Genomic DNA, 48,919 nt, shown 5'->3' with positions numbered 1-48,919 from the left:
AGGTAATATCATAACCCAATGATATGTAGACGCTTATTCCATAATCAAATATTTATTTAATCTATTTTCTGTTTAGTCTTTCATTCTTTGCTACTTTAGATAATAGAAAAATAAAAAATGCGGCTTTATCTTTTATGGAGAAAAGACAATGGGTTTGGACAATATTTCTATTTCTAAAAAACTATCAATATCACCAGCCGTTCTGATCGCCATCTTGATCGCTGTTGCAGTGGTAAGCTCGAATTTGCTAAATGGATTGTCACAAGATATGAATAAAATTTCTTTTGATTTAGCACCAGATACTGAGCTAGCAGCAGAAGTTACAGATAGTGTTTATGGACTGCGATTAACCGTTAAGAACTTTATTAAGACGGGGAAACCTGAGTTCGTTGAAAAATTCAACAAGCAGGGGGCTCTATGGACTGAAGATATGACTCGCTCATACAAGGAGATTCAAAATCCTGAACGAGTGAAAATGTTGAAATCGATTGATGAGATGAAAGCAACTTACATGTCTACCTTTACTGGAACGGTTGTCTCAAACATGAACAGCCGCAACGAATTGGTGAATGGGACATTAAATGCGAATGGTCCGCAAATCGAACGCAAGTTAACACAAGTTATGGACTCAGCAAAACGCGATGGGGATGTCGTTGCGGCATACCATGCAGGTAGAGCGATACGTGCACTTTTACTTTCACGCCTTTACGTATCGAAGTTTTTGGTAGAAAACCAACCAGCTCAAGTTGAACGCTTTAATAAAGAGTTCAATGCATCCGAAAAAGAAATTGATACTCTACTGGGTACATTAGAAAACCCAGAAAGACGTCAATTAACGACTGAAGCAAAACAGTTGCTCAATCAATATGAAATAGCTGCAAACAGTGTTGTAACCATGATTTACGACCGAAATGCAGGTATCAAAACATTGGATACCGTGGGCCCTAAAATCGCTACGGCGATTGCGGAGTTACGTGCATCAATCAGTGCGTCAATGCGTGAAGCTGCTAATAATGCTAAAGCGAATACTGAAACGTCTACCTCATTCCTATTTATGATTGTGGGTATTGCGATTATCGTTGGTATCTTTGTTTCCTTCTTTGTCACAAAAGCCATCACGAGTAAAATCCAGTCTACTAATGATGTGTTAAGTGATATTGCCCAAGGTGAGGGTGACCTGACCATTCGCATCCCAGTTGCTGGTACCGATGAACTTGCTAAGCTGGCGACAAATTACAATACCTTCGCAGAGAAACTTCAGAAGACAGTGGGTCAATTAAATACTGCGTCTTCTAGCATGCTCTCTTCAGCACAGGAACTTACGGTTAAAGCCAGCGGCACTCAACAAGAAGTTCGCGAGCAGCAATCTCAGGCGCAACTTGCAGCTTCTGCAATGACTGAAATGTCTGCCAGTGCGCAAGAAGTGAGTAACAGTGCACTGCAAGCTGCTGAATTGTCTCAATCGACAGCCGATGCGGCAACACAAGGTACTCAAGTTGTTGTGAACGCAGCAACCGCCATGCAAAGCTTGTCTCAGCAAATATCTGATGCCAGTGACACGGTAGAGCAAGTTCGCTCTGACAGTGAACAAATTGGTACGGTACTGGATGTTATTCGAAGTATCGCAGAACAAACTAACTTATTGGCATTGAACGCGGCGATTGAGGCAGCACGTGCCGGTGAACAAGGGCGTGGGTTTGCGGTCGTAGCTGATGAAGTTCGCTCATTGGCTTCGAGAACTCAGGAATCAACAGAGGAAATTCAAAATATCATCGTTAGCTTGCAGCAGCGCTCAGAAAGCGCTAGCCAAGCAATGACGAAGAGCCGTTCTAACGCTGAAGAAACCGCAGCACAAGTGCAGTCAGCCGAAGAAGCGTTAACGTCAATTGATGGATTTATTGCTCAAATCAACGACTCGATTGGATTGATTTCAAGTGCGGCGGGTCAACAGGCAACTGCAGCGGATGAAGTTGCCATCAACGTGAATACCATGTCCGATATCTCAGACAAAACAATGTCTCAATCTATTGAGACTACTGAGTCTGCTGAAAGCTTGAACCAAGTCGGTAACCAAGTGAGCAAGATACTCGGTCAGTTCCGAGTATAATGGAAATAGAGTAGTTCTCCATAATCGAACTCTCTACAAAGTAGCTGTGTTCGTATATAAACAAGAGCGAGACCGTTTACACGGCTCGCTCTTTTTTATGGTTACGTTACAATTATGGTTACGATATTAGTTTTAGCCCGTAAAGCAGACAAGGCGCGCAGCTAAGAGGACGTATAATTATTGAAGCTTATAAAACACCGTCGATAACGGTGGAATGCTTAACAATAAAGAGTCATCTAAACCTTCGCTAACAACACGTTCAGTTTCTGCCGACTCATAAACTTTAAAGCCACTGCCGCTGTAACCAACATCATCCGTATTCAAAAGCAGCGTGTACGTTCCGCGGTTTGGCACACCTAATCGGAAACGTTCATGAGGCACAGGTGTAAAATTACTGATTATGAGTATACGATCACCATTCTCAGCAATACGCTCGTGAGCCAATACACTCGCTTCTTTCGCATCTTGCAAGCGCCACTCAAACCCATTCGGGTGACTGTCTTGATCGTGTAATGCTTTTTCATTGCGATACAGGAAATTTAAATCACGTGTGAGATCTCGAACGCCTTGATGGCGCTCAAAATCAAGTAAAAACCACTGCAATTGATCATCGTGATTCCACTCCGCGGTCTGACCAAACTCCGCGCCCATAAAGTTCAACTTCTTACCCGGTTGAGCATACATGTACCCCATGTAAGCTCTCAGGTTAGCGGTTTGCTGCCATTCATCACCGGGCATCTTGTTATGGATTGAACCTTTGCCATAAACCACTTCATCATGAGAAAGCGACAATACATAGTTCTCACTGTGCGCGTACACAAGTGGGAAGGTGATGGTATCGTGATGGAATTTTCGATGGACGGGATCTTCTTTTATATAAGAAAGGCTGTCGTGCATCCAACCCATATTCCATTTAAACCCAAAGCCAAGCCCTCCCATAAAGGTTGGCGCAGATACACCAGGAAATGCCGTTGACTCTTCAGCGATGGTCATCGCGTTCGGGAAGTGGCGGTAGACTTCTTCATTCATCCATTTAAGAGTAGCAATAGCTTCGTAGTTCTCGTTTCCTCCATCAATGTTTGGCACCCATTGATCGTGGCTGCGAGAGTAATCTAAGTAGATCATTGAAGCGACGGCATCCACTCGAATTCCATCAATGTGAAACTGTTCAAACCAATACAGAGCATTCGAAACTAAGAAGCGTCGTACATGCTCTTGCCCCATATCATAGATAAATGAGTTCCAATCCTGGTGCCAACCTCGGCGTGGATCGGGGTCGTGGAAAAGTGGCGTACCATCAAAGTTTGCCAACCCATGGTCGTCCGATGGGAAGTGCGCAGGCACCCAATCGAGTATCACGCCAATTTCCGCCTGATGGCACTGATCAACAAAATACTTAAAGTCATCTGGCGATCCAAAACGACTCGTCGGCGCAAACAAGCCAACAGGTTGATAACCCCAAGAACCGTAAAATGGGTGTTCTGAAACGGGCATCAATTCAACATGGGTGTACCCCAAGTCTTTAAGATAGGGTATGAGTTGCTCGGCTAATTCTCGGTAATTGAGGAAATCACCGTATTCATTGCGTTTCCACGACCCGGCATGCAGCTCGTAAAAAGAAAGAGCTTCTTTGCGCTTTTCTGTTACTGGTCGCTCTTGCCATGCGCCGTCTGCCCAGTCGTATCGCTGGTGATTGTACGTCAGTGAAGCAAACGAAGGATGTTGTTCTGAATGAAATCCCCATGGATCGGCTTTGTGGGGTAAACCTTCACCGTCTGGCCCTTTCATTTCAAACTTGTATTGAGTGCCTTCCGGTAGATCGGGAACAAACAATCCCCAAATTCCATAATCCAATTTTTGCAATGGGTTTCTACGCCCATCCCAATGGTTAAATGCCCCAATAATACTGACCGCTGAAGCATGTGGGGCATACACTAAAAATCGCGTACCACTCACCTTTTTACTACCACGGTTCATGGTAACGAATTGCGCTCCCATCTGTTGGTACATTTGCTTGGGGGTGTGCAAGTCATCGTATTCGGCGTAGAGCCCATGATATTGGTACGGGTCATCAACAATCTGCTCTGTGCCCGACCAATCGATAGCCAAGCGGTAATGAATGTGTGTTAAATCTAGATCACCTTTTAGAATGAATCCGCTCGCTTCTTCTCTTTCGAGATCGAGGCGAGTATTGTCGTCTAATACCAACTGAACATTGTCTGCACCCGGAATCCAGATTCTTAACGCAATACCATTTTCTTGACTATATGGACCAAGAAAAGAAAATGGATCGGAAAATGCAGCTTGAGAAAGTTGGGCATAGGCGCGTTTAGGTTGTCTTTTTTTATTCAATGCCTTGTCCCCTAAGAACGTTGTTAGCTAATTAATAATTATTGAAATATTTGAGGTTTGATCTGCATAAGCAGAATCCGAGCCCTGCATTGGTTAACCTTAAACCAATGCAGGTTTTATAAATGAGAGTGTGATAGAAAGTGGCAGATTATTAGATAAAAACATTATCCAACAAAGGGTTAACCAATAGGCAATTCTATCTTCAACTTAGTTTATCATCTCAATGTTAAAATGAAATCACTTGCATAAAAGGATTAAGCTCGACTTTTCCTAAGCGCTGTTAGTTGCTCGGCTAGGCTGTGAATATTGTCGTTCGAGAAAATGTTATCCAAATTAACTGAAAGCTTTCGGCGCCAGTTGGGGTATTCATCAACAGTACCAGGAATGTTGACTGGGTTATCCATCTCTAGCCAATCTTCTAGTTGCACGCTAAACAACGCGCTGTTGCCAGCAGCTAAATGCAACTGAAGTGCTTCACTTAAATGTCTATCCATTGGAACGGTTGCAGCATCCCGACCGATGCCTTCTGGTAGATACCCATGCCAAGAAACGCTGTTCAGGATCTCTTGCTTGCTTCTTAATCTGTCGTCAAACAGCTTATTTAACTGATCTTCATCCGGATACAGCCCCAGTTCTTGCCCGAGCTTTAAGTCGTCACAATGCCAAAAGCCTTTCAAGGTCGGCATATCGTGCGTACAAAGGGCCGACATAGACTGCTGAGAATAATGCTCTGGAGAGTAATAGCCACCATCTTCGGCAACTTCAAAAAAGAACACTTTGTAGGAATGAATACCAGCGTCGGAAAGTAATTCGACAATTTCATCCGGTACTGTACCCAAGTCTTCACCAATTACCGAACATTTGTGACGATGGCTTTCAAGTGCCAGTAATGCAAGTAGCTCTTTTACTGGATAGTAAATGTAAGCACCTTCAGACGCACTCTTGCCCTTTGGCACCCACCAAAGACGAAGTAAACCTAAGACGTGATCAATTCGCAATGCTCCGCAGTGATTCATGTTCGCTCGAATCAAATCGATAAATGGCTTGTATGACCTTGCTTGCAGTTCTTGAGGATTGAGTGGTGGTAAACCCCAGTTTTGGCCAAGTGGCCCTAGAATATCTGGTGGCGCACCAATGCTCACATCCTGACATAGTTCTCCAGTATCCGCCCATGTTTCCGAGCCGGCATCCGAAACCCCAACCGCTAGATCTCTGTACAATCCTATCTGCATGCCTTTTTCTTCGGCCAATAGCTGAGCTTCTTGGATCTGACCATCCGCAATCCATTGCAAATACAGGTATAGCTGAATGGCATCTTCCTCATCGACAATAAACTTGCGCACCGATGGGCTATGATATTTTTGGTACTTTTCAGGGAATACCGGCCAGCCCCAAATGTCGTCATATTGCTCGCGCAGGTGGGCATGTAATGCATCGAATGTCGCTTGTTGCAGCAAGCTTTGCCCGCCATTGTCAACGAACTGCATGAACTCCGATGCTCTATCAGTGTTGTTGTCTAAATGGCGACGTTTGAATTCTTGGTAGAGTGTCGGGAGTACACTCATTTTCAGAGCAGAGACTTCACTGTAGTTCACCCAATGGGATTCTCGAGCTTGGTCTAAACGCTGTTGAAACTCTGAACTGCCCACGCGAGCCTGTGCTTCACTGCTCAGTGCAAATTCAGGGACGGAACTTACATCGATATACAGTATATTTAACCAACGACGAGATGAGGGGCTGTAAGGGCTTGCGCCTTCTGGATTCGCAGGAAATAAAGAATGAATTGGATTGAGCCCAATGAAGTCCCCTCCCCTTTCTGCTACTTCTCCAACAAGTTGCTTTAAGTCTCCAAAGTCACCTATACCCCAGTTATGAGATGTGCGCAGTGTGTATAACTGAATACTTGGTCCCCACATTTTTTCATCGCACAACAGGGGTTCTTGTTTGTAGCAACTTTTTGGGGCGATTACTAACGTCATTTCATAAGGCGCTTTTCGACGCTTACGCGTTAATGTGAGCTTGTGGTACCCCCAAGGAAGGTTATTAGGCAATGAAAACGTAAGTGGTCCACCAGCTTTGCGGCGATCGCTCACTATCTGAGATTGTAAGTACCCTTCAAGTACATCCCCTTCTTCAGTCTCTAAACGCCAACTGAATTCGCTTTCACGTGCGCTCGCCCCAAGGTACAAGTCTACATTCACATCTTCATCATCCGTCAGCACCAGAATAGACTGTAAAACGGGCTTCTTGTGCTTCTTCTCAGCAGATTTGAGCAGGGCTTTATCATTCGAAACGTCGTAACCTAGCGACGACAGTAAATACTCGACAGTTACGGTGGAGACATCCGTTTCATCTCCCATTGCATTAATGTAGTGGTCCGAAATGTTTGCCATAGAAGCGACGCGTTTTATTGCTTCCGGTGTGGTCTTACTTACTTCTTTCATATCGATCTCCGAAGGTCGACGTTATCTACCTTCCTGTATTTCTGCAGCAAAAGCAGGGGATTGCCTTAACCAACTCACCCACTTTTGCTATCAGAACTAGCCAACTGAGCCCTTATTCTCGATCTAAGGGCGTTTTACGTATTACTGACGCTTAACCGCTTTCAGTTTCCAAATATTGTTCACGTAGTCGCGGATGCTTCTATCTGAGCTAAATTTGCCAACCAAAGCAGTATTGATAATGGCTTTTCTCGCCCAGCCTTGTTGGTCTCTGTACTGAGTATCCATATCTTCATGTGCTTTAACATAAGACGCAAAATCAGCCAGAACCAGATATGGGTCTCCCCCATCTAACAAGCTCTCGTAGGTAGCGGCTAAGCGGCCAGGTTCACCTGGTGTGAATTCTTCACCAAGAAGAAGATCGAGCGATGCTTTCAGTAGGTGATCGGCATGGTAATAGTCATACGGGTTATAGCCTTTCTCTCGTAAGGCCGTCACTTCATCCACTTCTAGACCGAAGATGTAAATGTTGTCGTCTCCGACTTCTTCTCGAATCTCGACGTTTGCACCATCCATGGTTCCAATAGTCAGAGCGCCATTGAGCGCGAGTTTCATGTTACCTGTACCGGATGCTTCTTTGCCTGCCGTAGAGATTTGCTCTGATACATCCGCAGCAGGAATAATGATTTCAGCCATACTGACGCGATAATCAGGCATGAACACGATTTTCAGTTTGTGATTAACGCGCTCATCGCTGTTGATTTTCTCTGCCACTTTGTTGATGGCATAAATGATTTCTTTAGCCAAGTGGTAACCTGGCGCAGCTTTAGCTGCAAAGAAAACGACACGAGGAACCATATCAAATGAAGGTTCGTTAAGTAGCCTGTGATACAGAGATAGAATGTGAAGCAAGTTTAGATGCTGACGTTTATATTCATGCAAGCGTTTGATTTGGACATCAAATATGGCATTGGTATCTAACTCAATATCCATGTTGTCTTTGACCCAATTTGCCAAGCGCTGCTTATTCCCTTGTTTCACACGCATGAAATCGGCTTGGAACTCGGTATCTGTCGAAAACGATTCGATTTTTCTCAGTTCATCTAAGTTCGCTATCCAATCCTCACCTATCTTGCTGGTAATGAGGTCAGAAAGTTCTGGATTACAAAACTTCAACCAACGTCTTGGGGTTACACCATTGGTTACGTTCTGCAATCGTTTAGGGAACATTTCATTAAATTCCGGGAACAGATCTTTCTTAACCAAAGCAGAGTGAAGTGCAGCTACTCCGTTAACAGCATAGGCTCCAACAACGCACAAATTCGCCATTCGCACCATTCGGTGTGTCCCTTCTTCAATGATGGAAAGCTTGCGCATTTTGTCGACATCACCTGGCCATTTCTCTTTCACTTCAAGAAGGAATAAGTGGTTGATTTGGTAAATGATCTCCATATGACGAGGAAGTAAACGCTGAAGCAATGCTTCGCTCCACGTTTCGAGTGCTTCTGGTAGTAACGTATGATTGGTGTAAGCAAAGGTGCTAGAGCATATCTGCCACGCTGCATCCCATTCGTAATTGTGTTCATCGATCAGAATACGCATCAGTTCAGGGATAGCGACGGTAGGGTGCGTATCGTTCAGCTGAATCGTTTCGTATTCTGGGAGTTTTTCCAGCGCGTGACCATTTTCTGTATGACGACGTAAAATATCCGCCATTGAACAACGTACATGAAAGTATTGCTGCATTAAGCGCAGCGTTTTTCCTTTTTCGTGGTTGTCATTCGGGTACAGCACTTTTGTTACGTTACCTGCATCAATTAGAGCATGCTGTGCTTCGAAATAATCACCGTTGTTAAAACTTGCTAAGCTGAATGGCGCAATGGCGCGGCATTCCCATAGCCTCAGTGGGTAAACGGTTCGACTTTGATAGCCCACAATTGGCATATCCCACGGCATTCCTTGAACAAACATGCCCGGTTTCCAGCGGCGTTTTTCTACTCCGGCATCATTCAGGTAGGTCTCGACAAACCCGTAGAACCCAGCTTGCTGAGCAAACTCTGGTCTTGCGATTTCCCACGGATAGCCTTCAACACCCGCCCACGCATCTGGCGCTTCTTTTTGATGGCATTCTTCAAATGATTGGCGAAACAATCCATATTCGTAATGAAGACCGTAGCCAACGGTTGGGTACTGTTGGGCAGCGCAAGAGTCCATAAAACACGCTGCCAAACGCCCTAAACCACCATTTCCTAAAGCTGGATCTCGTTCTTCTTCGAGAATATCCGTTAGGTTCTGACCTAATTCCTTTACGGCTTCATCGACAGATTCATACAACCCCATACTAATTAAGTTGTTGCCTGTTAATCGACCAATAAGGAATTCAAGGGATAGATAGTTAACGCTTTTGGCGTTTTTGATATTTGGATCGTTTTCGGTTTCAAGCAAGTCGAAGGTTGTAAGCTCAGCCAACGCACGACCTGTTGCTAAGTACCAAGCTCTTTCAGACGCGTTTTCAACGGTAGTTGCATAAGTTGCTGCCAAATGTTTTTTTACGGACTGTTTGAACTCTTCTTTATTAAAATTCTTTTGTTTTTCTATATTTGATTGCTTATTAGGCTTCATTTGGAATTCTCATTGTTGGTTCTCCATAACCCCAAACCACCTTATGCGATAGACTACCAAACGCAGTTGACTCTTATTAGGCAAGCCATTAACGGACGAAAACTCAGCACAAAAAGCATACTTGGGACGATAGCCAAGCGGTGAATAAGCTTTGAGAAACAAACCAGTAATATCGATTCTGGTGTTAATGCTCACAGCAAACATCGTTTTGAGTTGCACCTAACTGAACAAGTACAGCCATCGAACAAAAACCGCTTGGGTAGCATGTCTATGTTCCGCGTAATAAAGGATGAAAACATCATCCTGATTAGGGGATGAGAAGGAGGAGGAAAGAGGGCGTAGGGTTGAGAAATGCGTCAACATGGTGAGCTATCACTCAAATGTCGCACAGCATAAACGCCTAAGGTGATCAAATTCATATTTTTTTTGCAACACGAGTAATCGGGTCGGAAATACAATGACGATATTTGGGTTTTAAGCCCAGTGATGCTCGTTACTGCACCAAAAATGGGCACGACAATTTGTTAATACGTGCCTTAAATTCGTGTTTTCTTAACCTAATTTCTATTCTGACTCATAAATCAATGTGATATAAATCACACTTTTAGGGCGTAGGCGTACCCATTATTAGCCACAGATCCGGATTTAAGAGATCGATCAATGTAGGTGAGAACGGCTCCTCGTAGTATCCAATCTAGAATTCACCAATAACTAGAAGTATAACCATGTGGATCCCTTCTAAGCTCACTCGTCCTAAACGCTTGCACAACGCTATTCTCCGACCAAGAGTGTTAGAGCTCCTCAAACAAGCGCCCTTCTGCAAACTGATTTTGTTTCGTTCACCTGCTGGATATGGAAAAACTACCATGGCTGCGCAATGGCTAACTGAGCAGCCTAATGTTGGGTGGTTCAGTATTGACGATACGGACAACGAAACTTTCCGGTTTGTTAACTACTTTTTGCGAGCGCTTAATAACGCGACAGGTAACGCCTGTAAGAAGTCTCTTGCTCTGGCTGAAAAAAGACAGTTTTCTTCGCTCAAATCTTTATTCAGCGAACTCTTTTCTGAAATAAGCCAAATCACCGATACTTGCTATTTAGTACTGGATGATTATCACTGCATCATCAATGAAGAGATTCACGACGGGCTACGATTTTTCTTAAAACATTTACCTGAAAACATCACTTTAGTTGTCACTAGCCGTGCTCTTCCCCCTTTAGGCGCTGCCAACTTACGAGTTCGCGATTTGATGATCGAAGTCGATAACGAGTCGCTGGCATTTGATAAAGACGAAACCACACGTTTTTTTAACCTAAGAGTCACCGACGGTATTGATGATTCTACCGCGGACATGCTTTGCCAATACGTAGAAGGTTGGCCTTCCGCGCTTCAGCTATTTGCTTTACAGGCACAGCATCAAAAAAGGACGTTAATCCAATCCGCAGCAACCATATCGGATTTCAATCATAGCCATCTTTGGGATTACCTCGTTGAAGAGGTGTTCGACTTGTTAGATTCAGAAACAAGGCATTTTTTAATGCAATGTTCGGTATTCGATATGTTTAACGACGCACTCGCGGTTCAAGTAACAGGCAGGGATGACTCGTTAAGCATGATAGAAAACCTCAACCGATTTGGTTTGTTTATTTATCCATTAGAAGGTGAACAAAACTGGTATCGCTTCCACAATTTGTTTGGTGAATTTTTGGCGCATGAAAGACAAACTCACCTACCTAATCAAGACACCTCCCTTCATCACGCGGCAGCAAAAGCATGGCTGCATCACAAGAACTCAGATCAAGCGCTTAATCACGCCTTAAAATCGAAAGACGCTGATCTTGTGATTCATATTTTAAATGAGCACGGGTGGGCGATGTTCAACAAAGGAGAACTCGCATTATTGGAGCGTGCATTGGAGTTTTTACCTATCGACCAGCGATTCAGTCAACCAAGTTTGGCACTGTTACGGGCGTGGATAGCTCAAAGTCAGCACCAATACGACAGAGTGGGAGCATTACTGGATGAAGCAGGTAAGCAACTTGCCCTCAAAGAGTTAGAGCTGACCAATAACGACCAAGGGCAAGTAAACGCCTTATTGGCACAGGTCGCTATTAATCAAAATGAACCAGAACGTGCACAACAATTGGCAGAGCTTGCACTTAGCCAGCTCAACCCAACAACTTATCGGAGCCGTATTGTTGCTACGTCGGTCATGGGAGAAGTCAACCATGTTTTGGGTCATTTGGATCGTGCTCTGCCTTTGATGCAGCAAACAGAAAAACTGGCGCGCCAATACCAAATTGTCCCTCAAGCACTTTGGGCACTGTTGCAACAAAGCGAGATTCTGATTGCACAAGGGCTTGTACAATCAGCATACGAGGTTCAAGACAAAGCATTCCGGTTGGTGCAAGAACAGCACTTAAACCAACTTCCTCTCCATGAATTTCTGCTTCGTATTCGCGCTCAAGTACTTTGGGGATGGAACAAACTGGACGAAGCAGAAGATTGCGCATTCCGTGGTCTAGATGTTCTTGGAAAGCACGATCAAAGCAACCATCTATTTGGCTACTCTATGCTGGCTCGTATTGCCATCGGTCGTGGGGAATTGGATAAAGCTGCACGCTATGTTGAACAAATTCAGCACCTAATACAACATTCGGACTATCACATAGATTGGAGTGCCAACGCATCACTTTCACTGCTGCTGTACTGGCAAGCTAAGGGGATGCCGTCAGAAATTGAACATTGGTTAGGCACGGTTCAACGCCCCACAGCTGCGCGAAATCACTTTAGCCAACTCCAATGGCGAAACATTTGCCGTGCTTATCTCAGTTTAAATATGGTGGAGCAAGCCAAAGAAACCATGGCATTTTTGCAAAATGAAGCCATAAGTGCCTGTTTGGTCACCGATCAGAATAGAAACCTTGTATTGGAAGCCAATATTCATATCTTGATGGATGAACAAGAAAAAGCGGAAGATGCACTGGAAAAAGCAATGAAGTTAACCTTGCAAACAGGCTTTATAGGTTATTACTTAGCTGATGGAGAACGATTGCTTCCCCCCTTGAAAAGCTTGTTTGCTAAAGCCAGCGTAGGGGATATTGAAAAGCATCGTATTCAACAACTGATCAAAGAGATAAGCAACAAACATCGAAATCGCTCAGTCCATTTTGATGAACAACTGATCGAGAAATTGGTCAATCACCCTGACGTACCTGAATTGGTCAAAACCAGCCCGTTAACTCAAAGAGAATGGCAGGTTTTAGGGTTAATCTATGCTGGGTTAAGTAACGAGCAGATCTCTCATGAGCTGGATGTTGCAGGCACTACCATCAAGACTCACATTCGTAACCTGTATCAAAAATTGGCTATTGCAAATAGAAAGGAAGCAGTGGAAACTGCCGAAAACCTTCTTCACCTAATGGGTTACGTTTAGCGCGTACAGCGAGAGACCAACAGACATGGAGGTCTGATGTTAATCGAATGGCACCCCAATCGACTCTGGTACTGGGATACCACAATCCGTCACTTCGGCATAACCAACATACATAGAATGTTTGTGTTAAAAAGAGATGACGGGATGTTGATCGTAATCAACCCCGTTGAGTTAACCACTCAGTTGCAACTGTCCCTTTCTGGGATTGGCATGGTAGGTCAGGTAATAGTGTCATCACCAAGCTACCATTATGCGCTGTCGGAATGGTGGTTGGCATATTCGGACGCGTACTTTCTAGCGACTCCAACCGTCATTCAAACACGGTCTGATCTCAATTTCGACGACGCACTCTCTTCATCAACGCATCCTTTTCTTAAAGGAGAAGTATTTCAAGCGTCTATACTCGGTTCTGACCAGCCTAGGAAAGTTTTGTTCTGTGACCCAGTCAGCCGCACCCTTTTGCTACCTGACTTATTGGTTATGTCTCAACCACACCTACCCTTAAGCCAGCGGCTCTACGCGGTTCTAAATGGCGCATCTTACGTGATGAGCTTACCAATATGGAATAGAGTACAAATTAACAAGACCTCTTTATTGAGAGCCTCAGTACAAGAGGTATTAACTTGGCCAGCGGACAACATATTGTCGAGCACAGGTATAATGAAGAAAGGAGACGCGAAAGAAGCTATTTACAACGCCTACCGCTGGGCATTTAAGAATCTCTAATTTCCTATAATCCACTCGTATTTATAAGCCTCAAAGAAACCTCTTCTAGAATATAGATTTGTGATCAAAATCTAATTGTCATATTTGGCTCTTTTGAGCTATAAAACACATTTTCACTCCATATTTTGCATTTTGCAAATCCCATTTTGCAAATAGATGCAAAATGTAAAACAAAACGCATATAATATTGATTGAATTGTCAGGCGTTGCACGTGTTTTATTGACCATTCTCACATAAAGGCGGCGCAATAACCCTATTGAACACACAAGATTAATATCCTTAATTTACAACAACTTATATTAGGAAAGGTAAACAACAGGTAAAAAAATAGCCAACCGCAAAAGGCGATTGGCTTATATTTTTTGTGAACAAATCGGGTTCACTAACAACGTCAGTTGGCTAGGTGACCCTCGGCTTTAATAAGGGTCACTAGTAATAATGCAATGGGTGTGCCAACTTTCATTATTATTTTCAAATACGCTCAAATCATAGAAAAAAGAAATGCATAGCGGGTACAAAATAATGGTCATAATTCTACGTTAGAAACGCTGACCAGACCTAACACGACTGGGTTAGCTGAGTCTGTACAAGTTGTCACTTTCATTCAAAAGCATTCTATATCATAATCGCCCCACCTTTTATCGAAGAAAATGAACGACTTTAATGAATCTTTTGAAAACCTTTTTTAAAGGTATTGCAATGGGCGCGGCTGATGTCGTACCTGGTGTGTCTGGCGGCACCATCGCCTTCATCACGGGAATTTACGACACATTGTTAGAAAGTATCCGTCGTGTTAACCCATCTATTATAGGCATATGGCGAAAAGAAGGCTTTAAGGCTGCCTTTGAACACATTAACGGCTTGTTTCTTATTACTCTGTTCAGTGGGATCATCTTAAGCATTCTCACTTTAGCGAAATTAATTTCGTGGTTGCTGGTTACCCACCCTATTCCACTTTGGTCGTTCTTTTTTGGTCTGATTCTTATTTCCGTTGTCCATGTTCTTAAGCAAGTCGAAAAGAAGAATGTCGTAACAGGTCTATTTTTACTATTAGGCGTCGCGTTTGCTTACACCATCACCGTGTTAAGCCCGTTGCAGATGGCTGATACAAGCTTGAATATTTTCATCGCGGGTATGATTGCTATTTGTGCGATGATCCTTCCCGGTATCTCAGGAAGTTTTATTCTTCTTCTTTTAGGCATGTACGCGCCTATTCTAGCGGCAGCAAAAGGCTTACAAATTGATGTATTGATGCTCTTTATGCTTGGTTGTGTTGTAGGCATACTCAGCTTCTCGCATGTTCTATCGTGGCTTCTTAAGCGTTTCCGAGATTTAACGCTCACTTTCCTAACAGGTTTGATGCTTGGAACACTGCCCAAGATTTGGCCATGGAAAGAAACTATTTCATGGCGTACCAATTCAAAAGGCGAGCAGGTTCCTCTTGTACAGCACAACTTGTCGCCATTTGAATTTGAAACGGTAATTCAGCAGCCCTCTCAATTAACTCTTGCCATTATTATGATGGTCGCGGGAATTGGATTGGTTTGGGGATTGGAAAAGTTTGGTTCTCGTTCCGAGTAACCGCATCAGATAAACCCACACAGACCCTGTTCGAAAATGCAGCACAAAGGAGCCGATAAATAGGCTCCTTTGTCTTTGGGGATTCATCAACAATCTGCCATCAAACAACAGTCACACTCTGACGCAAAAACCGTTACGCATACTGCGCTATGTGCTAGCATTCCCATGTTTATAAATTAGTGATTTATCTTAGAAAATGTTGCAAAAATTATTACCTGTTACATTCATATTTTTAGCGCTTCTAGCGGGTTACTTTACCCCAAGTTTATTAGACGCAATGCAATCAGATACTCAAGCTGTCGATCTAGATGATTACTGCATGCTTTCGACCACGCCTTGCAAAAGTGGTGACACGACCATTGTGATGGAGCATGATTCAACACAACCTTTGGAACCTACTCGAGTATTCGTTGTTTGGCCAGAAAGCCAAGCTCAATCTTTGACGTTAGAAATGGAAGGATTGGAAATGGATATGGGGGTCGTGAAGTTTCGCCTCGAAGGTCAAGGAAACGGTCACTATGAAGGTGAACTCATGTTGCCAGTTTGCACCATAGATACGATGACTTGGTACGGACAACTGAGCGATGGACAAAAAGAAGTTCAAACGGCATTGAAAATGAGGACGATACATGAATAAGAATTGGGCTCTAGCACTTGTTGTGGCGTTCGCTCTTGGTATTTCGGTCAAGATGTATTTTGACCAACAAAATGCCTTACCTGTTGCTAGTGAAAATAGCAGCGCACCTGTGACTTTATTTGGTGCCGACAACGCACCGGTTAACTTGAACGATCTCGCCGACTCCAGAGTCCGAGTGGTCTATTTTGGTTTTACGCGTTGCCCAGACGTGTGCCCGACTTCTCTCGCTATGATGGCTGGGGCACTTAATCAGCTCGAAGATGAACAAAGAATGCAATTTCGCCCAATGTTCATATCACTTGATCCTGAGCGTGATGCGCCTGAACTCGCCAGCGAATATGCTGCCTATTTTCATAAAGATATCGAGGGACTGTCTGCGCCACTCGATACAACCAAGCCGCTTGCAAGTAAGTACGGTGTCATCTTCCGGAAAACGGAACTTGCTGACTCTGCCCTGCAATACACCTTGGACCACAGCTCTTACTTTTACTTTTTGAAGCCCGATGGAAGCTTAATTACTAAGGTTCCGCATGCGCTTTCACCGGCTCCGGTTTTAGCCGCGATGAAAGATATTCTTAAAACTCAAAATAACCAAGGATAACAACATGAAACGTAAAGCTCTTCTACTTGCCGCTCTAACATTAGCACCTATTGTTAGCGCAGCTCACCATGAATCAAAAGGTCTAATGATTCACGAGCCTTATGTACGTGCTACTCCACCAAATGCGCCAACCAGTGCTGCATTCATGCATATCATGAACAGTTCTGATAAAGATCGTGCGATTGTTTCAGCCACAACACCTGCCGCGGGTCGTGTGGAACTTCACACTGTGATTACTGAAGGTGAAGTAATGAAAATGCGTCAGGTCGATACGATCGAAATCCCAGCAAATGGCGACGTATCATTAAAGCCTGGCGGATTGCATATTATGCTTTTCGACCTGAAACAAGCACTGAAAGAAGGCGAATCTGTCGACATTAATTTAACGTTCGCAAACGGCGATAAAAAAACCGTGAAAGCGCCAATCAAAAAAGTCATGTCTGGAATGAAGCACAAGCATAACCACTAAGTTGCTCATTGACATTTATTGAGTATAATACCAGCGAAGAATCTAGCCTCTATTTTCAAATTGGATTCTTCGCAACTGGTCTGGCTGTATATAGCCATTCCTATCGAATAAACCGCCTATAAGGAGTCAACATGATTGTATTAAAAAACCGCCCGGCAAAAGAAATCGTTACTCGCTAGCAACCCAATTTTCTTACCAGCGAATCCCTTTCTATTGCCCGGTGTATCTAAACCGGGGTCTCGCGTCTAACCTGACGCACATCTAAATTATTTCGACCCCAATACGTTTTTTTGTATTGCGCATTTCTGTGCGCGTTGTCTGGGGAAGACAAATGAATTCTAGTTTCACTTTGCCACAACTTGGTTGGCAACCTTACTTTCAACAACAACTGACGTTAGAAGATTACGAACACCATCATATTGCACGTGTTTCAGCGCACCATCGCTCCCAATATGAGCTTTGGACCGAACAAGGCAAAATAGCCCTTCCTATCACCTCCAAACTGCCGGAGTTAACCGTTGGGGATTGGATATTGCTAGATGGAAATGGACGTTTCTCTCGTCACCTAGAACGCTCCACACTCATAACGCGCAAAGCTGCTGGCAGTAAGTTGCAAGAACAGCACATTGCCGCAAATTTGGATACGTTACTTATCGTCAGCTCATTGAATGACGACTTTAATCTCAGCCGAGTTGAGCGCTATCTAACCCTTGCGAAAGAGAGCAATATTCAAGCCGTAATTGTCTTAACAAAATCTGACCAGTGTGAAAACGCCGACGATTTTGTAGAGCAAGTGCAAGGGATAGATCCACTTCTACCTGTGATTAGCATCAATGGGTTGGATATCGACAGCGTCGCTCAGATTAAGCCGTGGTGTAAACCTGGAACAACGACGGGTGTTATTGGCTCTTCCGGCGTTGGTAAGTCCACTCTTATCAATACTCTGACTCAAAGTGAGTTACAAAAAACCGGAGGGATAAGAGAAGACGACGATAAGGGGCGCCATACCACCACATCTCGCTCAATGCACATTATCCCTGAAGGAGGGTTGATCTTAGACACTCCCGGAATGCGCGAGCTGCAACTCCCTGATTGCTCACAAGGAGTAAGCAGCACCTTCTCCGACATTGAAGCGCTGGCACTCGAATGTCGATTTGGAGACTGCCAACATGAGACTGAGCCAGGTTGTGCGGTTAAAAAAGCCATAGATGAAGGCAACTTAGAAGAGCGGCGTTTGAAAAACTATTTCAAGCTTTTGCGTGAACAAGCCCGAAATGGTGCAAGTCTCGCCGAGCAAAAGCAGAAATATAAATCTCTGACTAAGATGTATCGGGATGTTCAAAGCCACCGAAGGCACATGAAGTCATCTGATTAAGCGTCTATCTGGTAACTAAGTTAAAAAGTAATTAAGTTAAAGAGATGGTTTCAAGTTTCTTCATTGAAGAGCGTGCCTATGGTTCGTATTTGAGACCTCTCTTTTCATCGGGGCGAAGTGTAAGCACTTCAAATCCCGTCTCCGTCACTAAAACGGTATGCTCCCACTGGGCCGACAACTTTTTGTCTTTGGTCACGACCGTCCAACCATCCGATTTAAGCTTAGTTCTGTGCGTTCCCTGATTCACCATAGGTTCTATTGTAAACGTCATGCCCGCTTTGAGTTTTACTCCTGCTCTTTGTCGCCCGTAATGAAGTACATGCGGTTCTTCGTGCATTTCTTTGCCTATGCCATGCCCACAATACTCACGCACGATACTGTATCCATGGGTTTCGGCATGCTTTTGAATGGCATACCCCACATCCCCAAGCGTTGCTCCGGGCTTAACCGTTCGAATCCCTTGCCACATAGCGTCGTAGGTTGCTTGGACCAATTGTCGAGCCTGTGTTGACGCTTCTGGCATAACGTACATTTTACTGGAATCGGCAATGTATCCGTTTTTTTCTAGCGTAATATCTATGTTGACGATATCGCTATTTTTAAGAATATCTCGTTCATCGGGAATGCCGTGGCATACCACATGGTTTATCGAACTGTTCAGCGCGTATTGATAATCATACTGACCAATGCTCGCGGGGCGCGCTTGCAGTTCTTCAAAAATATATTCTTCTACCCATTCGTTAATATCAAATGTGTTCACTCCTGGCTCTATCTTGGTATTCAAGTACGTAAATACCTGAGCTAACAAACGGCCAGACTCCCTCATCCATTCGATCTCTTGAGCAGACTTGATTGGCACCTTATTCATTCGCTGCCTCTTTCTGAGCCAAAGGTACGCTTTTCATCTGCTCTAGAATCAACTCTTGAAATGTTTTGGTTGGGTTCAGCTCGGCCAAGCGCCCCATTTTTATCCAAAACTCAGCTTGAGCATTTATCGAGCGATTCATCACACTGCTGAATTGACGTATCTCTTCATGCAGCTCATCTCCAATTTTCACAATTCCCATGCGGCATACCATTTAAATACACAATATATACGAATTATATACAAAACATATATTATGTAAACCTATGTATATGCCCGTATCCAAAAATACACTGCATTCAAATTACACTGAATACAGCATACGTAAGGTACAAAAAAGCCCGCAGATTTCGCTGCGGGCTCAAAAGGAAAGACATTTTTAGTTTCGAATGAGATAAGGATTGAGAAAGGAAGACACCTCTTCCCCAAGTAACCCAACCTCGACATCAATACCTGCATCCTCAAGAATTTTTATTCCTGCACCACTGTTGCGAGTATCTGGATCAAGAATCGCGACATACACTTTTTCTGGTCGAACCTTCACTAACGCTTTGGCACAAGAAGGCGTTCTTCCTTGGAACGAACAGGGTTCTAGCGTCACATACGCAACTAACCCATCGTAGCTCCCCGTATAAGCGGCGATTGCCCCCGCTTCAGCATGATGATTGCCCGGAGGTTGCGAAAAACCGGAGCTTACAACCTCACCATCTTTTACAAATACACAACCAACAGGTGGATTCGGTCGACAGCCTGGCAGTGCACTTTTTGACAGCTCAAACGCCTGTCGCATGTAGCTTTCGTGCAATGAATTGTCGGTCATAAATGTCGCCCCATCTTGTAATACTCCACTCCTGATTTGTAAAACGCATCGCCTTCCGCATTCATATCGAATTTGTGGTAGAAATCCATCGCAGACTCTCGGGCATCGCACCAAAAATACTCTATTCCAATTTCTGGGAGCTGCTTAAGAATATGCTCAACCACGGATGAACCGTACCCAAGATGGCGATGTTCCAGAACAGTAGCAAACTTTCTTAGCCTTGCTGATTTCGCTTCTACATCAATAAACACCGATGCTACGCAAACGACTTCCCCGTCAACTTCTACGCCATAGTGCCTGGCATCTTCATCACCAGGCACATGGCAAAAATCTTCTGGCATATCAGGCCATAACACCTCATGCCTAACAGGAATAGTTTGCGTCCAATCTAATTCAACTATTTTCATTGCCATCTCTGTTTCGAATTCCTATAAAACAAAGATATACGATGTTCAAATAGTTTAACAGTCAGAACCCCATTAAGAATTCGTAGGCTTAGGAATAGGATCTGGATTCGTTTTTTTAGGGGCACTTTTCCAAGATAACGCGATACAAGCAACAACAATGGTTGCGCCACCTAATGCCGTCATCCAATCGGGAATTTCCTGCCAAAAAATAACGCCCCAAAGCACATTGAACACCAGCCCAATATAACGAGTTACTGCCACAACAGCGGCGTTTTCGTGAGTGAATGCCTTAGTTAGGAAAATTTGCCCAATAAGTGAAACGACCCCGATCGCGATCAGATACACCCACGCGATTCCTTGAGGGATCACAAACTCATCTTTCATCAAATAAGCCGAAACAAGCATGGCGGTGAAAAGAAAATAGAAGACGATTTCGTAGGTGTGATGCTTTTTACTCAGATGGCGAATAGTAATTGATGCTCCGGCGGCAAAAACGGCACTGGCTACACCAGCAAGCGCATACACATTGAAGGAGTCAAAATTAAATGGGTTCACAACCAGCGCGACACCAACCAATACCGTAGGGAGCAAGATAGCGGCTTTTTTCGGTAACTTTTCACCCAGTACGACGCTTGATAAAAGAATCACAAAGAAGGGAGACAAATACGCCAGTATGGCGGCATCCGCTAATGGAATGTGAGCAATGGTATACACGAATGCCAATAAGTAAGCCGCCCCAAATAGCCCTCTTAAAACCAATAAAGGGACACCCGTTGTGGAAAACCGCACCTTTGCCTGCCACATTAATCCGAGGATCAAGACAGTACCAATCGCACTTCGAAAGAATACAATTTCCGCACTTGGAATGGTTAAACTTGCCGCTTTAATCAGTGCATTCATTACACTGAAAATAAGCGCTGAAAATATGGCGAGAGCCACACCTTTGTTCATAATGATTTATTTCCTTTAGTAACCCAACACAAGTTTTCCTGTGCTTGAGATTGAAGTTGTTCAACCACAGCAGTGGGCAGTTTTTTATCATGTAGCCACGACTCAAAAACATCCAAGATTCGCCCTACAGCAGGCAAACGCAGGTTGGAGTGTGTTGCTAACGCTTGAATCCAGTACAAAGTTTGTAGGTCTTCCAGCGGAACACGAGGCAGTATCAATTTTCCGTCTTTCACTTCGCCTTTTGCATAAGGCACAGCAGAAAAATCAAAATATCGACCTTGCTTGTCCGGCGTTGAAAATGGGTCAATCAAAATCGCTGTATAGCGGATGTATATCAGGTATTCCTGCTCAACAGACGAGAGATTACTGAATCCATCAATTTGTTCTCGCGAGATGGTTTCTTCATGGACAGGGTAATTGTCGTCATTAAGAAATTGGAGCAAATTAATGGGTGTACCCGAGTGATGTGATATCAAAGTGGATATATCTCGCCACAGATCAACTAACGTTTTAATGGCAGATTGAGTAACCGGACCTTCAGGGAAAAGCTTATACATGAACTTTCTGTCGCCGTTTTTACTGAGAATATGATTCAGCGAAAAAGGCGTGATGAAAAAAGCGGGATGAACATAAGCCGTGATATTTCGACCTTCTACACTGAACGCGTTATCCATTTCAACAACATCAATCCCGACGTTGCCCAGTACATGCGCAAAGGTTGAAGTCACATCACCACCCTTTTGCTTTTCATGGACGTAAACTCGCTTTTTTGCGGCCTTAGTGATGACTTTTACGCCGCCTGTTTGTGCATCATCAGTTTGGTCACATACTGAGAATTTCGTCGCTGCATAGTAGTTGGAAAAAACGGTAATGTTTGGTGACAGATCTTTTGAATGGAAAAATCCGTTCACTAACTGATGTCCACCAAACATTGAGGATATCAGTACTACCTGCTTAACATCGTTAAGAATATTCTCAGGCAGCGCTAACAGTGCTTCTTTATAAGCATGAGAAGGGGTAGCTAGAATCAGCGTATCCCACCTTTCCGTTATTGCTGTTAGATCTGGAAATAAGTGATCGAATTTCACTTGCCCTGAAAGGCGCTCTAGAGAAGGCTTTGCAGCTTCACATGTGGCAACACTACTTTGCTCAAGCAGAGCGTAGCGCTCATCCCAACGAACAGACTGGCGACTCGCAAGTCCGATCTTTTCGCAATATGAAGCAATTAGGCTCGCTGTTTGAAACGCTGCTGGACCCGCTCCGATAATTAACGCTCGTCCTAACGCAAACGACATAAGCTACTCCCTCCCCATTAAAACGGTATCGTAAACCGCCGCTTTATTTTGGATCAGTTCGGTTTGCCATCCTTCCATCAAATTTGGGTTAAATGGATAGTTGAAAGCGGACTTCAATCCATTTCCAAATCGCACCATCACTTTATGCGTGCTATCCAAATACGGTTTTATTTGGTTTAGCAGTTCCCACTTATGTTCAACCAATGACGCCACGACAATGTGCGTCGGACGAAATCTCTCAAACTCTGTGACCAAATCTTGGCAGCCAAATGTCGTGCTCAAATTGGACGTTTTTAACTGATTTGCCATGGCAACCGCCTGCTCATCGATATCAACACCGTGCACGATTGCGCCTGTTAATTGGGAGATGGTAAACACAGAAAGCGGGTAAGAACCTGAACCAACAAAAAGGACTCTCGAGTCGTTTTCAATTCCTGCGTTTCTTAGCTCAATTTGAGTGTTTTCAGACAACTGACACAAATAATCGCTCACGCTTAAGCTGTGATTCTGAGCACACTGAGACTGGTGTTTCTCTAGTATACACAAGGCTTTAACTGCCGTTTCACGCAGTTTTTTCAGTTGCCTGTCATACTCTGGGTTATAACCCAATTCATCACTGATGGTTTGTTGTTTTTCCTGCAATATCCACGCACAAAGCTCATCCAGCTTTACCTGTAGCAATGTAAAACAATCGCAGCTTTCTGCGCTGTATTGAGTCAATGCATGTATTTGAGATTCAAATGTAGAGATAGTCACTAGTAGTTGGTAGTGCCTGTTAGTCATCGTCATAATGACATCCTTTGAAAACGTCCTAATCCACTTATAGCGGTCGGACGGGAGTAACGTGGGTGTGACCATGAATGCAGCAACCAACATCAACATGAACTTGATAGATTTGGCTGAGCTTTTCGGGTTCTAAAACGCAGTCTGGAGAACCGCTGTGCTGAACTTCTCCATCATTCAGCAATATCAAATGATCACAGTAACGAGCAGCAAGAGATAAATCATGGAGCACTGCTATGGTAATTGTGTTGTTTGCCAGCGTGTACTGTCGCGCGAGATCCAATACTTGCACTTGGTGTTTTAGATCCAACGCACTGGTTGGCTCGTCCAGCAAAAGAACATCAGGTTGCGAAACCAAGGCTTGCGCTAGTGAAACCAACTGCTGCTGACCTCCACTGAGCTGAGAAAACGGTCGCGTGGCTATATCAATCAAACCTAGCTCTCGCAGCATATTTTCCGCTTTTTGCTCCTGCTCTTCTGAAATGCGCCAGTTAAGCTGATGAACCAAGCCAAGTAATACCACTTCAATCACGGTCAATTGACTCGGTGATTTGCTAAGCTGACATAAATAAGAAAAAGACGTTGGGGGTAATGCGCTACCATTTTTATCCGTTGCCGCGATATTTCCGCTGTAGGGTAATATCCCCATCACTGCCTTAAGTAACGTGGTTTTTCCAGCGCCGTTTGGCCCCAAAATTGCAGAGAACTCACCAGCCTTAAACTGGGCATCAACTCGCTTAAGTACCTGCTTACGGCCAACCTTAAGCGCGAGATCCTGAATCAATAACTGTTTCATTAACTAAACCTCTTGCTGACCAGCAAATACAATAGGAAAGGAACACCCACCAGCGACGTAACAATGCCAATTGGAATAATAGTGCCCGGTACAATGAGTTTCGCAACCAAAGAAGAAGCACAAAGCAGTAACGCCCCCATACAGGTTGCCAAAGGCAAGTAGAAACGCTGATCTTCCCCTACCAACATTCGAGCAAGGTGCGGTGCAACCAACCCTATAAAACCAATGGTGCCAACAAACGAAACAGCACCCGCAGTAAGCAACGAACACAGTAAAAACATTTGTAGGCGCAATCGGCGAGTATTAATACCCAATGCTTGAGCGCGCTCTTCCCCTGAAGACAAAGCCGTTAACGCCCACACTTTCGGTAAAGCAATCGCCAAGCCTGTCAACAATATCGCGCCAGACACAAAGAATGACAGCCAGCTCGCTTTAAGTAAGCTACCAAACAACCAGAACACGATTTGCTGTAACACTTCAGGTGAGGCTAAATACTGAACCAGTGATTGCAATGCTTGGAAGAAAAACAGCACCACAATACCTGCAAGAATCAACACTTTGGCGTCCATATTTCGGCTACGACCAATCGTGTAAATAGCCATACTGGCTAAACCCGATGACACGAACGCTGCAAATGGCACACCAAGCCAATGCAATCCAAACAAAGAAAAGCCAGACAGTAATGCTAACGCGGCACCAAATCCGGCTGCTGCTGAAATACCTAGTGTGTAAGGGCTCGCCAGCGGATTGGCGAGCAACGTTTGCATGAGCCCCCCAGCCAAGCCGAGGGAGGCACCGACAACAATACACGTCAGCGTAACGGGCAGCCGAAGCTGCCACACAATAGTTGTTGATAAACTGTCTCCCGACGGTCCACCAACAAGCGCTTCAATCACCTGATCAACACCCAGCCAAGAAGAGCCTGTACCAATATCAAATAGAACAGAAATACTCATCGCCACAACCGTTGCAATCAGCACTTTCAAACGACGCTTTTGCAACTGATGGTAAATGCCCCCACGTTTATCAGAAACGTTCGAAGGCAACGGCGCTTTGACTGCTTCGCTCATGACATTAGCCTTCTACTTTGATCATGAAAGTGCCATCCAATTTCTGCGGCATGTAATTGTCGAAGAAAGACTGGTGAGACTTAACTGGGTCAATGTCCTTAAACGCTTCTGGATAAATAGACTTCGCTAAATACTGCAAGAAAACATGATCGTAAATCGTACGTGTACCAGAGTGATACATTCCGTATACGTCGCCGTTCTTCACTGCTGTTAATTGCTTCCATCCCGCTCTTTCTAAATAAGGGCGGTAACGTGATTGAGCTTCTTGCGCGGTAGTACCAAAGCCTAGTAATGCGCTGTCGCTGTATTTCGCCCAGTGTGCTCCTGAAACAAAGATAACTTCAGGGTTTTTGCTTAATACGTATTCTGGCGTAAGGTGAGCAGAACCTTTGAATTTGCCGTTTGCGATGTTATCTGCACCGGCCATATTCAAGATATTCCCCCACATTGCGTTCGAGTATGATTTGCCGTATTCATTCGGACCGCCTGTACCGATTTCGACGTAAACGCGGCGTGGCTCGTTATTTTTCAAGTACTTTGCAACACGGTTTTGCACATCTTTAACCGTATTTTCATACTCAGTAGCGATGGCTTCAGCGCGTTCTTCTGTACCCATTACTTTGCCGATTACTCGCGCACTGGTTACGTGCTTTTCAAGCGTCTGAGCATTGAAATCGACGACAACAACTTTGATTCCACTTTTTTCCAGAATCTCGACTTTGTCGCCAAGAGACTTAAATTGCCACGCAGCCACTAAAGCCACATCTGGCTTAGTCGCTAGCAACTTTTCAAAATCAAACGTTCCCGTATAAATAGAACCGGAATCTGTAATGGTTTCGATCTCTGGGATGATTTTGCTGTACGTTTCCCACTGAGACAAACGGTAGTCCTTCCAAGAGTGGCGAGGGAAAATGGAGACTTTTTTGTAGGCATCTGGACCTGCAATTGCTAAGTAGTCTTCAAAATAAAAACCGAGGAATATGCTGTCTGCTGGCTTTTCAAGATGGACATCCCTGCCAATCACATCTTTAAAGTGAATATCTGCCACCGCACTGCCAATGCTACTAATCGCAACTGACAACATGCCTATAGCCTTTAACAAACGTCCTTTCATTATTATTCTCCAAAGAGTTTTTATTGATTAATTTTTTACCGATTCAACTTTTTTGAATTAGCTTTTACTGATTAAACTGTAACTTTATAACATCACAACGGCGGGGAAAATAATCGAATTGAGAACAATTATCAATAGAAAAAATTAGGAAATTTCACCGTCATTTGTACGGTCTATCTAGTTTGATGAAATAGCGTAAAGGATACGGTTATGAGGCTCTTTAGATATCATGGATTGTTATGTACCTGCTTGTTATTGTTAAGTTTTCAAGCATATTCTCTTTCATTAAATGGCTTCGAATTATCCGAAGCGACAATTGATTCTAGTGAGATTCTCCACGGGGGACCGCCACGGGATGGAATACCGTCAATCGATCAGCCAAAATTCATCCCTGCGAGCAAAGTCGACTATTTACAAAAAGATGATATTGTCATTGGTGTGGAAGTAAACGGCATGGCAAGAGCATACCCAACGCGGATCTTGGTTTGGCACGAGATCGTCAACGATCGCATCAAGAACACACCATTTACCGTCACTTACTGCCCACTTTGTGGAACTGGTATGGTGTTCGATGCACGAGTAGATGGTAAGGCTAAAACGTTTGGTGTGTCTGGATTGCTCTATCGAAGTGACGTTCTCATGTACGACAGAGAAACCGAATCGCTATGGACGCAGCTCGGCCTAACGTCTGTAAGTGGTTTAGAGACAGGAAAACGCTTAACTTGGATGCCTTCAAAGCACATGACATGGAATGCTTGGCAAGAAGCGAACCCAAATGGCGAAGTACTTTCTTTGGATACGGGATACAACCGAGACTATTTTGGTCAAGCCTATGCGCGATACTTTGCGTCGGACGCGCCGATGTTTCCAGTACCAGAAAATAGGAATGAGCTACCTCAAAAGGACTGGGTAGTAGGTGTCATTGTCGATGGAAAAGCCAAGGCATACCCAATAGCGGAGCTTGAAGGAAACCCTAATTTTGAAGATACAATTGGCTCTAAAAAACTAACGGTAAGTTACCAAAAAGAAGCAAGACACCCTCAGGTGAAAGACGAAAGTGGCGAACTTATTCCATCCGTGATGGTGTTTTGGTTCGCATGGCAAGCTTTTTACCCTGAAACCGAACTTTACGGCGGGTGATAACCCGTCTCTTTAACGGCTAAGTATTTTGGCTACTAAGCGCTTTCACGACCCAATTTTTCCGCAACCAAGCTAATGGCACCGAGGTGTTTTCGGTGCTTGCGGAAAACTTTTCTCATCCCAATAACACGGGTACGCGCTTCTTTGTCGGTGAGTAAGTTTTTAACCACTCTCAAAAAACCTAAAAAACCTTCATCATCTATCATTCTTTTGGGTTCTAGCAGGTGCATAGGCGCGAGGTGAGTGGTCTGCACTTCAAACCCATTGTGTTGTAAGTGCGCAGCCCATTCACTAGGGGTGATTGGCTTTGCCGGTGCTTGAATAGCTTGAGCGATGTCCTTTTGAATTTGGCGTTTTACCTTCTCGTCAATATCATCCGGTATGATACACAACTCATGAATACCGTAGCGACCACCCGCTTTCAAAATACGCGACGCTTCACCAATAATATCGGCTTTTTTTGCCTCTGGCTGCATTGTAAGCATGGCTTCACCATACACAACCGACGCCGTCGCGCTCGCTAACCCCGTTTTCTGAGCATTTCCAACGACGCAAGCCTGACTCTCCGCGTTCAAATACTGACGCACGATGTGAGCAGTTTGTTCATTTTGCTCAATTGCAGTGTAGGTTAAAGGCGATTTCGCCAAACAAAGTTGGGCAGTAAACCCCATACCTGGCGCAAACTCCACCACAGAATCCTGCGTGTTTATTTTAAGCGCTTGGATCATTTTTTCTGTTAAGGCTTTTCCTCCTGGTCGTAAGACCTTTTTCCCCAACCTTGCTAGAACCCAGTGCCCGGGCATTTTAGCAACCGATCTATTTTCACCCGGCATAGCCGTATTTGCTGACATGTTATTCTCCAAGAATTAGTAGGGTCTGTTGATCTTTCGTGAGTAAATTTGTCTAAAAGGCGCACAGACCCTAAGCAAAAACTATGATAGTAATAAACATAAAGCCAAAGGCTACACTGGCAATCCATTGAAATGCTGGGCTTAGTCCGTCCATAACGACGTCTCCTAATCAGGTACACGGTATCGCTGATCGATGCTTATCGATGGATAATGATTCTTATTTACATGATAGGGTTACTAAAGAATTTCAGCGCTTGACCATTATCAAGATGAGGACGTATTGATGAAGGAATCCATAATCTCTTTGCTTAATGAGGAAGAAAAAGCACAGCTTCTGTCTTGTCGAGTGGAAAAAAGTTACCCCTCTGGGAAAAATCTATTTCACCGAGGTGAACCTGCCACTCACATGTATCGTGTAGAGAAAGGCAAAGTATCGTTGTTTCGATTGATGCCAAATGGCGATGAAAAGCTGTTCAAAGTCTTTATGTCTGGTGGATGGATTGCGGAAATGGCCATGTTCATGGAGCCAAGAACCTACCCTATGAGCGCTCGCTTGGATCAAGATTCTACCCTATCGCGATTTCACCATTCGGATGTTTCTCGAATCTTTAGTAGCACACCGGAAATATCCATTCGAACCATGCAATTTATGGGGAACCGGATACACCAATTGATGAATACGATAGATATTCTGACACAAGTCAGCGCACCTCAACGGTTAGTCATGAAATTGGCAGAGGTGTACCGACAAGAAGCTGAAAAGTACGATGGCAAAGTCCCTCTTCCGGTATCTAAAAAGCTGATGGCCACTCAATTGGGTATGACACCGGAAACGCTATCCAGAACCTTAACTAGGCTAAAAGAAAGCGGATTAATTCAAGAAACCGGTCACTGGATTGAGATCAACAGCATCTCAGAGCTGTGCGAGCAGGTTGATTTGTCACCCGATATTTTCGCTCGCTAACCTGGACGCTTTCAATTCTGGCTAGTTGGAAGACATCGTCATCATGAGAAATCCACAAAACGCTGCATTATTTGGGGAAAGATCTTGGCTAACGTGTTTGCGCATTTCTAAAATTTGCGCGCGATACTCTTGATAAAAAGCCCATGTAGGTGCTGGTTTGTATTCAAGGTTGCTCAATTCAAAAAACTTGATCACCCCTTTGGCTGTGGTCGGTTTAACGAAAACTTCGTCTAACGGGGCATAATAGTTAGGAAGAATGGTAACAAGAGACCACTTAGCTAATTTAGCCGGTCGCAGCAAATCCAACATGGTGTTGAACCCGTATTCTTGGTCGCCATGCAGCATATCTTTTAAAGAGTAGGCTAATCCTTCCCTTTCTTGATGCGTCATACCCTTTACATAATCACGGAATTTAGGCTTTTCAAACATCGATACCATGGATGATCGGCTGACCAGTTTCGTCATCATCTCTGCCGTACCTTGCGCATCCGTAAACTTCTCTTCACTGAATGCATCTTGAGCCTGAGCAATCATTTGATCCATTTTGTGCTTTTTGCCAATCTCGATCATTTCGGGGCTGTTAAATCCACCCGGTACTCGAATTAAGAAATCTTCTTCAGCCGCTTTCAACCGATTAATGTTCATACGCTATCCTTGGCCACATTCTCTAACGTTGACTCACCAGTAATTTTCAAAACTAAAATGCCCAGGCTTACGGCGCAGGTGCTTATCAAAACCCAGTTTTTTCAAGGTTTCTTGCGTATCTTTAACCATCGCTGGGTTACCACACAGATAAAAGAAACTTTTGTTAGAATCCAAATTCAACCCAGTTATTTCCAGCAATTCACCATTTAATAGCAATTCAGGAATTCGACCTTTGAGTGCATTTGGATTGTCTTCACGCGAAACCACAGGCACATATTGAAATTTGGATTTGTATCTTTCTTGATACGACGTGATTTTTTCTTGATAGATGAGTTCTTGTGAAGTTCGTACGGCATGCACCAGCACAACCTTGTCGAACTTTTCAAAAGAGTCATGCTCTTCCAACATGGCTAAAAATGGCCCTACAGCGGTTCCTGTAGAAAGAAACCATAGCTCCTTGGCATAGTCGGGAATTTCATCTACAACCATAAACCCAGAAGGCTGCTTACCTACGTAAATAGAGTCGCCGACTTGGAGTTCGTGAAGTTTAGGGGAAAGTTGACCATCGGAATCTGAAATGATCAGAAATTCCAAAAAATCAGGTCCTTGCGGCTGATTGGGAGAATTGACCATAGAATAAGCTCGACGCACCCAATCATCGGCATCAACCTTTAAACCCAACTTAGTAAATTGACCTGCGGTATACGGCTCAATTTTCGCGTTCACTTGAATCGTGAAGACGTTTTCCGTCCAATCAATGCGTTGAGTAACCTCACCTTTTGTTAGTCCGTGCGGAACATCTTGCATTCACACCTCCCAGTATGGTGTTTATTTATACATTAGATTTACCTTTACCTCCTGTAAAACGCAAGTTAGTTTTTCTTTCACTTCTGCTAGGAGCTCTATACTTAAGAAAATAAATAATTAAGTTGGCTTTGTAATTTATGACTCGTTTACTCTCTATCTTATTCATACTTCTGTCTTTTAACGTTCAGTCCCGAACCATCAATATGGTCACTGTGGATTGGGCTCCGTTCTACGGCTCTGAGCTAGAAAAAAATGGCGTCGTTACGGCGATTGTCCAAGAAGCTTTTCGGCGATCTAATCACCAAAGTACTATTCGGTTTATGCCATGGAAACGCGCATTAGTTTTAGTAGAGGATGGGGAGTACGATGTCGCGATGGGGGGCTATTACACCGAAGCGCGAGCAGAAAAGTATTTATACAGTGACCCAATCTTCGATGTTGATGTGGGGCTAGTGGCTTTAAAGAAACTCGGTTTTAACCGCTATAATTCTCTACAAGATCTTACGCCATATCGAATAGGCGTAAGCCTAGGCTGGGCAAATGGTAAGGAATTCGATGAAGCCAATTACCTAACCAAAGAAGAAGCGTCGAATCAAATACTCAATGTAAGAAAGCTGTTTCGCCAACGCGTTGACATGATTGCCATTTCTTTTGCCGTGTTTCAATACGAAACCAATTCGTTAAATCACCACAAGTTAGAGGATGTAGTTTACATTCAGCCTCCTCTCAGTAAATCACCGCTCTACTTACTGGTATCCAAAAACATTCTTGATGGGCAGGAGGTCATACATGCATTCAACAAGGGCTTGAATCAAATGAAAAAAGACGAGACATACAATCGCTTGCTGAAAGAATTTAACTTGATCGGATACTGATATCAATTCGTCACTTGCCTGAGTGCTTTTCATACACCGCGTCTGTCGATTGCTTTAATGCATCCAATGCGCGAAATAGGTCGCGATATTGAGACCCCGTTAACCCATCAAGAATTTCCGATTCCCATTGCAGCGCTCGTGGGATGATCTTTTCATACAACCGGCGACCTTCTTCGGTCAGTTGAATGAGTGTTGCCCTTTGATCGCTCTCGGTTTTCTCTCGCTGAATCAGACCTTTCTCTTCCAATTTAGAAAGCGTTCGCGACACCTTTACTTTGTCTAGATTCGTGACATCAGATAGGTCACGAGCAATCACGTCTTCACGCGCACCAAGGTTAGCAAGAATCCGCCATTCAGGTCGGGTAATGCCAAATTCCTTTTGGTACAACTCGGCCAAACTGTCGGCTACTTGCTCAGCAGTTCTAACCAATTTATAGGGAAGAAAGTCTTCCAGTGAAAACGTAAATTGCTCCATGTCCTTTGTTACCTATACCTTTTTAATAATCTAGCTAAGACCTAGCTAACCACCATACAACCAATTGGGTAGCGCCAAAGACAAAGCAGGAATAAGCGCGATAAGCACTAACCTAAGCATGTCTGCTGTCCAAAACGGTACAATACCGCGAAAGATGGTTTTGGTCTTTATGTCTTTCATCACGCCAGATAATACAAACACATTCATTCCCACTGGGGGGGTTATCAAGCTGATTTCTGTGACCACCACCACCAGAATGCCAAACCACACTAAATCAAAGCCTAAACTTTGTACTAATGGGAAGAAAATAGGCACGGTCAGCAAGAGCATCGACATACTTTCAAAGATGCATCCCAGTAAGATGTAGATAAGTAAAATCACTGCCATCACCATAAATGGCGTCATATCCATACTGGTGACAAAAGACAACAGTGCATCCGTAAATCCGGCACGATTGATGAAGTTGGAAAATATCAAAGCAGAGATCACCACACTGAACAGAACAGCGGTGGTTTTCGCTGAATCCAGCAACACTTCATGCAGAACGTTGACCGTAAGCTGCTTCTTCAAACCTGCAATGGCTAATGCACCTGCGGCACCAATCCCAGCCGCTTCCGTCGGCGTAAAGATACCCGCATAAATTCCCCCCATGACCAGTACAAACAGCGCAATAGTGGAAACCACCCCCTTCAAGGCGACCCATCGCTCTTTCCAAGGCATTTTCTCCATCGGGGGTGCTGAGCTAGGGTTGCGGTATACCGCCCACCTAACGGCCGCCAAATAAAGTACAACACCAAGTAGCCCTGGGACCAAGCCAGCAGCAAAGAGTTCTCGGATACTGGTTTCGGTTAGTAGTCCATACACCACGAGCATCACACTTGGAGGAATGAGGATACCAAGAGTGCCACCTGCCGCTATGGATGCTGCAGCTAAGCTGTCTTTGTAGCCATATTTGCGCATAGGAGGCATCGCCACTTTAGACATCGTCGCTGCGGTAGCAAGGCTCGAACCACAAATGGCAGAAAACCCACCACACGCTAAAATAGTCGCCATCGAAAGGCCGCCTTTACGGTGCCCAACAAACGCGTTACTCGCGGCATACAACTCCTGCGATAACCCTGCTCGGTTGACCAAGTTACCCATCAAGACAAACAGGGGGATGACCGACAAACTGTAGTCTTGTCCTGTATCGATGATTCTTCGCGCCGCCATGGATAAGGTTGCAGCCCAGTTGTAGTCGACTAGGGCACCAAAACCCACAAACCCGACGATCCCCATCGCATACGCTAAAGGTATTCTAAGCAGCACCAAAGCAAGTAGCGCTGCAAAACCAATCAAAGTTACCGTCATGATTGCTCTGCCTCCGCTTCATTGCCGGACATAGGACCCTTTTTGGCAAGATACAACACCGCTAATAGCAGAGTCATTACCATTGAAAGCCACCCCGTCACTGAGATGAAGTACATAACATAGCCCAGCGGGATTGCCAGAATATCGGTTTCTTCTTCATAGGATAGAGAACGCGTTCCGAGCCCCCATACTTTCCACGCAACCAAACCAAGCGCGAAAGCACAGCCTAGACTTATTGCAAATTGGCGTAAGCTCACCATGGCTTTAGGGAACCAGTCATCAAGCAGGTCGACGCAGATATGCTCTTCATTCCATGTAATTAATGGAAACGCCGCAAACACCACCATAGCTAGCATGATCTCCACTAATTCAACACCACCGGGTAACGGCGCATTAAAAAAGTAACGACCCACCACATCAACAACGGTTACTACCAGCATCAGCAATAACGCCACCGATGCCAGCACCTCCAAACACCGACGAATCCCGCCCGCGAAGTTGAAGACCAGATTCATTACTCTGCTCCTAACGCTTTCACTTGATCGCGATAGTAAGCCAGCGCGGCTTCAGGGTCGGATATACGGCGCTTTTTGGCCTTCTTCAGCCACGCTTTTTCCAAACCTTGAGCATACGCCTTCGCCTGCTCTATCATGGCTGGGGACGCTTCTTGTATATTGCCATTTTTCGCTAAGGTATCTTCTACACCTGCTTTATCAGCTTGATCCATCATTTGACCAAACAAGCGGGAAAGCTTTTCCCCAGATACTGACAAAACGGCTTGGCGATCTTCATCCGACAAGCCATCCAACGTATCGGGATTCATCAAAATACTGAAACTGCCGCGATATAAGCCACCAGGGAATGTCACAACATTTGGCGCAACTTCATTGAGGCGAAAACTCTTTAACGTCTCCAATGTGAAAAAGGCGCCATCCACAACACCTTGTGACAGAGCTTCATACACTTTGGTGGGTGGCAGAGCGACAGGCGCAACCCCCATGTTTTTACCAATCGTCGACATTACATCGCCTGCAATGCGCATTTTCTTACCTTTTAAGTCCTCGAAAGAGTCGACTTTTTTGCGTGTAATGATAGAACCGGGGCCATGTACACCCACACCAAGGACGACTAATCCTTTGTGTTCTTTCCCTTTTTTAAGGTATTTATCGAATACGCGCCAATAGGCGATTGATGCGTCTTCCGAGGATAATGTGTTATCAAACGTAGGGATTTCAGGTAGCTTAGTCAGTTCAAATCGACCCGGTTTGAACCCGTGGAAAAACCAAGTTACATCGCCGATGCCGTCAGCGATCATATCGGCTTGTGCCGGCGGCGGGCCCATATTGTATTCCACTTTGATTTTTACTCGCCCGTCCGTTGCTTCATTCACCCACTGACCCCAAGTTGGCCAAACGACCTTGTTGATGCCATGATTTGGTGACGCCCACGAACTCACAAGCAGTGTTTTTTCAGCAGCAATTGAAGGAAAAGACGCACTTGCACACACCATTGCTAGCGCACCAGCAACCCAGTTTAACTTCCTCATGTCGAACTCCATTTGGTTTCTTTTGTAATTGTATTTTTAGTGCCAGTCATTCCTTTATTTAATGATAAAACCATTCGGTCAAATCATAACCAGCCATAAAAATAAATCACACAGAAGTATCAAATGCAACAAAAAAGTAACTATTATGATAATTATTTGTTGCAATTATTGCATTTATTTGGCTATATATTTCAAAATTAGTTTCATTTGTAACTAATAGATGATGCGAAATAAAAATATCTTATCGAGATAAGCCAAGGAGATGGTTATGCGTAAATGGTTTTCTTTTCCGCTAAAAGAAGGAGAAACCTCGGTTCAGGCGCACTGCGACTTGCCAAGCAATGCATTTGAACGAGAAGTAGGGAAAGAGGGTTTTTTTGGTCCTGCGACTCATATGTATCACGAACATGCGCCTACAGGATGGAGTGAGTGGGAAGGCGATTTACGCCCACACGCCTTCGACACCAATAAAGTTGAAGCTGATGAATCGTGCCCGCTATCTGCTCCGTGCCTACTGAAAAATGGCAATGTACAAGTCAGAATTTGGCGAACCAGTGCCAATATGCAGCATTTGGTTCGAAACGGTGACGGTGATGAATGTCTATTTATCCATCAGGGATCAGGCTCGTTGTATTGTGACTATGGACACATGGCATTCAGCGAAGGTGACTATTTGGTTATCCCTCGCTCCACTTCTTGGCGCATAGAAACCAACGAACAAGTGGTTATGTTGATGATAGAGGCGACCAACAGCTCATACATGAGTGCCGAACGCGGAATACTTGGAGAACACGCCATCTTTGATCCCGCAGTTCTGGTTCACCCCAAAATTGATGAAGCTTTCAACCAACAAAAAAGTACTAGTGAACAATGGAAAGTTCGCATTAAAAGCCGAAATCGCCTTAATAACGTCACTTACCCTTTCAATCCATTAGATGCCGTCGGCTGGAAAGGCAACCTCACGGTATTTCGCCTGAACTGGCGTGATATTCGCCCAATCATGAGCCATCGTTATCATCTTCCACCATCTGCGCATATCACTTTTGTCGCCGATGGATTTGTCATCTGCACCTTCGTTCCACGTCCGATTGAATCGGATCCAGGAGCCCTTAAAGTTCCGTTCTATCACAATAACGATGACTACGATGAAGTGTTGTTTTACCACAAAGGCAACTTTTTCAGCCGAGACAATATTGATGCAGGCATGATCACTCTTCACCCTTGTGGCTTTCCACACGGACCGCACCCTAAAGCTCTCGCTGCTAGCCAAGCAAATCCTGAAAAAGAAACAGACGAAGTTGCCGTCATGATCGACACCCGAGCGCCTTTAGACATCACAGAAGCGGCAGCGTCTGTCGAAAACCCAGATTATGTGTACTCATGGCGAACACCTGCAAAGTAGGGTGTATCAACAAAATCACTTGTATTGGACTGTAAGATTTCAAAAATACTCATAAGAAATTAGAGGAGAACACTGGATGAAACTCGCATCACTCAAGCATGGAAGAGACGGCGATCTTATCGTCGTTTCGCGCGATCTATCTCAAGCAACGTTAGCGACCGACATCGCTCCAACGCTCCAGCACGCGTTGGATAATTGGGCAGATACATCTGAGCAACTCGAGGTACGCTACCAAGCGTTAAACGCTGGAAACGTGAATACTACCTTCCCATTCAATCCTGAAGATTGCGCTTCACCTCTTCCTCGCGCTTTCCAGTGGGCAGACGGCAGCGCCTACGTGAATCACGTTGAACTGGTTCGAAAAGCAAGGGGAGCAACCATGCCCGAAAGCTTCTGGACCGATCCTCTAATGTACCAAGGCATGTCCGATGGGTTCTTAGGACCGAGAGATGATATCGAACTGACAGACGACAAATGGGGCTGTGATTTTGAAGGTGAAATTGCCGTTATTACTGGTGATGTTCCAATGAGTACACAGCCAGAAAACGCAGAGCAACACATCAAACTGCTGATGCTGGTCAATGACGTTTCATTACGTAACCTTATTCCAGGCGAATTAGCCAAAGGTTTTGGTTTCTTCCAATCAAAACCGGCTTCTGCGTTTTCTCCCGTAGCAATCACACCAGATGAACTGGATGCCTCTTGGAATGACGGTAAAGTTCACCTTCCGCTTCATGTTCATCTCAATGGGGAAAAGTTTGGATCGCCAGAAGCAGGCGTCGACATGACATTTAACTTCAACCAGTTGGTCGCGCACGTAGCAAAAAGTCGCCACCTCGCAGCAGGGACCATTATTGGCTCGGGCACAGTTTCCAACATCGATCGCAGTAAAGGTTCATGCTGCTTGGCCGAAAAGCGCATGCTTGAAATTATCGACTCTGGTGAACCTTTAACGCCGTTTATGACCTACGGCGATAGAGTGGAAATTGAGATGTTTGATAAAGAAGGTAACTCTTTGTTTGGCAAGATCGACCAAACGGTTACTCAATATCAATTAGATTAAGTATGGGTTAAGTGGCTTATAGGAAGTGCTAATGAAATTATACGATTACGTCCGTTCTACTGCGGCTTATCGAGTAAGAATTGCTTTGAACTTAAAAGGGGTAGACTACGAGTCTATTCCTGTTTCATTGCTGGATGGCGACCAAAACAGTGCAGAATACCTTGAAGTGAATTCCGCTGGCTTGGTGCCTTCTTTGGAAACGCAAGGAGACATTATTACTCAGTCGCTCGCGATCATCGAATACCTCGATGAACTATACCCAGAGCTGCCCTTATTACCCGAGCACCCAATAAAACGGGCACAGTGTCGTGCCCTAGCCTACGATGTCGCCTGCGACATGCATCCACTTAACAATCTTCGAGTGTTAAAGCATTTAACCGGCGAATTAGCGCAAAGTGAGGAAGAAAAGCTTGCTTGGTATCACCACTGGTTGCAGCAAGGTTTTGAAGGATTAGAGAAGAAGCTATCTAAATCAGACAACGCATTTTGTTGTGGCGATAGCCCTACTCTTGCCGATATCTTTTTGGTTCCCCAGGTATTCAACGCTCGCCGCTTCGAATTCGACCTCGCGCCATATCCTAGGCTGGTCGAAATTGAAAGCAACTGCCTAGCGTTATCTGCCTTCTCAGACGCCAGCCCTAAGTAAATTCTGATATCGAAGAACAAGCTAACACCGATCGCAAAACAGCACGACCAACCAAAAGCCGTGCTGTTTTTGAATTAGAGTGACGCTCACCGTAGGCTTACTTTTGAAACGCCATGAAAATCAGTTACATCTCATCACTTTTTATTCTATTGGCAAATTTTACCTCTTCGACTGTTTTTGCATCACAGGTTAGCTGCGCGTTACTAAACGATGGCTATTTAGAAAATGAAGGAAAGATGATTGTAGCCAAACCAGTGTCTCTCACTCCAAATTATCAAGAAGCGAAAGTCACCATATTCTCTGATCCGGCTATTGAAATACTATTAGCAAGTGCGGTTATCGTTGAACATTCAGTATCTAAACCTTTCGTTAGTGCATTTGACACTATCATTGTCAGGGGAGAGGAAACGACTCGCATCCGAAGCTCTATTAGAGATAGTGCAACAGATTCAATGGGATCTCACATAACCCTGCAAAAGGGTAAGAAGTCACTTTTAGTGACATGCGACTCTATTTCTGATTGATACTAGCGCATCTAGCCAGCCCTGCACCGCAGGGCGGTTTTCCATTCAAACTCACACTTTCAGTCCATTCTCAGCGAAGATATTTTGGTTTCGTTTAAAGTCCATTGAGTAAGAAAAGTAAACAAGGATGGATATGCTCGATAAAATGGCGTTTTTTGTTTCGGTGATTCGAACGGGCTCTATTTCAGCTGCGGCAAGGGAGTTTGAACTTTCTGTTTCAGCAGGTAGCCGTTGGTTGCAAGAATTGGAGCAGCATTTTGGTATGACGCTTTGCCACCGCTCTAACCGGCTTCTTACCCCAACGCCTGCAGGGCAAACCCTGTTTGATGAGTTTGCTCCGATAGTGGATAGCAGCGACCAAATACGCCGAAAACTAGAAGGATTTCAAAGCGAGAATAACGGGCACATTAACATCGCTTGTACCCCCGCGTATGCCAATAATTTTCTGATGGACAAGATTTCTGATTACATGAAATCTCACCCTAAAGTCACATTCAATCTTACGGTGACACCATGGGCGCTCGACCATTCCGACAGAGCCGATTTGATCATCAGTGCCAACGCTCATTACCAAGGTTATCGAGACCGAGACGTCCACCTAGTTCGCCGAGAGCTGATTTCTGAACCCTTTGTCGCCGTTGCCTCACCAGAGTATCTTGCACAAAACGGTAAACCAGAGACTCCTACCGACATCACCTTGCACCAATGCTTATTCGCGACCACTTTAACGGGCAGTAACGATTGGATATTCAAGAAGGACGACGAAACTCTAATTGTGAAAGTACCTAAATCACTAGAAGTGAACGACAGTGACTTGCTTCTCCAAGGAGCATTAAAAGGGGCAGGAATTGCCTATCTGCCCGAATTCATTGTAAAAAATCCCCTTGAAAACCAACAGCTCATCCAACTTTTAAGTGAATACGACACAAGTTTGTGGAGCCTCAACTTGTTCTACCAGCCACAAAATAAAGCCTCTCCTGCAGCGAAGCAGTTTAAGACATTCTTGCTGGAATAATGCACATAGAGCGAGCAGTGGTCAGCGCTCAGAGATCTTAAGGATTTCATACTTTTCACACTGATTAAATACACTGAAATCCATGAGTTCTTGTTCTAATGCCTCTAAGAATTCCGATTTCTTTCTCAGTGAAGCCTCTATAAATAAATGGCTCACATTCAACGTAGAGGTGCCTTTATCCACCTTACAATCCGCCCTTGCGACTAATTCACCATTCCATAAAATGGGCAAACAAAAGTAGCCAAATTGGCGTTTTGCTTCAGGCACATAACATTCGATTAAGTAATCAAAATTGAAGAATGCACTGGCTCGCTTTCTTTGAATAAGAAGGTTATCAAACGGTGAAAGAATTTTTGCTCGTTTACGATTCAGGCGTGTATCCAATAAAGACAAAGATTCCGAAAGCGCCCAGTAACCATTCCCTTGAACTTCTACTTCAACAATTGTGCCTTCATCGCATAAATCACGGAGTGCTTGAGTCACATTGGCTTTCACATCTTTGAGCAAATAGATCATTTCAGTAAGCGTTCCAAGCCCATGCGCTCTCAAATAGCAGAGTACCAAAAATTGCGCATGATCTTGCGAGGTAGGCACAGAGGTATCGATTTCCGGCGTCAGTACACGCTCGGTTAAGTCGTACACTTTCTGGAAACCGCGACGTTCAGGGATCATCAAATCTCCCTGCATAAACAGGTATTCCAAAGCACGTTTGGCAGGTTTCGTTCCCCAGCCATTAATTTTTTTGCCTTTTGAGTCAAAATCTTTAGCGAGTAGTGGTCCCTCTTCCTCAATACGTTTCATAACGTGATTCATTAGCTTGGGATCTTTCTTGTACCAATGCTCTTGTTGGCCAGATTTGATGGCTATTTTACGAGGTAAGGTGTAACGAAAATTCTTCATAGGAAGAAAAGAGGCGGCGTGCGACCAGTACTCCAACACTTTATTTTCAGCGACAAGCTTTTCAAGATGATCAGGTTGGTATTTGGGGTTGCGACTCCATAAAACATGGTGATGCGCCCGCTGTACCACTGAAATGGTATCTATCTGAATGTAACCAAGCTGCTCAATCACGTTTAATGTGTGTGACGTGGAGTGAGACTTAGGGGACTTGGGCGGCAACCCTTGAGAAAGTAGCGCTAGTTTTCGGGCTTGAGATTGGGACAATGACATCATAAAGCGCACGCTCCATTCTTAATTTCCCCATGCTCTGCATTTGTTCGAATCCCTTTCAACTCATTACTCCTCAATTTTGAAAAAAGATATTCTGCCTTGTCACATCCTACTTTGGTACTTCACTTTGCAAATATGCAAAGTGGCTTTGAATTTCTGCTTATAACACCTCCAGTCCGTTCTTTCATACACTGAGATTTATGTATTCAGGAATAAGAGTAAGCAGATGGAAGCTATTTATATCGTTGCAGCAAAACGTACTCCTATTGGAAATTTCAATGGTAGTCTGTCGCCACTCAGCGCGGTGGAGCTTGGTGCTCATGCGATCAAAGCCGCTATCACGCAATCCAATATCGCTCCCGAGAATATCGATGAGGTGATCGTCGGCAACGTGCTTTCCGCCGGAAGTGGAATGGGACCGGGCAGGCAGGCTTCCATTAAGGCAGGCATACCTTCGTCTGTACCCGCTTACACGCTTAATATGATTTGCGGCAGTGGAATGAAGGCAATTACCGATGCAGCCAGCCACATCCGAGCAGGCGACGCACAAGTCGTCATGACCTGTGGTATGGAAAGCATGTCTAACGCTGGGTTTGTTGTTTCTGGTGATAACCGCCGTGGGCACAGAATAGGCAATCAAACCATGGTGGATACCATCATGCATGACGGGCTCACGGATGCGTTCCACCAATACCCTATGGGCATCACCGCGGAAAACATTGTCGAGAAGCTGAACCTTTCTCGCGAACAGCAAGACCAATACGCACTCCAGAGCCAACATAAAGCCGTTCGCGCTCAGGATGAAGGCAGATTTGAACAAGAAATCGCACCGATAACCGTAACTACACGCCGCAAAGACATTGTTGTTGCACAAGATGAATTCCCCAAACGCGACTGCACATTAGAACAACTGCAAGCACTGCGCCCTGCCTTTAGCAAATCCGGTTCTGTCACCGCTGGTAACGCGTCTGGCATCAACGACGGAGCGTCCGCAATATTACTGGCGAGTGAAACTGCCGTTAAGCAATTGGGGCTCACACCATTAGCTGAGCTTGTTGAATATGGTCAAGCAGGCATTGAGCCAGAAATCATGGGGCTTGGTCCAGTCAATGCCATTGCCAACACGCTTAAGAAAGCGCATATGAGCCTTAACCAAGTTGACTGTTTTGAGCTTAACGAAGCGTTTGCCGCGCAATCTCTTGGTGTGATCAAGCAGCTTAGCGAGCAACACAATGTATCCCAAGATTGGATTCTTGAACGCAGTAATGCTAACGGTGGTGCAATTGCGCTAGGGCACCCAATTGGAGCTTCCGGCAACCGAGTAGTGACTACGCTGGTCTACGAGCTCAATCGCTCCAAGGCAAACATTGGCTTGGCGTCTTTGTGTATTGGCGGTGGCATGGGGACCGCTGTCATTTTAAAGCGCATTGAGGCATAGCTATCATGAAGAAAAAAATAGAAAAAGCAGGCGTTGCCTCTCTCCTAAAAGATGACATGACGATTATGATTGGCGGTTTTATGTCGACTGGCGCACCGGAGGGGTTAATTGATTTATTGATTGAAAATGACATTAAAGACATCACATTAATCAGCACCGACACCGCTTACCCCGAACACGGTGTGAGCCGATTAATTGCCGAGAAGCGTGTAAAAAAACTTTACGCTTCACACATTGGGTTAAACCCCGAAACGGGCGCTCAAATGAATGCAGGTGAGCTGGATGTGGAGCTAGTTCCGCAAGGCACATTGGCTGAACGCATTCGTGCAGGTGGTGCGGGCTTAGGCGGTGTGCTTACCCCTACAGGCTTGGGCACCATAGTAGCAGAAGGGAAGCAAACCGTTGTGATTGATGATGTCCCTTTCCTGCTGGAAAAGCCGCTAAAAGCTGATCTCGCGCTGATTCGGGGTTCAAAAGTCGATAAGAAAGGCAATGTGTTTTACAACAAAACCACTCAGAACTTTAACCCCATTATGGCAACTGCTGCCGAGACCGTAATTGTTGAAGCGATAGAGATCGTCGATGTCGGCGAAATCCAACCAGAAGCCATCCACACCCCAAGCTTATATGTCGACCACATCTACCAGAAAGGATCTCTATCATGACCCGTTTGACCAAAGCCGAGATAAGACAACGCATAGCCAAGCGCGTCGCACAAGAGTTTGCCGATGGGGATGTGGTAAACCTAGGTATCGGCCTTCCCACATTAGTAGCAAACGAAGTCAGTGATGACATAGAGGTATTGCTTCAAGCAGAAAACGGGCTTCTTGGTATAGGGGAAATGGCTAACGACACCAACGTTGATCCTGATTTAGTCAATGCGGGTGCTCAGTCAATCACCGCGATCAATGGCGCATGCTATTTCAATAGCGCCGATTCCTTCGCGATTATTCGTGGCGGTCACGTCGATGCCACCGTGTTAGGTGCTCTGGAAGTTGACCAGCAAGGCAACCTTGCTAACTGGATCGTGCCGGGGAAAATGGTTCCAGGCATGGGCGGCGCGATGGATTTAGTCGTCGGGGCCAAGAAAGTCATCATTGCGATGGAACATACCGCCAAGGGAAAACCTAAAATACTCAAAAACTGCACATTACCGCTCACCGCGGTCAATCAGGTAAATTTGATTGTGACGGAATTAGGCGTATTTGAAGTCACCTCCCAAGGTATTACGATGACTGAAATTGCAGAAGGTATTAACTTTGAAGATGTCCAGAATAAAACCGACGCACCACTAATCCCCTCTGCATCAATAAAGTTAATGAATAGCGAACCTACAACCCTTTAGCTCTCTCCTTCAATTTCATCATTTCATGTCTAAGTTGCGCCATTTGCTAGTGAGTTGTCGCCTTTCGCTAGTGAGTGGCGCGATTGGAATGGCTAAGATATACCCAAGTCACCTGAAGAAGCAGCACTTAGCGTCTTGAGGTAACTTGGAACTACACCAACATTCATCGTATTCAACTTAGGGAACGCATCATGGCAAACACAGCACTTATCACAGGCGCATCTGGCGGTATCGGTTTAGAGTTCGCGAAAATTCACGCGGAAAAAGGTGGCAATGTCGTTTTGGTGGCTCGCTCCAAAGACAAACTAGAAAACCTCGCCTCTGAACTCAAACAGAACCACAAAGTTGAGGTGCATGTGATTGCCGAAGACCTGTCTCAACCAGATGCTGCTAACAAGGTTTTTGAGCAGACAGAATCTCTGGGGTTGCAGATCGATACCTTAATCAACAACGCCGGTTTTGGTGGTCACGGACTTTTCCATGAGCGAGATCTCACGGCTGAACAAGCGATGGTTCAGGTCAACATCACCACACTGATGAACCTCAGTCATCTGTACCTAAAAGGCATGGTAGAGCGTAACAAAGGGCAAATCCTGAACGTTTCTTCCACTGCATCCTTTATTCCCGGACCACTTCAGGCGGTCTATTACGCAACAAAAGCCTTCGTGACGTCGTTCTCGCAAGCGTTAGCCGAAGAACTTGCAGACACCCAAGTTACCATAACCGCGCTTTGCCCAGGTCCAGTTGCAACTGGTTTTGTTGCGGCGGGAGATCTTGAAGGTGTGGACGTATTCAAGAATGCTAAGTCACCTCGTTCAGTCGCGGAATGTGGTTACACCGCGATGGAAAAAGGTGAACTAGTGGCATTTAATGAGGGGGGGCTTAAGTTTATGCTAAATTGGATCACCCCATTTTTGCCACGTAAAACAGTATTGAAGCTATCGCGTAAAACCATGGAAAAGACTGCTTAATACAACACCATCAATAAAAGAGAAAACAACCAATGAAAAGAGCGAGCAAGTTCGTTGTATCTCCTTCCTGGAAGGTACTGGTTACTGACATGGGCATTGACGTTGCCACAGTGCTGGCGTATTCGGGCTTACCTGCGGACCTTTTCAGTCGCCCAAACGCAACACTGACGCCACTGGAGTACTTCCAGCTCTGGGAAGGGTTAGCCAAAGCGGCAGGCGAAAGAGCATTTCCTCTTCTTATTGCCAAGTACTTGTCTGTGGAGGCGTTCGATCCACCGCTTTTTGCCTCCATATGCAGTCCAAACCTTAATACCGCTTTGAAACGCATCCAGCAATACAAGCCATTGATTGGTCCCATGATTCTGGATCTGGATTTCTCAAAATCCCACACTACCCTGAACATCAGTTGTTATGGGCACGTTGGCGCTTTACCAGAATCATTAGCGTTAACTGAAGTGGTGTTTTTCACTCAACTCACAAGGTTAGCCACTCGTGAACGAGTGCAACCCACCAAGGTCATTCTACCCAAGCTGCCGCCAAGCGTTCAGGAATATGAAGAGTATTTTGGTTGCAAGCTTGCTCAAGGTGAACAGGTGCAAGTTCAGTTTTCAGCCGAAGATGGGCTGAAACCTTTTATAACTTCCAACGCCGCCATGTGGGCATTTTTTGAGTCCAGCCTGAACCAGAAACTGATCGATCTGGATTCAACTGCCACCACCGCTGAACGCGTTAAAGCAGTGTTGATGGAGTCTTTGCCCGCCGGCAACAGCGCCATTGAAACTGTCGCAGAAAAACTGGCGATGAGTAAACGCACTTTACAGCGAAAACTGACCGCCGAGGCGGAAAGCTACCAGTCGGTATTGCAGTCGGTTCGTGCTGAACTGGCGGATCACTATTTGGAGAAATCCCAGATGTCATTGGGTGAGATCTCGTTCTTACTGGGTTTTCAGGAAGCCAATTCCTTTATTCGCGCATTCACCACCTGGAAAGGTGTATCGCCGGGAAGCTATCGCGAGCAGTATCATTAAAGGTCACGAATTCGCTGTATTTCCTCGTCATCGATACCGAGTGACTGCAAAAACTTATGATGCTCACTCGGTTCCATTTCTTCAAACTTTTGATGCCACGTGACCATGTCACTTTTATTAAACCCTGTGGCTTCCATAATCTGCACCCACCGTTCTTTCGTCACTGCTTGCTCATTCAGCATTTCTGGTTCCTGCAGTAGCGTAACAATGGCTTTTTGCTGGTTTCTTAAGGTCTGAATTTCCTTTTCGAGTTGCGAAAAGTGCTCTTTTAGGATTTGCGTTTGAGATTTACCTTTCTGATCGAGTAACTCTCGAATACTGGATACTGGCAAACCATAAGAACGATAAGATGTCACCGCTTTTAAACGTTCGATTTCCTTTGTGCCATACCACCGATATCCATTATCCGTGCGATTGGCAGGCGAAAGCAGCCCTTCTCGTTCGTAATACAAAATCGTGGCGCGCGAGATACCAAACTCTCGTGCCAGCTGTGTCACCGTCAACATATCCTGCCCTTTTCAATATCTCATGGTACTTATTTTGAACACTGATCTTATAGTCGGGTCAAGCATCAAAACATTTGAAACAAAATAGATAAACAAGTAGCCGTCATTTTCAGTAATATCAATTTGATAAGGATTCGTAATATTTCAAGGAGATAGCGGTAAGTGAAGATAACCATACGGGAAGCCAACCTAGAAGATGTTCCAAGCATCGCTGAAATACACGTCACCTCTTGGCAAGTAACCTACAGTGGGCTCATACCCGAAGATTACATTCTCTCGCAAACCATAGAACGCCGAACCAAACTGTGGACAAACGTTATCAATGAAAGCCTCGCCAGTTTACTGGTCGCCGAGGAAAATCAAAAAGTGATTGGTTTTATCTCTTTCGAAAAAATTCAGCCAGACCTTTCTTCTCAAAGTATAGAGATCAGTTCCATCTACCTTTTGCCAAATCACTTCAACAAAGGCATTGGTACAAAATTGCTGTCTGAGTGCAAGTCGAGATTGACTGGTAACAAGGTGAATCAGATAACACTGTGGTCATTGGATACAAACATTTCAGCCTTGAAATTCTACCGAAAACACGGCTTTGTCGAAACGGGAAAGCAGAACAAAGAAAGGCTAAATGGTGTTGTGCTTAATGATGTAGAGCTCTCTAAACCACTGAATTAAAATAATAATCAGGAAGAACGTCCCTTCCTGATAAATTATTATAATAAGAATCTAAGGTTCCATTACTTCAGTATATCAATTTTGCTTCTATCGATAGTTAAAGCTATTGCGATGATTAGTACCAAACCAAAGAAGATCTGTTGTGCTTGAGCAGGAACATGAAGGTAAGTCATGCTGGTTCGCACAACTGCTACGATCATTGCGCCTATCAAGGTATTTAAAACACCACCAACACCACCTGTAAGCGGTGTCCCTCCGATCAAAACCGCGACCAGTGCTGGCAGTAAAAATTGATCGGCCATGGTTGGTGAGCCTCCTGATAATCGCGCCGCCAGCATAACTCCGGCAAACGCTGCGAGTGCTCCCGAAAGGGCGAAAGCCGCAATCTTAATTCGATTCACTCGCAACCCACTGGCAACCGCAGCTAATTCACCAGCACCAACTGCTTTAAAACTGCGACCAAGAATGGTGCGCTTTTCAATCAGTAAACAGACCAAAAGCAACACTCCTGCGACCAGAATTTCATGTGGGATCCCTGCGGTGTTACCGACAATCCAACCGAAGCTGTCGTTCCTCGTTGCGGCATCCATATAGCCCGAACGCTGACCTGATACCACTTGCCCTGTAGAATAGGCTATTCCACCAATCGCGAGGGTTGCAATAAAAGAGGCAATGCGAAACCGAACGTGAACCCAACCAGAAATAAAACCAAACAATCCCCCCACAGCGACAGCCGCTAACGCCGCTCCTGCACCGAAGGTAGGCAAAAGAAGCGTAACGATTACCGTCGTCATACTGGCTACAGACTGGGAAGACAGGTCAATACCACCGATGTATATAACAAAGGTCATTCCCAGAGCCATGACAAACAGCGTTGAAATGTCTTGGGTGAGCTGCAACAAATTCTGGATACGAATAAAGTTTGAATCGTACAAACTGACCAGCAAGACAAGAATCAACAAGGTAATCAAAGGAAAATAAGCAGACAATTTTCCTGTATCTTTAAGTGATTTCCACATGTTTTGTGCTGGCTCCTTTCCCTGTCTATCAGACAACATTACTTTCGTTCTAGACATCCGTTTTCCTTAAACCATATAAAATAGCAATGCTTGTTGATCTGGCTTTCCATCAGCGCTGTCATAGCGCTGAGTAATTTGACCATCTTTCATCACCAACAACGTATGAGATAACCCGATGGCCTCTTCCAAGGTATCGGCAATCAGAATCACGCCACAACCATCATCACAAAGCGCTCGCACCATTTCGTAGACATCTTCCTTAGCACCGATATCCAATCCACGAGTTGGGTGATCAAGCAATATGATCTTTGCGCCGCTGTTTCGCCATTTCGACAACACCACTTTCTGTTGATTTCCACCCGACAATCGAGAGCAAAGCGTATCTATCGTCGGCGTTTTGATTGATAAAGCGGATACCCATTTTTTTGCTACTTCACGTTCTCTTGGCACGTCCAATACGCCAGACTTAGCGTAGTGGTGCATGTCTGGTAGTGTGATGTTTTCAAATACCGACATACCCCCGACAATGCCTTCTATTTTGCGTTCTCTTGGAATGTAACCCATACCTGCATTCACTGCCTGCGTAACGCTATCTGCACTTTTTTCGGCATTGGAAATCAATACTTCACCGGCATCTTGTCGTTCTAAACCAAACAGTGTTCTCATCACGGCTTCACTGCCACAGCCTTCTGTACCGACTAGACACAGCACTTCACCAGCATGCAACTCAAAGTTAATATCCTGATAAGCTTGGCTTTTTGATAGCTGGCTGGTCTTTAACAGCGGCGTATGGCTGTCGTAAGGTTTTTGCTTGTTTTCTCGGTAATATTCTTGGTCGACATCTCGCCCAACCATTTTGCGTTGAATGTTCTTTATGTCACATTCTTCTCGCGTTAACTGCTCCACAACCTCACCGTCTTTCATCACATACACGCGATCGGAAAGCTCGATCACCTCGTCCATTCGGTGAGACACAAAAACAAAAGATGCTCGTGAGGTTAACTCTCGGACCAAAGC

General features: G+C 44.7%; 46 protein-coding genes (1 of these 46 cut by a window edge). 22 read left to right on the top strand and 24 right to left on the bottom strand.

Annotation, left to right across the window (positions count from 1 at the left end):
• Positions 1 to 268: 268 nt before the first annotated feature.
• Positions 269 to 2,107: a methyl-accepting chemotaxis protein gene (locus VPNCDNU1_RS18650; RefSeq protein WP_237324170.1), complete on the top strand. Its 1,839-nt coding sequence runs from the start codon at positions 269 to 271 to the stop codon at positions 2,105 to 2,107.
• Between the two features lie 177 nt (positions 2,108 to 2,284).
• Here the strand turns inward: VPNCDNU1_RS18650 and glgB are convergent, their stop codons facing one another.
• The 3 genes from glgB to VPNCDNU1_RS18635 form a co-directional block, all read right to left on the bottom strand.
• Positions 2,285 to 4,459: a 1,4-alpha-glucan branching protein GlgB gene (glgB, locus tag VPNCDNU1_RS18645; protein ID WP_104401718.1), complete on the bottom strand. Its 2,175-nt coding sequence runs from the start codon at positions 4,457 to 4,459 to the stop codon at positions 2,285 to 2,287.
• A gap of 254 nt (positions 4,460 to 4,713) precedes the next feature.
• Positions 4,714 to 6,903 (bottom strand): 4-alpha-glucanotransferase, encoded by a 2,190-nt coding sequence (gene malQ, locus VPNCDNU1_RS18640; RefSeq protein ID WP_104401717.1) that lies wholly within the window; start codon positions 6,901 to 6,903, stop codon positions 4,714 to 4,716.
• Between the two features lie 141 nt (positions 6,904 to 7,044).
• Entirely contained in the window at positions 7,045 to 9,522 is a 2,478-nt protein-coding gene (locus VPNCDNU1_RS18635) for a glycogen/starch/alpha-glucan phosphorylase (RefSeq protein WP_104401716.1), read from the bottom strand.
• Positions 9,523 to 10,247: 725 nt separating this feature from the next.
• On the opposite strand from VPNCDNU1_RS18635, the gene malT reads away from it, so the two are divergent.
• From malT to rsgA, 7 genes are all read left to right on the top strand, one after another.
• A complete protein-coding gene (malT, locus tag VPNCDNU1_RS18625) occupies positions 10,248 to 12,959 on the top strand; it encodes an HTH-type transcriptional regulator MalT (RefSeq protein WP_104401714.1) in 2,712 nt (903 codons plus the stop codon).
• Positions 12,960 to 12,995: 36 nt separating this feature from the next.
• Positions 12,996 to 13,685 carry a hypothetical protein gene (locus VPNCDNU1_RS18620; RefSeq protein WP_104401713.1) on the top strand — a complete coding sequence of 230 codons (690 nt, stop codon included), beginning with the start codon at positions 12,996 to 12,998 and terminating at the stop codon, positions 13,683 to 13,685.
• A gap of 664 nt (positions 13,686 to 14,349) precedes the next feature.
• Entirely contained in the window at positions 14,350 to 15,267 is a 918-nt protein-coding gene (locus tag VPNCDNU1_RS18615) for a DUF368 domain-containing protein (protein ID WP_104401712.1), read from the top strand.
• Positions 15,268 to 15,463: 196 nt separating this feature from the next.
• Positions 15,464 to 15,904: a hypothetical protein gene (locus VPNCDNU1_RS18610; RefSeq protein ID WP_104401711.1), complete on the top strand. Its 441-nt coding sequence runs from the start codon at positions 15,464 to 15,466 to the stop codon at positions 15,902 to 15,904.
• On the top strand, positions 15,897 to 16,505 hold the full coding sequence (locus tag VPNCDNU1_RS18605) for an SCO family protein (protein WP_104401710.1): 609 nt from the start codon (positions 15,897 to 15,899) through the stop codon (positions 16,503 to 16,505). Before VPNCDNU1_RS18610 ends, VPNCDNU1_RS18605 begins: the two co-directional genes overlap by 8 nt.
• A 4-nt stretch (positions 16,506 to 16,509) precedes the next feature.
• On the top strand, positions 16,510 to 16,974 hold the full coding sequence (locus tag VPNCDNU1_RS18600; protein ID WP_104401709.1) for a copper chaperone PCu(A)C: 465 nt from the start codon (positions 16,510 to 16,512) through the stop codon (positions 16,972 to 16,974).
• A gap of 331 nt (positions 16,975 to 17,305) precedes the next feature.
• Complete coding sequence (rsgA, locus tag VPNCDNU1_RS18595; protein ID WP_104401708.1) at positions 17,306 to 18,349, top strand: ribosome small subunit-dependent GTPase A; 1,044 nt, start codon at positions 17,306 to 17,308, stop codon at positions 18,347 to 18,349.
• A 76-nt stretch (positions 18,350 to 18,425) separates the two neighbouring features.
• Here rsgA and map read toward each other — a convergent pair whose 3' ends face one another.
• From map to VPNCDNU1_RS18545, 10 genes are all read right to left on the bottom strand, one after another.
• Positions 18,426 to 19,217, bottom strand: coding sequence for a type I methionyl aminopeptidase (gene map, locus VPNCDNU1_RS18590; RefSeq protein WP_104401707.1), 792 nt, complete (start codon positions 19,215 to 19,217; stop codon positions 18,426 to 18,428).
• A complete protein-coding gene (locus VPNCDNU1_RS18585; protein ID WP_104401706.1) occupies positions 19,210 to 19,416 on the bottom strand; it encodes a ParD-like family protein in 207 nt (68 codons plus the stop codon). The genes map and VPNCDNU1_RS18585 overlap by 8 nt, the downstream gene beginning before the upstream one ends.
• 177 nt (positions 19,417 to 19,593) lie before the next feature.
• Entirely contained in the window at positions 19,594 to 20,034 is a 441-nt protein-coding gene (locus tag VPNCDNU1_RS18580) for a bifunctional diaminohydroxyphosphoribosylaminopyrimidine deaminase/5-amino-6-(5-phosphoribosylamino)uracil reductase RibD (protein ID WP_104401705.1), read from the bottom strand.
• Positions 20,031 to 20,441 carry a GNAT family N-acetyltransferase gene (locus VPNCDNU1_RS18575; RefSeq protein WP_104401728.1) on the bottom strand — a complete coding sequence of 137 codons (411 nt, stop codon included), beginning with the start codon at positions 20,439 to 20,441 and terminating at the stop codon, positions 20,031 to 20,033. The genes VPNCDNU1_RS18580 and VPNCDNU1_RS18575 overlap by 4 nt, the downstream gene beginning before the upstream one ends.
• A gap of 72 nt (positions 20,442 to 20,513) precedes the next feature.
• Complete coding sequence (locus VPNCDNU1_RS18570) at positions 20,514 to 21,392, bottom strand: DMT family transporter (protein ID WP_104401704.1); 879 nt, start codon at positions 21,390 to 21,392, stop codon at positions 20,514 to 20,516.
• Complete coding sequence (locus VPNCDNU1_RS18565) at positions 21,389 to 22,687, bottom strand: opine metallophore biosynthesis dehydrogenase (RefSeq protein WP_104401703.1); 1,299 nt, start codon at positions 22,685 to 22,687, stop codon at positions 21,389 to 21,391. Before VPNCDNU1_RS18565 ends, VPNCDNU1_RS18570 begins: the two co-directional genes overlap by 4 nt.
• 3 nt (positions 22,688 to 22,690) lie before the next feature.
• On the bottom strand, positions 22,691 to 23,476 hold the full coding sequence (locus VPNCDNU1_RS18560) for a nicotianamine synthase family protein (protein WP_104401702.1): 786 nt from the start codon (positions 23,474 to 23,476) through the stop codon (positions 22,691 to 22,693).
• Between the two features lie 31 nt (positions 23,477 to 23,507).
• Positions 23,508 to 24,266: an ABC transporter ATP-binding protein gene (locus VPNCDNU1_RS18555; RefSeq protein WP_104401701.1), complete on the bottom strand. Its 759-nt coding sequence runs from the start codon at positions 24,264 to 24,266 to the stop codon at positions 23,508 to 23,510.
• Positions 24,266 to 25,336 (bottom strand): FecCD family ABC transporter permease, encoded by a 1,071-nt coding sequence (locus VPNCDNU1_RS18550; protein WP_104401700.1) that lies wholly within the window; start codon positions 25,334 to 25,336, stop codon positions 24,266 to 24,268. Before VPNCDNU1_RS18550 ends, VPNCDNU1_RS18555 begins: the two co-directional genes overlap by 1 nt.
• Before the next feature lie 4 nt (positions 25,337 to 25,340).
• Entirely contained in the window at positions 25,341 to 26,450 is a 1,110-nt protein-coding gene (locus VPNCDNU1_RS18545; protein ID WP_104401699.1) for an ABC transporter substrate-binding protein, read from the bottom strand.
• 210 nt (positions 26,451 to 26,660) lie between these two features.
• Between VPNCDNU1_RS18545 and VPNCDNU1_RS18540 the strand changes: the two genes are divergently transcribed.
• Positions 26,661 to 27,590: a DUF3179 domain-containing protein gene (locus VPNCDNU1_RS18540; protein ID WP_104401698.1), complete on the top strand. Its 930-nt coding sequence runs from the start codon at positions 26,661 to 26,663 to the stop codon at positions 27,588 to 27,590.
• A 35-nt stretch (positions 27,591 to 27,625) separates the two neighbouring features.
• Here VPNCDNU1_RS18540 and VPNCDNU1_RS18535 read toward each other — a convergent pair whose 3' ends face one another.
• Complete coding sequence (locus VPNCDNU1_RS18535) at positions 27,626 to 28,441, bottom strand: methyltransferase domain-containing protein (protein WP_104401697.1); 816 nt, start codon at positions 28,439 to 28,441, stop codon at positions 27,626 to 27,628.
• Between the two features lie 283 nt (positions 28,442 to 28,724).
• On the opposite strand from VPNCDNU1_RS18535, the gene VPNCDNU1_RS18530 reads away from it, so the two are divergent.
• Positions 28,725 to 29,405, top strand: a complete 681-nt coding sequence (locus VPNCDNU1_RS18530; protein ID WP_104401696.1) for a Crp/Fnr family transcriptional regulator — start codon at positions 28,725 to 28,727, stop codon at positions 29,403 to 29,405.
• A 21-nt stretch (positions 29,406 to 29,426) separates the two neighbouring features.
• On the opposite strand, the gene VPNCDNU1_RS18525 is transcribed toward VPNCDNU1_RS18530, so the two are convergent.
• Together VPNCDNU1_RS18525 and VPNCDNU1_RS18520 are read right to left on the bottom strand one after the other, a co-directional pair.
• Positions 29,427 to 30,050, bottom strand: a complete 624-nt coding sequence (locus VPNCDNU1_RS18525; protein ID WP_104401695.1) for a hypothetical protein — start codon at positions 30,048 to 30,050, stop codon at positions 29,427 to 29,429.
• Positions 30,051 to 30,083: 33 nt separating this feature from the next.
• Positions 30,084 to 30,857 carry a ferredoxin--NADP reductase gene (locus VPNCDNU1_RS18520; RefSeq protein ID WP_104401694.1) on the bottom strand — a complete coding sequence of 258 codons (774 nt, stop codon included), beginning with the start codon at positions 30,855 to 30,857 and terminating at the stop codon, positions 30,084 to 30,086.
• Between the two features lie 137 nt (positions 30,858 to 30,994).
• Here VPNCDNU1_RS18520 and VPNCDNU1_RS18515 point away from each other — a divergent pair, with 137 nt between their 5' ends.
• Positions 30,995 to 31,732 (top strand): substrate-binding periplasmic protein, encoded by a 738-nt coding sequence (locus VPNCDNU1_RS18515; protein ID WP_237324169.1) that lies wholly within the window; start codon positions 30,995 to 30,997, stop codon positions 31,730 to 31,732.
• Positions 31,733 to 31,742: 10 nt separating this feature from the next.
• Here VPNCDNU1_RS18515 and VPNCDNU1_RS18510 read toward each other — a convergent pair whose 3' ends face one another.
• From VPNCDNU1_RS18510 to VPNCDNU1_RS18495, 4 genes are read right to left on the bottom strand one after another with little or no spacing between them, the layout of a single operon-like run.
• The gene (locus tag VPNCDNU1_RS18510) at positions 31,743 to 32,207 is read right to left on the bottom strand and encodes a MarR family winged helix-turn-helix transcriptional regulator (protein WP_104401693.1); all 465 of its coding nucleotides are present in this window, start codon (positions 32,205 to 32,207) and stop codon (positions 31,743 to 31,745) included.
• 45 nt (positions 32,208 to 32,252) lie between these two features.
• The gene (locus VPNCDNU1_RS18505; protein WP_104401692.1) at positions 32,253 to 33,557 is read right to left on the bottom strand and encodes a TRAP transporter large permease; all 1,305 of its coding nucleotides are present in this window, start codon (positions 33,555 to 33,557) and stop codon (positions 32,253 to 32,255) included.
• Complete coding sequence (locus VPNCDNU1_RS18500; protein ID WP_104401691.1) at positions 33,554 to 34,072, bottom strand: TRAP transporter small permease; 519 nt, start codon at positions 34,070 to 34,072, stop codon at positions 33,554 to 33,556. The genes VPNCDNU1_RS18505 and VPNCDNU1_RS18500 overlap by 4 nt, the downstream gene beginning before the upstream one ends.
• On the bottom strand, positions 34,072 to 35,103 hold the full coding sequence (locus VPNCDNU1_RS18495) for a TRAP transporter substrate-binding protein (RefSeq protein ID WP_104401726.1): 1,032 nt from the start codon (positions 35,101 to 35,103) through the stop codon (positions 34,072 to 34,074). The genes VPNCDNU1_RS18500 and VPNCDNU1_RS18495 overlap by 1 nt, the downstream gene beginning before the upstream one ends.
• Before the next feature lie 268 nt (positions 35,104 to 35,371).
• Here VPNCDNU1_RS18495 and VPNCDNU1_RS18490 point away from each other — a divergent pair, with 268 nt between their 5' ends.
• The 5 genes from VPNCDNU1_RS18490 to VPNCDNU1_RS18470 all read left to right on the top strand — a co-directional run bounded on the left by VPNCDNU1_RS18490 (position 35,372) and on the right by VPNCDNU1_RS18470 (position 39,753).
• Complete coding sequence (locus tag VPNCDNU1_RS18490) at positions 35,372 to 36,505, top strand: homogentisate 1,2-dioxygenase (protein WP_104401690.1); 1,134 nt, start codon at positions 35,372 to 35,374, stop codon at positions 36,503 to 36,505.
• A gap of 76 nt (positions 36,506 to 36,581) precedes the next feature.
• Complete coding sequence (locus VPNCDNU1_RS18485; protein ID WP_104401689.1) at positions 36,582 to 37,568, top strand: fumarylacetoacetate hydrolase family protein; 987 nt, start codon at positions 36,582 to 36,584, stop codon at positions 37,566 to 37,568.
• A gap of 31 nt (positions 37,569 to 37,599) precedes the next feature.
• Complete coding sequence (gene maiA, locus VPNCDNU1_RS18480) at positions 37,600 to 38,214, top strand: maleylacetoacetate isomerase (RefSeq protein WP_104401688.1); 615 nt, start codon at positions 37,600 to 37,602, stop codon at positions 38,212 to 38,214.
• Between the two features lie 236 nt (positions 38,215 to 38,450).
• Positions 38,451 to 38,738 carry a hypothetical protein gene (locus VPNCDNU1_RS18475; protein ID WP_145959467.1) on the top strand — a complete coding sequence of 96 codons (288 nt, stop codon included), beginning with the start codon at positions 38,451 to 38,453 and terminating at the stop codon, positions 38,736 to 38,738.
• Positions 38,739 to 38,871: 133 nt separating this feature from the next.
• Positions 38,872 to 39,753 (top strand): LysR family transcriptional regulator, encoded by an 882-nt coding sequence (locus VPNCDNU1_RS18470; RefSeq protein ID WP_104401686.1) that lies wholly within the window; start codon positions 38,872 to 38,874, stop codon positions 39,751 to 39,753.
• Between the two features lie 21 nt (positions 39,754 to 39,774).
• On the opposite strand, the gene VPNCDNU1_RS18465 is transcribed toward VPNCDNU1_RS18470, so the two are convergent.
• Positions 39,775 to 40,926 (bottom strand): winged helix-turn-helix domain-containing protein, encoded by a 1,152-nt coding sequence (locus VPNCDNU1_RS18465; RefSeq protein WP_104401685.1) that lies wholly within the window; start codon positions 40,924 to 40,926, stop codon positions 39,775 to 39,777.
• A gap of 223 nt (positions 40,927 to 41,149) precedes the next feature.
• Here VPNCDNU1_RS18465 and VPNCDNU1_RS18460 point away from each other — a divergent pair, with 223 nt between their 5' ends.
• From VPNCDNU1_RS18460 to VPNCDNU1_RS18440, 5 genes are all read left to right on the top strand, one after another.
• Positions 41,150 to 42,361, top strand: a complete 1,212-nt coding sequence (locus VPNCDNU1_RS18460) for an acetyl-CoA C-acetyltransferase (RefSeq protein ID WP_104401684.1) — start codon at positions 41,150 to 41,152, stop codon at positions 42,359 to 42,361.
• A gap of 5 nt (positions 42,362 to 42,366) precedes the next feature.
• The gene (locus VPNCDNU1_RS18455; protein WP_104401683.1) at positions 42,367 to 43,026 is read left to right on the top strand and encodes a CoA transferase subunit A; all 660 of its coding nucleotides are present in this window, start codon (positions 42,367 to 42,369) and stop codon (positions 43,024 to 43,026) included.
• Entirely contained in the window at positions 43,023 to 43,706 is a 684-nt protein-coding gene (locus tag VPNCDNU1_RS18450) for a 3-oxoacid CoA-transferase subunit B (RefSeq protein ID WP_174715156.1), read from the top strand. Before VPNCDNU1_RS18455 ends, VPNCDNU1_RS18450 begins: the two co-directional genes overlap by 4 nt.
• A 191-nt stretch (positions 43,707 to 43,897) precedes the next feature.
• Positions 43,898 to 44,677 carry an SDR family NAD(P)-dependent oxidoreductase gene (locus VPNCDNU1_RS18445; protein ID WP_104401681.1) on the top strand — a complete coding sequence of 260 codons (780 nt, stop codon included), beginning with the start codon at positions 43,898 to 43,900 and terminating at the stop codon, positions 44,675 to 44,677.
• A gap of 32 nt (positions 44,678 to 44,709) precedes the next feature.
• Complete coding sequence (locus VPNCDNU1_RS18440; protein ID WP_104401680.1) at positions 44,710 to 45,705, top strand: AraC family transcriptional regulator; 996 nt, start codon at positions 44,710 to 44,712, stop codon at positions 45,703 to 45,705.
• Here VPNCDNU1_RS18440 and VPNCDNU1_RS18435 read toward each other — a convergent pair.
• Positions 45,702 to 46,211: a MerR family transcriptional regulator gene (locus VPNCDNU1_RS18435; RefSeq protein WP_104401679.1), complete on the bottom strand. Its 510-nt coding sequence runs from the start codon at positions 46,209 to 46,211 to the stop codon at positions 45,702 to 45,704. The two genes, VPNCDNU1_RS18440 and VPNCDNU1_RS18435, sit on opposite strands and share 4 nt — an antisense overlap.
• 162 nt (positions 46,212 to 46,373) lie before the next feature.
• On the opposite strand from VPNCDNU1_RS18435, the gene VPNCDNU1_RS18430 reads away from it, so the two are divergent.
• A complete protein-coding gene (locus VPNCDNU1_RS18430) occupies positions 46,374 to 46,883 on the top strand; it encodes a GNAT family N-acetyltransferase (RefSeq protein WP_104401678.1) in 510 nt (169 codons plus the stop codon).
• Positions 46,884 to 46,945: 62 nt separating this feature from the next.
• On the opposite strand, the gene VPNCDNU1_RS18425 is transcribed toward VPNCDNU1_RS18430, so the two are convergent.
• Positions 46,946 to 47,959 (bottom strand): ABC transporter permease, encoded by a 1,014-nt coding sequence (locus VPNCDNU1_RS18425; protein ID WP_237324168.1) that lies wholly within the window; start codon positions 47,957 to 47,959, stop codon positions 46,946 to 46,948.
• Between the two features lie 9 nt (positions 47,960 to 47,968).
• Positions 47,969 to 48,919, bottom strand: partial view of a sugar ABC transporter ATP-binding protein gene (locus tag VPNCDNU1_RS18420; RefSeq protein WP_104401677.1) — the 3' portion only. It continues 552 nt past the right edge of the window; the window shows 951 of its 1,503 coding nt (coding positions 553-1,503); the start codon falls outside the window, past its right edge; it ends in the stop codon at positions 47,969 to 47,971.

The organism is Vibrio penaeicida, assembly GCF_002933855.1.
Classification (GTDB): Bacteria; Pseudomonadota; Gammaproteobacteria; order Enterobacterales; family Vibrionaceae; genus Vibrio; species Vibrio penaeicida_A.
Note: the sequence above shows the minus strand (reverse complement) of the source record. Positions and strands in the feature narration are given on the sequence as shown.

Bases quoted from the DNA above. Each gene is read 5' to 3' on its own strand.
- VPNCDNU1_RS18650 (WP_237324170.1), top strand. From the start codon at position 269: ATGAATAAAATTTCTTTTGATTTAGCACCAGATACTGAGCTAGCAGCA.
- malQ (WP_104401717.1), bottom strand. From the start codon at position 6,903: ATGAAAGAAGTAAGTAAGACCACACCGGAAGCAATAAAACGCGTCGCT.
- VPNCDNU1_RS18635 (WP_104401716.1), bottom strand. From the start codon at position 9,522: ATGAAGCCTAATAAGCAATCAAATATAGAAAAACAAAAGAATTTTAAT.
- malT (WP_104401714.1), top strand. From the start codon at position 10,248: ATGTGGATCCCTTCTAAGCTCACTCGTCCTAAACGCTTGCACAACGCT.
- VPNCDNU1_RS18620 (WP_104401713.1), top strand. From the start codon at position 12,996: ATGTTAATCGAATGGCACCCCAATCGACTCTGGTACTGGGATACCACA.
- VPNCDNU1_RS18615 (WP_104401712.1), top strand. From the start codon at position 14,350: ATGAATCTTTTGAAAACCTTTTTTAAAGGTATTGCAATGGGCGCGGCT.
- VPNCDNU1_RS18610 (WP_104401711.1), top strand. From the start codon at position 15,464: ATGTTGCAAAAATTATTACCTGTTACATTCATATTTTTAGCGCTTCTA.
- VPNCDNU1_RS18605 (WP_104401710.1), top strand. From the start codon at position 15,897: ATGAATAAGAATTGGGCTCTAGCACTTGTTGTGGCGTTCGCTCTTGGT.
- VPNCDNU1_RS18600 (WP_104401709.1), top strand. From the start codon at position 16,510: ATGAAACGTAAAGCTCTTCTACTTGCCGCTCTAACATTAGCACCTATT.
- rsgA (WP_104401708.1), top strand. From the start codon at position 17,306: ATGAATTCTAGTTTCACTTTGCCACAACTTGGTTGGCAACCTTACTTT.
- map (WP_104401707.1), bottom strand. From the start codon at position 19,217: ATGAATAAGGTGCCAATCAAGTCTGCTCAAGAGATCGAATGGATGAGG.
- VPNCDNU1_RS18585 (WP_104401706.1), bottom strand. From the start codon at position 19,416: ATGGGAATTGTGAAAATTGGAGATGAGCTGCATGAAGAGATACGTCAA.
- VPNCDNU1_RS18580 (WP_104401705.1), bottom strand. From the start codon at position 20,034: ATGACCGACAATTCATTGCACGAAAGCTACATGCGACAGGCGTTTGAG.
- VPNCDNU1_RS18575 (WP_104401728.1), bottom strand. From the start codon at position 20,441: ATGAAAATAGTTGAATTAGATTGGACGCAAACTATTCCTGTTAGGCAT.
- VPNCDNU1_RS18570 (WP_104401704.1), bottom strand. From the start codon at position 21,392: ATGAACAAAGGTGTGGCTCTCGCCATATTTTCAGCGCTTATTTTCAGT.
- VPNCDNU1_RS18565 (WP_104401703.1), bottom strand. From the start codon at position 22,687: ATGTCGTTTGCGTTAGGACGAGCGTTAATTATCGGAGCGGGTCCAGCA.
- VPNCDNU1_RS18560 (WP_104401702.1), bottom strand. From the start codon at position 23,476: ATGACGATGACTAACAGGCACTACCAACTACTAGTGACTATCTCTACA.
- VPNCDNU1_RS18555 (WP_104401701.1), bottom strand. From the start codon at position 24,266: ATGAAACAGTTATTGATTCAGGATCTCGCGCTTAAGGTTGGCCGTAAG.
- VPNCDNU1_RS18550 (WP_104401700.1), bottom strand. From the start codon at position 25,336: ATGAGCGAAGCAGTCAAAGCGCCGTTGCCTTCGAACGTTTCTGATAAA.
- VPNCDNU1_RS18545 (WP_104401699.1), bottom strand. From the start codon at position 26,450: ATGAAAGGACGTTTGTTAAAGGCTATAGGCATGTTGTCAGTTGCGATT.
- VPNCDNU1_RS18540 (WP_104401698.1), top strand. From the start codon at position 26,661: ATGAGGCTCTTTAGATATCATGGATTGTTATGTACCTGCTTGTTATTG.
- VPNCDNU1_RS18535 (WP_104401697.1), bottom strand. From the start codon at position 28,441: ATGTCAGCAAATACGGCTATGCCGGGTGAAAATAGATCGGTTGCTAAA.
- VPNCDNU1_RS18530 (WP_104401696.1), top strand. From the start codon at position 28,725: ATGAAGGAATCCATAATCTCTTTGCTTAATGAGGAAGAAAAAGCACAG.
- VPNCDNU1_RS18525 (WP_104401695.1), bottom strand. From the start codon at position 30,050: ATGAACATTAATCGGTTGAAAGCGGCTGAAGAAGATTTCTTAATTCGA.
- VPNCDNU1_RS18520 (WP_104401694.1), bottom strand. From the start codon at position 30,857: ATGCAAGATGTTCCGCACGGACTAACAAAAGGTGAGGTTACTCAACGC.
- VPNCDNU1_RS18515 (WP_237324169.1), top strand. From the start codon at position 30,995: ATGACTCGTTTACTCTCTATCTTATTCATACTTCTGTCTTTTAACGTT.
- VPNCDNU1_RS18510 (WP_104401693.1), bottom strand. From the start codon at position 32,207: ATGGAGCAATTTACGTTTTCACTGGAAGACTTTCTTCCCTATAAATTG.
- VPNCDNU1_RS18505 (WP_104401692.1), bottom strand. From the start codon at position 33,557: ATGACGGTAACTTTGATTGGTTTTGCAGCGCTACTTGCTTTGGTGCTG.
- VPNCDNU1_RS18500 (WP_104401691.1), bottom strand. From the start codon at position 34,072: ATGAATCTGGTCTTCAACTTCGCGGGCGGGATTCGTCGGTGTTTGGAG.
- VPNCDNU1_RS18495 (WP_104401726.1), bottom strand. From the start codon at position 35,103: ATGAGGAAGTTAAACTGGGTTGCTGGTGCGCTAGCAATGGTGTGTGCA.
- VPNCDNU1_RS18490 (WP_104401690.1), top strand. From the start codon at position 35,372: ATGCGTAAATGGTTTTCTTTTCCGCTAAAAGAAGGAGAAACCTCGGTT.
- VPNCDNU1_RS18485 (WP_104401689.1), top strand. From the start codon at position 36,582: ATGAAACTCGCATCACTCAAGCATGGAAGAGACGGCGATCTTATCGTC.
- maiA (WP_104401688.1), top strand. From the start codon at position 37,600: ATGAAATTATACGATTACGTCCGTTCTACTGCGGCTTATCGAGTAAGA.
- VPNCDNU1_RS18475 (WP_145959467.1), top strand. From the start codon at position 38,451: ATGATTGTAGCCAAACCAGTGTCTCTCACTCCAAATTATCAAGAAGCG.
- VPNCDNU1_RS18470 (WP_104401686.1), top strand. From the start codon at position 38,872: ATGCTCGATAAAATGGCGTTTTTTGTTTCGGTGATTCGAACGGGCTCT.
- VPNCDNU1_RS18465 (WP_104401685.1), bottom strand. From the start codon at position 40,926: ATGATGTCATTGTCCCAATCTCAAGCCCGAAAACTAGCGCTACTTTCT.
- VPNCDNU1_RS18460 (WP_104401684.1), top strand. From the start codon at position 41,150: ATGGAAGCTATTTATATCGTTGCAGCAAAACGTACTCCTATTGGAAAT.
- VPNCDNU1_RS18455 (WP_104401683.1), top strand. From the start codon at position 42,367: ATGAAGAAAAAAATAGAAAAAGCAGGCGTTGCCTCTCTCCTAAAAGAT.
- VPNCDNU1_RS18450 (WP_174715156.1), top strand. From the start codon at position 43,023: ATGACCCGTTTGACCAAAGCCGAGATAAGACAACGCATAGCCAAGCGC.
- VPNCDNU1_RS18445 (WP_104401681.1), top strand. From the start codon at position 43,898: ATGGCAAACACAGCACTTATCACAGGCGCATCTGGCGGTATCGGTTTA.
- VPNCDNU1_RS18440 (WP_104401680.1), top strand. From the start codon at position 44,710: ATGAAAAGAGCGAGCAAGTTCGTTGTATCTCCTTCCTGGAAGGTACTG.
- VPNCDNU1_RS18435 (WP_104401679.1), bottom strand. From the start codon at position 46,211: ATGTTGACGGTGACACAGCTGGCACGAGAGTTTGGTATCTCGCGCGCC.
- VPNCDNU1_RS18425 (WP_237324168.1), bottom strand. From the start codon at position 47,959: ATGTCTAGAACGAAAGTAATGTTGTCTGATAGACAGGGAAAGGAGCCA.